This is a genomic window from Brevibacillus borstelensis (assembly GCF_036700025.1).
GTDB classification, from domain to species: domain Bacteria; phylum Bacillota; class Bacilli; order Brevibacillales; family Brevibacillaceae; genus Brevibacillus; species Brevibacillus borstelensis.
Map to the genome: position 1 here is coordinate 297,672 of NZ_CP144922.1, position 57,671 is coordinate 355,342.

Here is a 57,671-nt window from a genome sequence, read left to right on the forward strand (position 1 = left end):
ATCTCGGTGTTGATCGATGTGGGGATTACCGGCAAACAGGCAGAGGCGGCTCTGCGCGAGATCGGCGTGGACCCGACAGAGCTGAGCGCCATTTTGGTAACGCACGAGCACGTCGACCATATTAAAGGAATTGGCGTCATGGCCCGCAGGTACAATCTCCCAATTTATGCCAATCAAAAAACGTGGTCTGAATTGGATGGCCAGATCGGTACGATTCGGGAGGACCAGAAGCAGCTGTTTGAGGTAGGCGAGAAAAAAGAGCTGGAGGATTTGGGAATCGAGTCTTTTGGCATTTCTCACGACGCCGTCGAGCCGATGGGCTTTTGCTTTTACCACAATAACAAGAAGCTGAGTGTGGCGACCGACCTCGGCTACGTCAGCGACCGGATCAAGGAGACGATTCGCGGTGCGGATGCCTATGTGTTTGAATCCAATCACGATGTCGAATTGCTTCGCATGTCGCAGTATCCGTGGAGCATCAAGCGGCGTATTTTGAGCGACGTCGGCCATCTGTCGAACGAAGCGGCTGGCGAAGCGATGATTGACGTTTTAGGCGGACGGGCAGAGAGGGTATACCTCGCGCATCTGAGCAAAGAGAATAACATGATCGATCTGGCGCGTCTGACCGTAAAAGGGATTTTGGAGGAGAGCGGTCTCAAGGTCGGAGATGACGTCCATCTGCGGGAAACGTACCCGGACCGCCCGACCAAGCTGGAGTTTTTATAGACGGCACCCGTATGGATTTCCTGCCGCCAGTTCCACAACCTTTCCATATTTCTCACGCCATTTTGCCGAAAACAGGTCGTATACTGAGGATGTGAAATGGTATACGCGATAGCAAAATCTGCAAAGCTAGGTAATAGAGAAAGGAGAGCGTGAACCATGGGTTTTTACGATGACATGGCACAAGTGGAACGGAAAAAGCGTTCGCATGGAATAGGGCGCTTGGTGATGACCTCCATTACTTCCGCGGTGATTGGAGGGATGGTAGTTCTCTTGATGCTGCCGTCTCTCTCCAAATCAGGATACATTTCCATGGTAGAGCCGGGTACGGCCAATGCCATGAGCAATCCGGCCGCCAATCTGTTCGCCCAGCCTGTATCGGTCGAGGTTACTTCGGCTACGGTGGATGCGGTGGAAAAAACGGAAGATGCGGTCGTGGGGATCATCAATACGCGCCGGGTCGTGAACTGGTTTAATGAAGAACAGGTTCAGCGCGGCGAGGGTTCTGGCGTCATCTTTGAAAACAAAAACGGCAAAGCGCACATTATTACCAATAATCACGTTATTTCCGGAGGAAGCAAGATCCAGGTAGCACTGCCAAACGGCGACACTGTCGACGCCAAAGTACTGGGAGCCGATCCGTTTACCGATCTGGCCGTTCTGGAAATCGACGGCAGCAAGGTGAAAAAGGTAGCCGAGCTGGGCGACTCCGGTACGCTGAAGGTAGGAGAGCCGGCGATCGCCATCGGCAACCCGCTCGGACTGGAATTTTCCCGTACGGTAACGCAAGGGATCATCAGCTCGCTGAATCGTTCGATGCCGGTGGATATCAACGAAGACGGCCAGGATGACTGGGAGCTGGACGTGCTGCAAACGGATGCGGCGATCAACCCGGGGAATAGCGGGGGCGCTCTGGTCAATATCAAGGGACAGGTAATCGGCATCAATACGATGAAAATCTCCAAGACAGGTGTGGAAGGGCTCGGCTTTGCCATTCCGATCAACGACGTGAAAAAAATCGTCGGCGACCTGATGCAGTATGGAGAGCTGAAACGGGCTTATCTGGGCATCGAGCCGTACAATTTGACCAGTGTGCCGCGCTACCACTGGAAAGAGACGCTGAACCTGCCAAACGATGTGAAAGCGGGCGTCGTGATCAGCAAACAGCCGGGCAGATTTTCGCCAGCAGGCAAGGCTGATCTGAGGCAATACGACGTCATCGTCAAGCTGGATGGCAAAGACATCGACAACGGCGCGCAATTGCGCAAATACTTGACGCTGAACAAAAAGCCGGGAGAAAAAATGGAAGTTACCTTCTACCGCGATGGATTTATGAAAACCACGACGGTGACACTGGAAAATCAACCTTCCAGCAATTAAAGCGGGAACACCGGTTATCCATACTGGCAAGAGCAAAAGCAAATGAAAGACGGAGGCACCCTTTGCGGGACCTCCGTTTTTTGTTTCGGCTTTAAATTTTGACAACAAGCTGATTAAGGTTTTCCGCCATTCTAGCCAGATCAACGACGGCATTGGAGGTTTCTTCGGTGCTTGCTGACGTTTCCTCGGTCACGGCCGCGATGTTTTGCGCAGCCTTGAGAACTTCCGAGGTCTGGGCGCTTTGCTCCTCGCAGCTCGCGGCTATTTCCGCAATCCGGGTCGACGTCTCTCTTACGTAGCTGACGATTTCATCAAAGGATTGATACGCTTGCGATACGAGGGCGCTGCCGTTGTTGACCGTATCGACTGTTTTTTGTGTGCTCGTCTGCATTTGGCCGATCAGTTCGATGATTTCTTTCGTGGCGATACTGCTTTGCTTAGCCAGTTTGCCTACTTCACTGGCTACGACGGCAAAGCCGCGGCCGTGCTCGCCGGCCCGTGCCGCCTCGATCGAAGCGTTAAGGGCCAGCAGGTTGGTTTGGTTGGCGATATCCTGGATCGAGCTGATGATGCTGTCGATCTTTTGGGAGTTCGCCAGCAGCTCGTCTACCTTGAGCGTGATGTCTTTCATGCCCTCGATAGAGTTTGCCATCATCTGTCCGCCGCTGTGGGCGACATCGACCGTTTTGTTGACGAACTCATTGGTTTGCTCGATGTTAACGGCAACCTGGGTGATTGCTTGGTTCATCTGCTCGATCATTTCCGAGACATTCGTTACGGTGCTGGCCTGGAATTGGCTGCCGGAAGCGATTTCTTCGACGCTCGCCGAGATTTCTTCCGAGGAGCTGGCAACGCTCTCGGAGGATTGCTGGATCTGCTGCGTGACCTTTTGAATGTCACGCATAATGATGAGGATCAGGAGAATGCCGATGACGATTGCAATCACGCTGATCGCGATCACCGTAATAAATCCGGTGTTATTGAGCGAGACAGCATTCGATGTCGCTGCATTGGCACCATTTCCGTTTAATTCGACGAGCGATGAGATAACCTTTTTCGCATCAGTCCATTGAGCTTGCGTGCGGTTAATGGCCGCTACGGTTTTTGCTGTATCCGTGTTTCTGGCTACTTGCAGTACGGCCGGAATTTGCTGGGCATAGGCTTCCCAGTGGGTTGAAAAACTGCTGTAGATTTCTTTTTCTTCATCGGAAGAAATGAGCTTTTCGTATTCCGCCCGTTTTTGCTCGATGTCCTTCAGAGCATTGTTTACCTGTACTTCAAGGGCATTGATTTTATCGAGATCGGTTTCAAGGCCGATCTGTGAGATAATCATCGGCAGGTTGGTGATGTCTTCATCCAGATCGCCGAGCACCAAAACGCTTGGCATCCAGTTTGTATTTATCTCTTCTGCCTTATTTCCGATTTTCCCCATCAGAAATAACGATATTGTGGAAGCGAGCAGCAATAAACATAATAACACGATAAAACCGACTAAAACCTTTTTCCGTATGGTCATCGTTGTTCCCCTCTCCATCTGCGGTGTCATACATAGTAAGTACCCACTGGATAACGGGATTGAAACATGCTTGGATGAGATGTCGCCGATTTTTACTTTTACAAAGGATTAGGTAAGTGCTGCGGCATCGTGTACAATGAGATCAAACGGGATAAGGAGAAACTCTGTGACGGGACGTCAACATACAGGAGAGATCAACGCTCAGGGGCAGGGGTGGTTCAGCGAAATGGAGCTGTTTCAACAAATCTATACCGGCCTGTCGATAGTCAATTTGCTGTTGGCAGCGGTTTTAATATTCATGGAGAGGCGAAACATCGCTTCTACCTGGGCGTGGCTCATGGTCTTGCTGTTTTTGCCGGGGATTGGCTTTGTCATCTACCTGGTGTTTGGCCAAAGGCTGTCGCGCCGCAAGCTCTACAAGCTGAGGGAAGGGGAATTTTCCCGTTATCAGGTGGTGCTGGAGGAGCAAATCAGGAAGATGGAAAGCGGGACCATCCGCTTCCACGATCCAGCCATCGTCGACCACCGCGATATGATCCACATGAATCTCGTCAGTGATGCCGCGCTGTATACGCAGGATAATCACATTGACATATATACCGAGGGGCAGGCAAAATTTGAAGCGCTGTTTGCCGACATTGCCAAGGCAGAAGACCATGTCCACCTGCTCTATTACATCATCCGAAAAGACGAGCTGGGAGAGAGGCTGATCCGCGCTTTGACCGAGCGGGCGGCGGCGGGCGTAAAGGTGAGGCTGCTGTACGACGCGATCGGTTCGTCCGAGCTGACGCCGCGCTTTTTCCGCCCGCTGGTGGAAGCGGGGGGAGAAGTGGCCGCGTTTTTCTCATCGCCGATTCCATATGTAAACATGTGGGTCAACTTCCGCAATCACCGCAAGCTGGTGATCATCGACGGCGAGGTCGGCTATATCGGCGGCTTTAACATCGGAAACGAGTATTTGGGGATGGATCGGAAGCTCGGGTACTGGCGGGACACCCATCTGCGGATTACCGGCAGCGCCGTCCATCTGCTGCAGGCGCGCTTTTACCTGGACTGGAATCTGTCGGCCCAGGTACAGCGGAGGATGGAGGACGAGCCGCGCTATTTCCCGCCGAGTCAGAGGACCGGAAACGTCGGCATCCAGATCGTTTCCAGCGGCCCCAACTCCGAGAAGCAGCAGATCAAGCACGGCTATTTGAAAATGATTTACAAGGCAAAAGAGCGCATTTATTTGCAGTCGCCTTATCTAATCCCCGACGACAGCCTGCTGACGGCACTGAAAATGGCCGCCATGTCCGGCGTCGATGTCCGGGTCATGATACCCGGCCGGGCCGATCACAAGCTCGTCTACTGGGCGTCCCAGTCGTATCTGGGCGAGCTGTTGAAGAGCGGCGTGCGCTGCTTCCGCTACGAGAAAGGATTCCTGCACGCCAAAACGATGGTCGTGGACGGACAGATCGCTTCCGTGGGCACGGCCAATCTGGATATACGGAGTTTCAAGATCAACTTTGAGACGAACGCTTTTTTGTTTGACTCGGCTACGGCGGAGCGGCTGGAGCAGATTTTCCTTGAGGATTTGGCTGAGTGTCATGAGGTGACACGGGAGGAGTATGAGAGCAGGCCGCTGAAGGCGCGGTTGCAGGAGTCGCTGACGAGGCTGTTGTCGCCGATTTTGTAGGGCACAAATGGATGGGGCGTTGAAGGGGGAAAGCAAAGCGGCTGGCTGTGGTGGATCGGACTGCATGTCGGGGCAGCCGGTGTGTTGGTGAGCCGGTATGAGGGACTGTAATGTCAGATAGCAGATAAACGGAGCTGACCGCATGCCATAGAGAGCAGGCGAGCAGCAGCTGGTAGGCAGAGAAAATAAGCAGAGCCTGCGAGCAGTAGCAGGTAGACAGAGAAGATAAGCAAAGCGGGTGAGCAGTAGCAAGTAGGCAAAGTACACAGCAGGAGTTTTCAGGAAAAAGCGACCGTGTCTTCGGCCGCTTTTTTTGTTTTCAGCATTCTTTTCGATTTCCAAAAAATGATGTGTCGATCCCCGAAAGGATGGCGTCTAATTCATGTGAAGGGAGTGAGGGAGGGAAGTGGAAGAATCGACGCCTTTTGACCCGGCCTACTGGGTTTCGCGAGCCAAACGGAAGCGCGAGGATTTTGCTCCGCTGTACGATTTTTATTTTGAGCGAATTTACCGCTATTTTGCATTCAAGGTGGGGAGGTCGCATGCAGAAGATTTGACACAGCTCACTTTTATGAAAGCCCTGAATGGACTGTCGAGCTACCGGGAAGAATCGCTTTTCTCCACCTGGCTGTTTCAGATTGCAAAGCGTGTGCTGCTGGACGAAAACCGGAGGCTTCGACGGCGGCCGAAGGAGACGGAGCTGGATATCATACAGACCGAGCTATCGGAGGGGCATGCTGAGAGGACAGCGATTCAGCTTGACCTGTTATCCGCTTTGCAGCAGTTGCCCGAAATTGAGCGGGAGATCATCATGCTGAGATTTTTCGCAGACTGTACGCTCGTCGAAGTCGCAGAAATTCTGGAGATGGGCGAAAGCGCAGTGAAAAACCGGCTCTACCGGGCTCTGGAAAAGCTGAAAGGCAAATTACGCGGATGGGGGGATTTGAATGAACGGCGACAGGAGAAAAACAGCTTCGTCTGAGCAGACCGAGCAGCTTGCCAAGCAGATGATGAAACCCCGGACGGATTTGCGAAGCGATGTTCTTGAACGGGAATTTCCCGGTTTCATCGAGGTCGTACAGGGGCTTGAACGAGAGAGAGAGGCGCTTTCCCCCGATCCAGGCACGCGAGAGAGAATCAGACAAACATTGTTTGAAACGGCAGGGACCACAAAAGCTCCCGTTCGCCAGCGAAGGGTCGCGAGAAAATGGATGTTTGCAGCAACCGCTGCATGCTTTTTCTTTGTCATCTTGATTGCTGCCAGTTTCTCATCGCCGACGATGGCCGAAAAGCTGAAAAGCATTCCGCTAATCCGATCCGTGTTTTCCCTGTTCAAGGATGAAACCTTGCATATCGCCGGGGAAAAGGGGCTTGTCACACCGGCCAGTCAAAGCGTGACGGTGAACGGAATTACGGTGACAGTAAACGAAGTGTTCTATGACGGCTCGCGTATCGATATCGGGTATGCCATCCAGGTGCCCGAAGCCGCAAGCGAAACAGAAGCCCTTAATATCGTCCGCAATATCAAGATATGGGAATTTACCGTGGACGATTCTGACAAGCCTGTTCCTTACAAAGGCAGTCAAGATGTGGAGCGGGTGGACAAAAACCTGTTTGCGGGGATGAAGCATATGGAAGTGACAGTGCCGTTGCCTGACAAGTTTACTTTTCATGCAAAGGTATCGGTTGGCGACGACTTGTCAGATCCGAAGACAACGGGGCAGCTGGACATTCCGGTGGTAAAACAGATGAAGCCGGAAGACAGCGCAGAGCTGTCCCCGGACATTTCCCAGACCATGGAAAGCGGCTATGTGTTTGAAGTGGAATCCGTAACGCTTACTCCGGCGTCGACGACCATTTTGCTGAAAGAGATTCCGCCGGACGATAAACCGTATGACCCTGCGTACAGGCTGCTGAACGACAAGGGAGAAGCCATCGAAGAGGCGGAAGAAACCCTCACTTGGGACGAAAAGGGAATCTGGAGAAGGTTTGTCATTCCACTCCGGGAAAGACCGGAGTCCGTGAAGCTCATCCCGAGCATGAACGGCGTCGAGGAAACGAATAAGGCCGTAGTCATTCCGCTCAAAGCGGACAGTCAAAACAAATAAATGAAAAGAGGAGAGATCATGATGGGAAACAAACGGACACCGCAAACAATCGGCGGTCTAGTTTTGGCCGGCGTGGTCACAGTCGCGGGCATAACGGCAGCGCTTCCGGGGGAGACATCAACCGTGCAAGCGGCGCCTGCGAAAACCGCAACCGGAGCACAGACAAAAGCCGCACAGGCCAGTCCAAGTGTGACGGTGAACGGAATGACAGTGACGGTGAACGAAGTCTTCTATGACGGCTCGCGTATGGATATCGGTTATGCCATCCAGATGCCCAAAACCCAGAATGAAGCAGAAGCTCTCAAAATGGCCCAAACAATCAAGCTTTGGCAATTTACCGTGGACAATTCCGACAAGCCCGTTCCTTACAAAGGCAGTCAAGAAGTGGAGCGGGTAAACGGAAACCAGTTTAAAGGGATCAGGAATATCGAAATCACGGAGCCGTTGCCAGACAAGTTTACCTTGCATGCGAAGGTGGCATTTGGCAATGATGTGACAGATCCAAAGACAACGGGCGAGCTGGACATTCCGGTGGCAAAACAGCAGAAGTCGGGAGTTGGCGCAGGGCTTTCTCCCAAAGGGTCTCCGTCCGGGCAAAGCGGTGCAGGGGGCTCGGCAACGCCTGCTCCTGACAAAGCAAAGGAACCTTTGCCCAAGCATGTTCAGCAAAACTATCAAAAATTATTGGAGGCTGAACCGCTGCTGAAAGGCCTGAAAATGACGGGGTATTCCAAAAGCCCGATGACAGACAACAGGCAAATTCGCGGAGTATGGGGAATCGTGCTCCATGAAACCGGGAATTTTGACGACAAGGGGAAAATGTTTGCCTCGATGCAGTTTGACAGTACGACAGGAGAGCTATTGGATTATGGCTCCTTTGGTTCTCCCACCTTCAGGGAAGAGCCAGAAAAAAGTGCGCAAACGGAGGCTTTTTACAGACAAAAAGCAGCCGAATTTTTTCAGAAGCTGCTCGGCGATGAGCATGTGAAGCAGTATCAGAAGACCGGAACAGTGGAAATAAGCATGAGAACCTACAATAAGACCGTGGAAAGACAAACGGGTACTGCCCAATTTGATTACAAAGGCGAACGTTTTCAGATGGTTGTGGACGTCAACGGCTACCTGCACACGTACAATCGCATACCGCTGTCCCATTTGCTGAAACAGCGGTAAAGGACAAAAAGAATAACAAAGGAAAAAACATCCCGACCCACTATTTTGCAGTGGAACGGGATGTTTTTTAGTGATGCTCTACCAGGCTGTCTACGGGCACGCTTTGTTCGCGCTCTGGCTCGTCCAGCGGATAGACTCTGGCCATCTCGGTATCGTCATCGACGTGCTGGATATAGACCGGCACTTTATTCAAGGTAACATTCGCCATGACGGGGGAAGCCGCGATTTCCTTGGCGCGCTGCTTGTTCATTTTACAGACCTCCTCGTGATGTTGTCCCCACTAGTATTTGCTGGAGGGGTGGGAGAGCATTCCGAGACGTGTTTTTATGGGGATGAGATTCTCGGGTAGCATATGCCGGGGAACGCTCTTTTTTCCAATGCGGAAAGACATGTGAGGCCGCAGACCCGCACCATTTGAAAATGGGGCATTCTGGGGTAGAATAAGGACGACAAACAGGAACGGAAAGGACGATTTACGAATGGACAAGAAAGAAAAAACGATTCGCATCGAGGGCAAGGACGTAGCGCTGCACCCGGAGCATCCGGTGCGCTTTGCCTGCATGGAGCATGCGGATACGCAGATAGACGAGTATGTGGATGAGTTCGAGGCTGCGCCGGATACGTACCGCGCCGCTTCTATTGAAGACGACAAGCTGGACAAGCGCTGCCGCGAGTGCGGAGCTCCGGCTGAGATTGCGTTGTTGCGCGAGAAGGGAATGTAAGGGCGTGCAGATTACGATCGTAACGGTAGGCAAGCTGAAGGAGAAATACTTGCGGGAAGGGATCGCGGAGTACACCAAGCGCCTGTCGGCATATTGCAAGCTGCAGATCGTGGAGGTCAGCGACGAGAAAGCGCCGGAAGAGCTGAGTGCAAGCGAAATGGAGCAGGTCAAGCGCAAGGAGGGCGAGCGCATCCTGGCCCAGATCAAGCCGGATCATTACGTGATCGCGCTCGCCATCGACGGGCAGATGTGGTCGTCGGAGAAGCTGTCCAGCGAGCTGGACAAGCTGGCTTTGCACGGGCGCAGCCAGGTGGCGTTTGTCATTGGCGGGTCGCTGGGGCTGTCGGCTGAGGTGCTGAAGCGGGGGGATGTGCAGTTGTCGTTTTCGAAGATGACGTTTCCGCATCAGTTGGTGAGGCTGGTGCTGGTGGAGCAGGTTTATCGGGCGTTTCGGATTGGGCGGGGGGAACCGTATCATCGTTAAGGGTAAAATGGGGAGGGAATTAAACAATTCCCCCACGTTAATGTTGTATCTCGACTTACGCTTTTTCCAAGGTTGGAGCTGTTCTTCAACATCAGGATATAGCTGTTTCAGCAACTCATAGGTGTTTTCCATTGCATCAATCGTGAAGTCAAAGCGGAGATTGATTTTCTCGATTCGTCGACCAATGCCCCGAGGCGCTTCTTTGCTTACGGTAATATCTTTGATTACGAGGCGAAGGAGCGCTTTTTGTTGTTCGGGTACCACATTAGAAAGTACCATTTGAAAATCAGACAATAGAATGCGAAGCGCTTCATAATCAATTGGTTTGGTATCGGCATCAGAAAGCTCGGTTTGAAGTTGTCGAAAACGAGATTCCAGTTGCGTTTTCTCCTCTTCAAGCTCATTCAGTTTCTTGCTGATAATTTTTTTTGGCATGGATTCATCAAGTAACGCTTCAAGCAGCTTATTGGTTTTTTTGTCAATTTGCTTTAGTTTCGATTCAACTAATTTCTGCTCTTGGTAGAATGGCTTTTCTGCATTGGCTCTTTGTGCGTTAACCTGGTTAACAATCATCTTTAGTGTCACAGGGTCTGAAACAAGGAGGGACAGGTGGGACATTACTTCTTGTTCTGCAATGTCTGCACGTATGGAGTTGGCCTTACAAACGGTTTTCCCTTTGTTGTGGTGTTGTCCGCACACATAATAGCGATACCTAGTACCTTCTGAACCTTGAGAATAGCCAGGAACCATTCCATAACCACACATGGGGCATTTGAGAAGACCACTTAAGACAAATGGTTTTTCTGAGCGCGATGGTTTGTAGGAGCGTTTTTTGCGTAGACTTTGGACTCGCTCCCATTGGTCTTCAGAAATAATGGCTTCATGTTCACCTTCAACCACTAAGTATTCTTTGTTTCTCCCTTTGCGCCGTTTTTCTGACCAGTTCTCCTTCTGGTTAAAGCGGACTTTCCCGATATACATAGGATTGCTCAAGATATCTTTAACAGCAATCACAGAAAAAGCGTTGCCTTTTTTGGTTTTATAGCCTTTTACATTAAGATGACCGACAATTGCCTTATACCCGAGACCTTGTTCAGCAAGGTTGAAGATTTCACGAATGAGAGCAGCCTCTTCGTCATTTACTACTAGAGTTTTATTTACAGAGTGATAACCTAAGCAAATTCCCCCATTAAACTTCCCTTGTTTCGCACGTTCGGTCATCCCCATTTTTACCCGACCTACAATGGTGTTACGCTCCATTTCTGCAATGGAACCAACCATTTGAAAGACCATTCTCCCCATCGGTGTTGTTGTATCTATGTTTTCATTAATACTCACAAGCTGGACACCGTTTTTTTCTAACTCATCGTTGATTTCGATAGCATCTTTAAGCTTTCTCGCCAAGCGGTCAATTTTGTATACCAGAACAACATTGAAATTACCCTGCCTGCTGTCTTGCAGTAGACGCTGCATGTGAGGTCTACCCTCAATGCTTTTACCGCTATACCCTTCGTCTACATACTGCTCCACAACCTCCATATTATGAACTTCGGCATAACGATGTAGGTCAGCGAGCTGCGCTTGTATACTAAAGCCTTCATTTGCTTGCTCTTCTGTGCTTACACGCACGTAAATTGCTGCTCTAAGCTCTTTCATGTAACCTTCTCCTCTCTATTCATTGTTTGTTGACTTAATTTATTGACCATACTGGCAAGTTGCTTTACGAACTGTTCTTTATGTTTCTCACCTTGCTCAATGTTTGTCGGGAGATTTACTTTACTGTTATAGGTCACTTTTGATAGATATAAATGGTCCATATTACCACTCCATTCCCTTAGTTATTAAGTGAATTTTGTTGAAGGCGGTTTAATTCCTCAATAAATTTTTTAGTTTCAGCATTGACTGTAATCTTGCCAAGTAGTAGTTCTGCCTGGTATAAGGGTTGAATCAAATTGATAAGCAGTTGTATCACAGAGGCATCTGTTTTCGTTTCAAGAAGCTGTTTTATCAAGGCAAGTTTTAATTCTGCGGTGGACTTATCAGCTTGTTGGTAAAGCTTTGTGGCAATTTCTAGTGACACATCGTGGACAATATTTTCATCCAGTGATAGCGGTTGGAGCGGTAGGTTTGTTCTTACCCATTGTTCATAAGGAATCCTAATATTGTTTTCATGGCACACCTTAATAAATTCCAGTAGCATCTGTCTTAGTTGACTTTGATATGTATCCACAACGATTGAATTTGGATTCATATCCAATGATTTAGCCAATTTCATAGTTGTTTCAAATGATGGTGCACATTTCCCATTTTCAATCTCCGAAATGTGAGTATGAGAAACACCTGTTTTTTCTGCGAGTTGACGAAGTGTAAGATTAAGTTCATTTCTACGGCTTCGTAATTCTTGACTCAAGTTCAATGTAATCACCTCTACATTTATTATATCATGTTCGGATTTAACTTTACATATTTACATCATATTTGATATTATAAAATCACGAATTGTATGATTTTATATTTACAGCTTACTGTGATTGTGACCTAAGTAGATAAAGGATGTCTAAAGTCTAACTGAGCACTAACTTGATAAGGAGGAATTTAGTTGCGCCCATAACTATAAGCACTAAATATTAAAATTTACAGAGGATGGAAATAGTAATCCACTTCCCCGTACTTGTTGCACCTTCGGGGGAGATAACCAATAAAAAGGTTAATCGCTACTCCCAGAAGGAGTAATTTCATGTGAAAGTATCATCCTATTGGAATAAGAAGGTGCAACAACATCCTCATGGCTACATGAAGTACAGGAAACTATTTGAACAAAGGACTGAATTATGGGAGAGTCCTATTGACGGAATTATGCTGTTCTTTGAAGGGCCTGTTGCGTCTGATTTTTATGCTTTGCTAAGTGAGTTTGGAATCCATCATAAATACTGCCGCAATAAGTCAATGTATGACCAAGTTTTTTCACTGGGACCAGTACGTGTCTTTCAAAGACCAAGATTTACAAACATACCGCAGGTAATGATAAAGCTTAACCCATCAAACGCTGGCCTTACACTAGAGCAAATTAGCCACTGGTTAGATTTAATTTGCGGAAATATACAAAATGTATTGGTCTATAGGGTGGATTTCAAAATAGACATGCTAGGCTTGGAAACAAGTGAATGCATTAACAGTTTCTGGTGCTCAGGCTTTAGAAAATTTGATGATTCAAGGTATTCAGGCGAGACACTATACATGGGGAGTAGGCGAGGAAAGCGGCAAAGAGTAGTGTACAACAAAACGAAGGAATCAAAGTTGCCCTTTGTTTTAACCAGGATTGAAACGCGTGAACGGTTTAAAAAAGGTCGACGATTAACATTTAATGACTTCTGTTCGACCCTGATTACATACAATCCATTCGAGGGCGCGTATCTGGTAAATGTAAATAGTCCCGATTTCCAATTTTGTCTCAAGAAGTTCGGTAAGTCCATTATTGAAAATAGTGTGATTAAGACACTTAAAAGCTTGAGTCCTTACCAAAGAACGGCACTTGTAAAAGTAATTGAAAGTGATTATCGAAACAATAACATTGCGCTGGTATATCAAGACCAACTTAATAAGTGGTTAAACCATGAAAACCAAATGAGAAGCATATCATCAAGGAAGGGAGGCTGTGCATAAATGAGTGTAATAGCCAACATTACAGAGTTAAATCCTAAACATAATGTTCTGGCAACAGCACAGGTGAAAACAGATGGCTTTGGAACCATAAAGGGAATTGAATTGCTTCATAACCTTAACACAGGTGAGTACAGGATTATCTTTCCTATCCCAGAGGGTAGGAACACTCCTTGTATTGAAATCAGTGATGTCAAATTAAGAGAGAAAATCCTTGATGCTGCTGTAGCAAAATATGTAGCATAGATTCGAAAACGGAATTTTTTGGACACGGAGGCTAACCGTAAAGATTTAGAACAAGAGAGAACCGCTACTAAGAAGAGGCGTGACTACAAGAAAGAATTGTTGAAATTCTACAGAGGTTCAAAGATTTCATCGGACCACAACGATGTAGTAATCAAGGAAAAGTAAGCCTGTCAAGGTACGTTCTTTGCCTTGACAGGCGAATCATATCTCCGACACTTTGGTTTTCCCAGCAAGTCATTGCTGGGCTGGCTCACGCCGAGTGACGGGGTGCAGGGGTGGTAATCCCTGCGTCTCTCCCTTTGGGGGACGGAAGGGGGCTGGGTGTTAACTTTATTATCATGTATCCACACGGTAAATGTTACAAAACTATTATTTCAATGGTTATATATAACAGATTCAATAAATGGTACAAACCAGTTTGTATATTCTACCCGCTTAGTACAACTAAAACCGCGGTAGGACTGGGATGTTCTTAAAAGGGAGTGCAAAGTGCCATCATAACAACCAAAATCAATTATCTTAAATCCTCCCCTGTTCTTTAAATGAATAGAACCATTCAAAACCAACGATTACATGGTCGAGAATGTCGATACCAATAATTTCACCGGCCTTTTGCAGACGTTCCGTGACAATAATATCTTCTCGACTCGGTTCCGGTTGGCCGCTTGGGTGATTATGAATTACAACAGCAGATGCGCAGCTTTTCCGAATTAATGGTTTGAAGACTTCACGAGGATGTACAATTGAGCTATTAAGTGAGCCGATGAAGACGGTCTCCTTAAATACAACCTGATTCTTCGTATTCAGTCCTATGACGACGAAATGTTCTTGCGTTAAAAACTGCATGTCCTTGACATACTCAAAAACATCACGCGGCGACCGTATGATATAAGTGTCTTTTGAGGGAACCGGCAGCATTCTGGCTAATTTCAAAGCAGCAATGATTTGTTGTGCTTTGACTGGACCGATACCTTTGATAGCCATCAGCTCTTCTTCTGTTACATCCAAAAGCTCTTGAATCGATGAGAAACGGTTGAAAAGTTCATTGACCAAGTAACCATTGGTTTTTTCACGCAAGGTGTTCGCTAACAAAGTTCTGAAGGCTGCAATATTGTATACATTATTCATGGCCAAAACCCTCCTGAAAATGAAACAGGAGAGGCTCTTCGCCCCTCCTTGTTTTTCGTTGATTGATTCATTTAAAATAGTTGTGTGTTGTTGTTTGGTGTGTTCCTAGTAGCGCACTTTTTTGTGTAAGTGACTCAATTGCCATTTCCAGCAAGACAAGTTTGACAAGAAGCTTGACATACATCATGCTTCGTTAGAATTCAAGTTTGCTTTGCTGTTTAGTTTCTCTTTAAGCGCTAAAAATCGGCATATTTGCTCAATTAGCCGTTTCAATTGTTTCATAGATTTCTCACCTCCAATCTAATTGAACGCCTCTCACCATTCAGAAGTCCTCGCTGTAAAATGAAAAACCTAGATAGATTCCAATAAAGGAACTAACTAGGTTTGTATGAGGGGTGGGGCACCAAACGGCGTAAAAAATGCTTTAACATTACGCCTAGTACCCCGGGAATTTTATATGGAAATGTAACTCTATAAAGGCATTTTGATACCATGCTAGCGCGAAGCGCGGGTATCTACTGAATGACAGCTTTATATATTTGTGTTGAGCCTGTCCTTGTGAATATACCACTGACCAAGTTGTAATAAATGACCGCTAACGGAGGGGAATATCTGCCCATCTTTTTTCAGCTCAGAGGAGGTATTGGCGTCCCCTGAGGATAAATATGTTAAGAAATAATGGAGAACGGAGGGATAATAATCGATGAACTCAGCAACAACATTTGATAGTACGAAAGAATCGCTCCTTGACCTTCTCCGCAGTATTAAGGAAGGCAAGACGCAGCTTCCTGATTTCCAACGCGGATGGGTCTGGGACGATGAGCATATTAGAAGCTTGCTCGCGAGTATATCGTTGTCTTTCTCAATTGGAGCAGTGATGATGCTACAAAATGGAAACGAAGAGGTTTGGTTTAAGCCTAGGGTTGTGGAGGGAGTCAATTTATCTAATCCCCCGGAACCTGAACGACTTATACTAGATGGTCAACAGCGTTTGACATCACTGTTTCAGTCGTTGTTCTCCGGCAAGCCGGCAGTGACTCGTGACCCAAGAAACAAGGAAATCAAAAGGTGGTATTACCTTGATATAAACAAAGCACTTGACCCAAACGCAGACAGGGAAGATGCCATAATAGGGCTTCATGAAGACAAAATGATGCGTAATTTCCGCGGAGAAGTGATGCATGACTATTCAACTATGCAAAAAGAATGTGAAGCCGAGCTATTCCCGTTATCCCTGATATTTAAACTATACAAAACAGACTGCATGGCAAATGTGTTACTTTCAAGCTGACCCAAGCAAGATGGCAGAAAGAATTAACAAGTGGAACGAGCTTACTCAAAAGGTAATCGAACGGTTCCGACAGTACCAAATCCCCATCATTCACTTAAGAAAGGAAAATCCCAAGGAAGCAGTATGCCAGGTGTTTGAGAAGGTAAACACGGGCGGCGTCTCACTGACCGCGTTCGAGTTACTGACCGCAACATATGCTGCAGAGGATTTCAATTTGAGATTGGACTGGAATTCCCGGGAACGAAGTATTCGTAATAACAAAGTCTTGGAGTCGATTGAAAATACAGATTTTCTTCAAACTGTTACGTTACTCGCTACATATGCGAGGAAGAGGGAGAACGTGGATGTCGCGGTAAGCTGCAAGCGTAAGGATGTTCTTCGGCTTTCACTAATTGAATATCAAACGTGGGCAGAACAAGCTACACAAGGTTTTGAGAAGGTTGCTAAGTTCCTATATGCTCAAAGGATTTTTGCGGCAAGGGATTTGCCGTATCGTACTCAGACGGTTCCTCTAGCGGCAATCTTTGCAGTTTTAGGCGACCGGGCAGATAATGACGGAATCCGTACCAAATTAGCACAGTGGTACTAGTGTGGTGTATTGGGTGAGCTGTACGGAAGTGCTATCGAAACTAGGCTTGCAAAGGACCTGCCGGAAGTGATTGATTGGTTAGGTGGTAAAGAGGCTCCTTCAACGATTCAAGATGCAAACTTCTCTCCGGCCCGGTTATTGACATTAAGAACAAGGAATAGTGCAGCGTACAAAGGGATATCGGCATTGCTTCTTAAGGAGGGAGCACTTGATTTCCGCAGTGGAGATGCAGTCGATTTGCAAATGTATTTCGATGAGCGGATAGATATCCATCATATTTTCCCAAGAGCGTATTGTAACACGAAGAGAATTGACCCAAGGAAATGTGATAGCATTGTTAATAAGACGCCGCTGTCAGCAAAAACAAATCGGATGATAGGCGGCAATGCTCCAAGTGTTTATATTGCACGGCTGCAGAAGTATGCAGGTATTACGGTTACGCGGATGGAAGAAATACTTGAATCACACGTTATTAACTATGACTCAATGAGCGGCGATGATTTTGACAAGTTCTTCAGCATGAGGCAGAATGCGCTCTTGGATAGAATTGAGAAGGCAATGGGCAAGCAGATAAGCCGTGAAACTACCGATGTTGATGATGTAGATGAAACTGAAGATGATGAAGTAGAACTTGCTACGGAACTGAGTTAAAAAACGTGGAGGGGGCAATCCTGCCGCCTCCATTTATTTTTCCATCATGTTATCAATACTTCTCCAAAACTCGGGGCCCAAATCTAAGTTATCATCGCCAGATTATCTACTGAAAAATATGCTATCAACATCATAATCATCGTCTTCCGGCAAGTATATGCTTAATAATGATTTTTAGAAATAATGCCCATAACCCCGAATGGGGAAGGAATCCCATTTAATCTGTTGAATGTATCTGAAGTATATTTGATAGGCGGCAGTTACCACGTTTTTGGAGTTGAATGTTACTAGTTAGTGATATTAAATAAGGCCTGTTGCTGGTATAGAACATAAAGTAATTGAGAGAGAACACAAGTCACATCAGTGTTTGACCGCAAAAGCGAGGAGAATTTTATGGCAGTCAAGAAAAGTGAATTATATAGCTCCCTGTGGGCAAGCTGTGATGCATTACGAGGTGGGATGGATGCATCACAATACAAGGATTATATATTGACCCTCTTGTTTGTGAAGTATGTTTCAGACAAGTTTAAGGGTGTTGCTTACGGCGACATTGAAGTTCCCGAAGGCGGCAGCTTTGACGATATGCTCGCGCTGATTGGTAATAAGAACATCGGCGAAGAAATGGACAAAATTATCGCCAAACTTGCTGAGGCCAACAACCTCAGAGGAGTTATTGACAACGCGCACTTCAATGACGAGGACAAACTTGGCAAAGGCAAGGAGATGGTCGATAAACTGAGCGAGTTACTTGGCATATTCCGCGACCTAATGCCAGATTTTAGCCGCCACCGCGCCGACGGCGACGACATCATCGGCGATGCTTACGAATACCTTATGAGGAACTTCGCCACCGAAAGTGGGAAGAGCAAGGGGCAATTCTATACCCCAGCCGAAGTGTCGCGCATCCTTGCTAAAGTCGTTGGAATTGAGCATGCTAAAGCGGGTGATACCACGCTGTACGACCCAGCTTGTGGTTCTGGTTCCCTACTAATCCGCGCAGCTGAAGCCGCCCCAGTCGATGTAGCCATATATGGCCAAGAGAAAGAAGGCACCACAGCAGGTCTTGCCCGTATGAACCTCGTTCTGCATAACCGAGCGACCGCCGAAATTAAAGGTGGTTACAGTACGTTCTCCGACCCTCAGTTTAAGAATCCTAACGATGACGGGGCGTTGCGCCAGTTTGACTTTGTGGTCGCAAATCCTCCGTTCTCCGATAAGAACTGGACACACGGCTTGAAAGAGTACGGACGATTTGATGGTTACGGTGACCGCCCACCACAGAAAAATGGTGATTTCGCTTGGCTACTCCACATTATTAAGTCGCTGAAGCGAAACGGTAAGGCTGCGGTCATACTTCCCCACGGCGTATTGTTTCGTGGCAATGCAGAGTTGGCTATAAGGCAATCACTGATTGATATGGGGTTAATCAAAGGCATTATAGGCTTGCCCGCGAATCTATTCTATGGCACGGGGATACCCGCTTGCGTTATTGTCATCGACAAAGAGAACGCCGAAGAGCGGGACGGTATATTTATGATTGACGCGAGCCGTGACTTCATTAAGGAAGGCAATAAGAACCGGCTTCGTGAGCGAGATGTTTATAAAATCACGACAGTGTTCAATCAGCGAATTGAATTACCAAATTACTCACGCTTTGTACCATATGACAAGATAAAGAATCAGAACGCATACAACCTCAACATAGCGCGCTACTTAGACAGCGGCGCTTCTGAAGATTTACAGAACATCGATGGACACCTAAATGGCGGTATTCCGAGTGTAGACGTTGAAAGCCTGTCGCTTTATTGGGATGCATTCCCAAACCTAAAATCTGCGTTGTTCAAGCCTCTCCGCGATGGCTTTTATTCGCTTGCTGTGAACAAAGACGACATCCGTGACACAATATACTCCGACTCGGACTTTTCCGCATACGCTAATAAGGTGGAGAACGCCTTTGAAAGTTGGAAGAAGAAAGTTGACGGTAAACTACGCACTGTAGACGGCACAACTAAACCGAAACTGCTGATTGCGGAGATTGCCGAGCAAATCTTGGTGGAATACGAGCCTATCACACTTGTTGATAAGTATGACGCTTATGAGGTGCTACTGTCCTACTGGAACGAAGTAATGTCTGACGATGTATACCTGCTCGTTCAAGAGGGCTATAAAGCAGTTCGCGACATTGAAGTGTTCACTAGAACAAGCACCAAGAAGAAAAAAGACGGCACGGAGGAAACGAAAATTACTGAAACAGGGTGGGACGGCAAACTTGTGCCGAAAGAACTTGTGATAGAGATGTTCTACTCTTCAGAGCAAAAAGCGATTGATGATGCCGAAGCAATTATCGCAACAGCACAAGCTGAACTGGACGAGATGGTCGAAAACGCAGAAGAAGGCTCGGTAATCAATGATGTTCTAACAGATAAAGGAAAGTTAAACAAGACTCTGCTGAAAGTGCAACTTGAAAAGATACGTTCAAGCATTGTGACTGATGAAATTGAGGCCTTGCTTGCACTACAGAATTCCTCTCTGCCAAAAAAGAAGGAAGTCGAGGCGGTTGTCCGTGCCAATCCGCTGTACAAAAACGCCGTGACAGATAGTGGCACGATAACCACCGCAAGCATTAAGAATCGCATTGCGGAAATTCGAGCGACTGCCGACGTGCCTGAACCTCATGCTGACGATTACGCGGTTCTGATGTCGTTACAAGAAAAGCAAACCTTGATAGATGAGCAAAGCGCGCTTCTGAAAGAGCTGAAATCAGCCCTGGATAAGAAAGCCCGCGACCAATACGCCAAGCTGACGAATGACGAGGTTATAGAACTCCTACTTGAAAGAAAATGGTATCGTTCGATTGTCGGCGGTGTTTATGCGTTATACGAGGCTGTAAGCCACCGTATCGCCGAGCGAGTGACGGAACTCGCCGACCGCTACGGGAGAACAATGCCGGAGCTTGAAACTGATACCTCCGAGCTCGAAAATAAGGTGAAATCCCATTTGGAAAGGATGGGATATGTATGGTAGTGCCGAATGGGTGGGCATTAAAACCATTAGAAAAGATTATGCGAATTCGCAAAGAACGCGTTAATCCGCAAGCATATAAGAACATCCGCTGTATTGAACTGGAGCATATTGAACCCGAATCAGGGCAGCTATTGGGTTGGATAGAATCAAAAAATCAGCGTAGTCTAAAGGCTATGTTTACAGCAGGCGATGTCTTATTTGGTAAACTTCGTCCATATTTAAGGAAATATTATTACCCAAATTTCGATGGAGTATGTTCAACCGAGTTTTGGGTATTTACAGCTTGTGATGATTCTGTTGACAATAATTATATTTATTACATTGTTCAGACCAATAGATTTCTCGAGACAGCAAACTCAACAACAGGAACGAAAATGCCTCGCGCAGATTGGTCGTTAATGAAAGAGGTATCGTTTTCAGTACCACTGTCTCTCCACGAACAACGCACCACTGTAACCGCGCTGTCGGACGTGGATAAATACATCACTGTATTCGAGAAACTGATTGCCAAGAAGCGCGCCATCAAGCAAGGCGCGATGCAGGAACTACTCACAGGTAAGCGTCGGTTGCCAGGGTATAAGGGCGAGTGGGTGGAAAAACAGCTCGGCGAGATAAGCGAGGTTAGAATGTGCAAGCGTATTTTTGCCCACCAAACAGTAGCAAGTGGAGATATACCATTTTATAAAATTGGCACTTTCGGCAAACAACCTGACGCATACATTTCACGAGCTTTATACGAGGAATATATAAACAAATACTCCTATCCCAACAAAGGCGACATTTTGCTTTCTGCAGCGGGAACAATCGGGAGAACTGTTGTGTTTGACGGCACTCCATCCTATTATCAGGATTCAAATATTGTTTGGCTTGAAATAGATAAGAGTGAGATTTGTAATGAGTACCTATACCACTACTATCAAGTGATTGAATGGGCATCACCTGAGGGCAGCACTATTTCGAGGCTATATAATGGAATCATTAAAGCGACAATTATTAAACTTCCACCAACCCTTGCCGAGCAAAGGGCAATCGCAGCCGTTCTATCCGACATGGACGCGGAGATTGCCGCGCTGACATCGAAGCTCGAAAAAGCGCGACGCATAAAGCAAGGTATGATGAGTGAATTGCTGACGGGCAGAATACGGTTGATTGAGGGGGATGTGGACAATGGCAAAAATTAACGAAGCCGAGCGCAAAACTCAAGACCGCGTACTAAATTTGTTCCGCGACAAGGCAACTCTAGGATATGAGTATTACGGCGATTTACGCCACCAGATAAATAGTAATGTTATAGCTGAAAAGCTGATGGCCTTCCTCGTGAATAAGCAGAAGTACAGCGTGAGCCTATCGGAAAAGGCTGTTGAAGCTCTACTTCGAGCCGCAGGAAACCTGCAACAGGGGCTGTACAAAGCTAATCAGGACGTGTACTCATTTCTCAAATACGGCGTGAAAATTAAGGAAAACCTCGGTGAGCCAGAAAAAACCGTATACTTTATCGACTGGGAGCACTTTCAAAACAACGAGTTTGCCATCGCTGAGGAAGTGACGATTAAGTCGGGAAGTCAACGCCGTCCTGACCTTGTCGTGTATATCAACGGCATCGCCATAGCTGTGATTGAACTTAAAAAATCCACCGTGTCGGTTTCACAGGGCATAAGACAAAACATCTCCAATCAGAATGAGCATTTTAATAAGCCGTTATTCACCACCATTCAGTTCGCCATGGCTGGGAACAGCGGCGAGGGTTTGCGTTATGGCACAATTGAAACACCAGAAAAGTATTACCTTGAGTGGAAAAACGACACCGTCAACACAGAGGCACAGCCGCTTGATGATGTTTCGCTTGATATTCTAGAAAAGTGCAAGCAGCTCCCGGACAAACTGGATTGGCAATTGTTCAGTATGTTCTACAAACCGCGTTTACTTGACCTGATTCATAACTTTATCGTGTTCGACAAGGGCATTAAAAAAGTATGCCGACATAACCAGTTCTTCGGCATCAAAAAGGCGCAGTTGAAACTCAGCAATAAACAAGGTGGAATAATTTGGCACACACAAGGCAGCGGCAAGACACTGACCATGGTATGGCTGTCCAAATGGATATTGGCGAACAACCCCAATGCCCGCGTCTTGATTGTCACTGACCGTCAAGAATTAGACGAGCAAATGGAGAAAGTCTACCGGGGCGTAGACGAGCGGGTTTACCGAACGAGCTCCTGCGCTGACCTTGTGGAGAGATTGGATAAGACTGATAAACGACTGATTTGTTCACTGATTCATAAGTTCGGTGTGCGTAACAGCTCGGAAAAAAATGAAAACCAAGCGAAAAAATCCGTTGAGCAATATATCAGAGAGTTAAAAGCCGCTTTGCCGCGAGACTTTAAGGCAAAGGGTGATTTTGTCGTTTTCGTGGACGAGTGCCATAGAACTCAGAGCGGGCTACTCCACGCAGCGATGAAAGAGATACTGCCGAATGCCATATTCATAGGGTTCACAGGTACGCCACTACTTGTAAAAGATAAAAAAACAACTATAGAAGTTTTTTCGCCAGGGTATATCCATACCTACAAGTATAACGAAGCAGTCGAGGACGGAGTTGTTCTTGATTTACGGTATGAGGCACGAGACATAGAACAAATAATCACTGCGCAGGACAAGATTGATGCATACTTTGATGCCAAGACCCGCGGATTAAATGACACTGCTAAAGCGAAACTTAAGTCCAAGTGGGGAAAAATGCAGAAGTTGTACAGTTCCCGCAAGCGGCTTGAGGTTATCGCGGAAGATATCATGGCCGACTTTGATATCAAGAACCGGCTCGCCGACGGCAACGGCAACGCCATGCTTGTGGCGGATTCGATTTATACAGCTTGCAAGTATTATGAGATATTTCAGTCACGCGGATTCAAACAATGTGCGATAGTTACATCGTTTGTGCCACTTGAAAGCAATCTTCGCACAGAAACCGAAGATGCAGAGGAGTTTGAGAAATACGAAGTATACAAGAAGATGCTAAACGGTCAAACTGTGGAGGACTTTGAAGCAGAGGTGAAGCGGAAGTTCATAGAGGAACCGGCACAAATGAAACTGCTTATTGTAGTTGATAAGCTTCTGACGGGATTTGATGCCCCGCCCTGCACCTATCTTTATATAGACAAATCAATGCACGACCATGGACTATTCCAGGCAATTTGTCGTGTCAACCGTCTTGACGGCGAGGCAAAGGATTTCGGCTACATTGTGGACTACAAGCAGTTGTTCGAAGATTTGGCAGATGCTCTTAACAAATATACCTCGGGTGCATTCGAAGGATATGCTGCTGAGGACATTGAAGGTCTGATAAAAGACCGCCTAGTAGAAGCCAAGAAGCATCTCGACGCAACGCTTGAGGAACTCGACGACCTGTGCGGAGGAGTACCAGCTCCACGTGCCGAGATTGATTATATCCATTATTTTTGCGGCGAAAGTGGAGTAGGCGGCATAGATGACGATTTCTGCTCTCGGAGCCGTGAAAAACTGTATAAACTTGTGAACCGCCTTGTCCGCGCATGCTCTGAGATTAAGGGGGAGATGGCGAATGCAGGATATACAGATACCGAACAAGCGGATATAGATAAGCAAGTCACATTCTATCTCGCACTGAAAGAAACCATCGGAAATACCAGTGGCGACTTTATCGACCTGAAATCTTATGAAGCAGATATGCGGCGCCTTATCGATACCTATATCAAAGCAGAAGACAGCCGTAAAATTGGCGAGTTTGATGACTTTACTCTGCTTGACTTTGTCTTGGCGCAGGGAGAGAAACTTGGTGGCAAGGGTAAGGAGGCCGTAGCCGAGGCAATTGAGAATAATATTCGTAAAAAGGTAGTTGAGAAAATTCTCATCAACCCAAAGTACTATGAGAAGATGTCGGCTATCCTTGATGAACTTATCAAGGCACGGCGCGAGGGCGCTATAGCCTATGAGAATTTATTGGAGAAGTATATTGAACTGGTTAAGAATGCCGAGAAGCCTGAAAACAACCCACACTATCCTGAAAACATTCGGCATAGCGGGGCGCTGCGGGCGTTTTACGATAACTGTGGCAATGATGAGGCGCTGGCAATCGCCATTGATAAGGCAGTACGTGAAAGTAAACAAGTAGATTTTCGGCATAACCCATTCAAGGAGCGAAGAATTAAGCATGCTTTGTTTAAGTTATTGAATGACAGAGACGAGGTCGAGCGGGTCTACAACATCGTTGTTGAACAAGGAGAGTATTAGATGACGCTATTGATTTCGGACATACCGATTGAGGTGTGTAGAAAGAATATAAAGAATATGCACCTTTACGTCAAACCACCGAACGGTAAAGTGACGGTGTCTGCACCGCTCTCAATTAGCGACGAAGCGATTGAACGGTTTGTGCGGACCAAGGTCAGTTGGATAAAGAAACAAGTTAGCAATTTCGACAATCAGTTACGCCAATCGGAACGAGAACATGTTTCTGGCGAGACACTTTATGTTTGGGGCAAGCAATATTTCATAGAAACCCACTACGGTAATAAGAATTCGCTTGTGTTGGCTGGCAATAGGGCTCTTCTAACCGTACGTAAGGAAAGCAGCACCGAACAACGAGAAAACTTTATCCGTGAATGGTATCGGGAATTACTGAAAGCTGAGGTAGCGCGTGTACTACCCAAGTGGGAGAAGATTACGGGCTTGAAAGCCTCAAGCTGGCAAACGAAGTATATGACTACTAAATGGGGAACATGCAATACAAAAACAGGGAAGATATGGTTAAATGTACAGCTCGCCAAGAAAACGCCAGAGTGCCTTGAATACGTTATTCTTCACGAACTGGTTCACCTTGTCGAAAGAAACCACAATGAGCGATTCATTTCGCTCATGGACAAGTTTATGCCAATGTGGAGAGAGGTCAAGGTATCGCTGAACGCGCAGACACTGGACTATATGAAATAAAGGGATGAGCCAGAGCTCAATATTGATTTTTGTTGGCTCAAGGCCTATCCCTTTTTTGCATTTTGAAGCTTTAGTTTACCCTATCAATAGATACGGTGATGACATTCGTGCTGGAAAGTTAGGAAAGTCGGAAACCGTATTTACCTTGGGGAGCTTTAAGCCGCTTTTACCATCAGAATTGCGAGATGATATGGTCAGTCGCGGTTTCTTTTTCTCCGAGCAGTCTACCTCAACCAACAAGAAGAATCTTTTGTTTCCAGTACAAGTTATAGACAAATTATCTTGAAATCAAATAAAATATCCAAAGTTAGTTAATACAAATGTAGATGTGAATGGTAATTAGTGCCAAAGTATAACGGAGATAACGCAAGTATTTGCGTAATTATAAGGTAGCTGTGACAATAGTTATAAAGTCTTGGGAGGGTTTAATGAGAGTTACAGGTATAATTTTTTTTGCTCTTTCTCTCTTGTTTTTTAGTGGATGTTCCTCAACTTCTAATCAAATGAATCAATCTAGTCTTCAGGATGAGTTAATTATTTATGGAATTACACTAGGTAGCACTAAGGATGATGTGGTTGATAAATTTGGCGTACCAACAACAAAGAAACATCGAGATAAAGTCATTCAATACAAATATAAAGATTATGACTTTTTGTTTGCGAATGATTCAGTCGTTTCGATTACTTCTGGGGATATTGAATTTAAATCTAATAGAGGGATAGGTATTGGGAACACTTACCAGGAGGTTATTGATGCGTACAAAGATTTTTGTGAATGTCAATCAAAATGTTGACCACCGTGCTCATCAAAAAATTGACCACCATGGCAAAAATCAATCCACCCGTCGGGTGGGTAACTTTTTCATGATCACGATCTTTGAATGCTCTGCTTAAAGCGATAGCTGTCTCCATTCATTGCAAAGATATGGGCACGATGGGTAAGCCGATCAACCAGGGCTGACGTCATTTGCTCATCTTTGAAAATCTGTGTCCATTCCGTAAATTCCAGATTACTGGTAATGATCATGCTTCCTTTCTCATAGCGGGCCGCACAAAATTGGAATAATAACTCCGCCCCGGTCCGACTCAGAGGGACAAACCCGACTTCATCCAAAATAATCAAATCTGTTTTCAACCATTGCCTCTCTAGCTGGAGGATTCGCTTTTGGGACTGAGCTTCCATAAGCTCGTTACATATTTTAGCGGCAGTCCAAAACTGAACGGAATAGCCATGATGGCAAGCTTCCTTCCCGAGTGCAATGGAGAGATGAGTTTTGCCAGTGCCAGAGTTTCCGATAAACATGATGTTCTCTGCCTTTTCGATGTACTCACAACGAGCCAGTTGAAGCAATTTGGGCTTATTGAGGGACGGAATCGCCGAGAATTCAAATTGATCGAGCGTTTTCATAGAAGGGAATTTGGCGTGCTTGATGCGACTCGCGATTTGGTTAGCATCCCTTTGCTGAACTTCTTGCTCTAGTAGGGCTAAGAGGAACTCCTCGTAGGGAATTTGCCGTTCAGCAGCATCATGGGCGATTTCCTTATAGACACGTTTAATCGCAGGTAAGCGAAGGCGTTTCGCGTAGGTTTCAAGCAGGAAACTCGTACTCAATGAACCACACTCCTTTTCTGTAACAAACGATTGTACTGGCTAAGATCTGGGGCCTTTACCTGAATACGTGGAACAGAGCTATCCTCCGCCAACGAGAGTTGGGGCAAACGGTGTTCCGGCAATGTTCGCTGAAACAATAATTGCCTTACGGCATCATACTGGAACATCCCTTTTTGGCAGGCCTCCCCCAGTGCTTCTTCGACGAGAGAAGTATCGAATTCACGGTGCAAAAGCAAGAGTCGAACGAACTCCTTCATCCCTCCTGGTCGGTTACGGCACTTGTCCAAGAACTTTTGGTAAATGGCGGGTAATCCTGCCTGATGCAATGGTCTAGCATAAAGAACTGCTCCTGGGCGAATAAGAAGTAAATCCAGATAATGATCGTATTGCAAAATCTCCTTTCCTTTTTCCAAGCACCGCTCATGCGTCGCAATCAGGCTTTTTCCGTGATACACCTCAATTTTTTCAGCAAATACTCGGCAAATAAGTTGGGTCGATGCATAGGAAACCGGGACGGAATAGGCATTTTTTTCAATGTGGATCATGGATAGCGTATTGCTTTTCACGGGTACAACACGGAAACAATCCAATGGCCGTGGAGGCAATGGAAGCATGATGGGCAACTCTTGAACAAATGCTTCTCCAACCGTTAGGGAAGACCGGGGAACGGTTGTATTCTCGTAAGAGATACATTTTTCGAGGAGGATTTGATTTAGCTCCTCCAGAGAAGAAACACTAGGAACAGGTGCAAAAAATTGCCTCTGGGCAAACTGTACGAGGTTTTCCACTTGGCCTTTTTGATGCCCTTTTCCCGGATCACAGAAATAGCTTTCAAACAGGTAGTGGGCACGTAGCTGAATAAATCGCTCTTGTTCCTCGCGATTTTTGCCTTCCAATACCTTCTTAACGGCTGTTGTCAGGTTGTCGTATGTGATGACTTGGGGAACAGCACCGAAAAATTCAAAAGCATCTACATGACCTTGGAGAAGAGCCTCTTGCTTCTGATGAGCAAATGTCTTGATGAAAATCTTTCTGCTGTATGTGCAACGCATACAAAAGACTTGAACCTTCACTTGTTTCCCTTGTAAATGAACCGTAACCTCACCCCAGTCAAATTGGGCAAATCGCCCTGGCGGGAAATCAAGAGGGACAAATGCTTTAGGAGGAGAAACCCGCAACTCTCTGACGTAGCGTCGTACAGTAGATTCACCGCCGGTGAATCCATGTTCGTCAACGAGTCTCTGGTAAATACGTTTGGCAGTATGACGCTGCTTCGGGGGAGCCTGTTCATCTTGACGCAGCCATTCCAAGATGATGGGCTTGACAAAATCAATGACTGGCTTCGGCTTCGGTTTTGAAAGCTGGTATACAGGGATTTCCGTTGATGTCAAGGCTTTTCGTATCACTTGACGCGAGTAGCCAGTTTCGCGAGAAATTTGACGAATCGACTTCCCTAGCAGAAAGTGTTGTTTCCTGATAAACTCATAATTAGCCATCTGAAGCATTTCCTTTCCTCCTATATCTTGTTGTCTAGACAACTACAAGATACAGGAAAGAGGTGCTCAGGTGGTCAACTTTTTTATGAGCGATGTACCACTAGGTGGTCAATTATTAGATTAGCATTCACAGATTTTGAACTATTACAAATAGATATTGCTAGAGAGCCAGTGATAATTATTAAGAGTAGCCCCAACTTGATTATCTTCAATTTTAATATCGAAGTTACTGATATGATTAAAGAAAGTAACAAGCTTAACAAAGACTATAATCAGCTTAACAAAGTCTATAGAATGTCTTTCATTCGTGTTGAAAATCTTAAACAACTTATGGGGAAAAGTTTTGAAGACTTGAAAGGTTCGGTTGAAAATAATGCTAATAAAACTATTAACCAAACAAATTACTCTTTGATAGATGATTCTAGTGGTATTGAGAACACACTGGAAGGTGCCGTATATGCTAACGATATAGAAAAAGTTAGGTCTTTATTAAGCGCTGGAGCTAATCCCAATTCAACAGACTTTGAAGGTAGAAGTGTTTTGTGGATTGCAAAAAATGAAGGGTTTAATGAGATTGCAGATTTATTAGAAAAGTCAGGGGCTATAAGTGTTGACGATAGAGTTGTAGAAATTACTAAAGCTATTAAAGAAAGCGATGCAACGAAAGTTACTCAACTCCTAACTGATGGAGTAGACCCAAATATCTTGGGTGGAGAAGGCTATCCATTATTAACGCACAGCGTAATGTTGAACAATTTAGAAATTACAAAACTTTTACTTGAAAGAGGAGCCAATCCAAATAAGACCGAAGAGAATGCTTTTATGACTCCATTGATGCGTGCTGCTTTTCAAGGGAACACGAATATAGTGTCGATATTGGTTGAAGCTGGGGCAGACGTTAACGCTACCAACTCTCTTGGAGAAACGGCATTAATGAAAGCAGTAACCTATGACAGTGTCGATGTTGTAGAGTATCTTTTAAGTAAAGGTGCGAACCCGAATTTACAAGATAATCAAGGAAAGACAGCATCAGATTTGGCAACGGACTATGGAAGCCAACAAACGTCAAATATATTATCAAGTAAGAAGACGCCGGATAATGGCGACGGGTACTTTCGTTACTCCTTTGAACTAAATGATAAGGATGGAAAGCCATTTACCGTTTATATTTATTCAGAAAATGAAAGCACGTATGTTGAGCAAACTGGTTGGGCAGGAGCAAATGAAGGGGACAGAATTTATAAGGGAAGATATTTAATTAATTTAAGTGAAATGGGCAAGGTGAAAGGCCAAAAATTAAAACTATTTGATGAAGAAGAAATAGAATTTAATTCCTCAAGGGAAATGGTATATAAAATTAAGTCTAATTTTCCTGGTCAGCCTGATATTTTAGTTGTTACACAGCATGGTAGTTCAAGTGGTGTTATTGCTAGACTCTTTTATGTAAGAGCTGGAGAGTTACGACCTATAAAAATCAGATGGCCAGACGGACCAACAATGGAACTGTTTTTGCAGGATATTCAAAATCCTAAATATATGGTGTTCCAGACAAAAGATTATTCTAATGTGTTTTTGGCAAGTAAGAAATGTAGCAAATGGCAATTAAAAATGTACCACTTGCCAACCCCTAAATTATTTACCGTGTAATAGCGATTCTTTGTATCGATGGCTTTCGCCATTGAAGACGATCAAATGAGAGTGATGAATCAAGCGATCAATAACTGCCTCTGTTAAAATTGGATCACCAAATATATGATTCCATTGGCCAAACTGTAGATTGGTCGTGATAATAATACTTTTTCTTTCGTAGCACATGGAGATAATCTGAAATAGCAGTTCTGCACCTTGTTTATGCAGAGGAATATACCCCAGTTCGTCGAGTATTAACAGATCTAGCTTCTCAATATGGTTAAAGAATCGGCTCAACGAGCCAGTCTCGTGAGCGTCTAGCAGCCGATTGACTAATCCAGCGACAGTAAAGAACTTTATCTTTTTCCCTTGCTGCTGAATGGCATTTAAGCCAATCAGAGTGGATAAGTACGTTTTCCCCGTTCCCACACCGCCATAAAAGATCAGATTTTCTTTCTCCTCTATAAATCCACCATGAAGGATATGATCCTGCGTGAGACCTTGTCCCATCTGAATATGACCCCATTCAAATGGCTTTCCTGTTATTCTTGGCAAGGAAGATTGTTTAAAGAGCAGATTGATTTTCCGTACTTCTCGTTGTTGTATCTCGTTTTCTAGTATTTTGAGTAAGTACTCTTCATTTGTAGTAGCTTCAACCTCATGGAAATGTTGCCGAACCCAACTCAACTTGAGACGCTTTGAATATTCTTTTATCAATGCATCCACTAGTGATGACCTCCCGTTCCCTTAAAAAATTCATTGTAATGGGCTAATCCTCTAGTGGCTGTTGGAACGGCAGGAACAAAACCTTTCGGTTGGATGGTATCCCTTTGTCCACGGCCATTCATGAGTTGATAATAGATCTGCTTAATAGAATCAACGGCTGGGTGACCATTCTCAGAGGCAAGCTGCAAAGCTTGCGTGGGTATTTTCATATCATCGTTTTTTAAAATGACGGATAGTAGCTGGAGAGCTTCTTGCTTCTCTGGGACCGTGCAATTCGAGAGATAGACTTGCCATTCGATTGGCAATTGTTCATAAAAACTTGTGTATTTAATAGCAGTTGGCCGTTTTGCCATCAATATCAAATATGGCTGCCAAATCACTGATTTTGGCTCTTTGCCATACAGCCTGGGATGCTGTACGATCAGCTCATATTCTTCAGTTAAAATATCGACTCGGTCAAATGAGATCTTTGCCAAAACCATACATTTGGCAAAACGGGGAGACGTTGAGTAGAGTTTATTTTCGACTCGGATATATCCGTATTTATCCGCTTTTACTCGTTCATATCGGATACAATCAAACTCTTTGGCAGGTAATTGAAGAAGGTGTTCCTTGTCTGCCAAATATAGTTCGGAAAGCATGGTTTCTTTCACATAATGAGGTCTCTCCCGATCTTTCTCGGCTTTTTTCCAAAGGGTTTCGTTTAGCTGATCAAGATTGTGTATCTGCAACTCAGGAAGCAGGAAGTTGTTGCGAACGTACTTGACCATCGCCTCTACGTGCCCTTTTTCATTGCCACTACCGGGATTGCAAAACTCGTATTCAAAGTCATAATGAAAAACGAAGTTTTGAAATTCCTCCGTCAGTTCACGCTGACCATTTGGCATGATCTTTTTCACCGCTGGTGATAAATTATCAAATCGAATGACCTTTGGAACTCCACCTATATAGTGAAAGATACGCTTTAATCCCTCCAGAAAGCATTCTCGATTCTGAGACTGGAAAACTTGAAAGTAGAACGTGTTGCTATAAGGAAACGAGAGAACGAGGAATGGCAAGGTAACACTTTCTCCCTGATATTTGAATGGTGCTTCTCCAAAATCAACTTGAGCTGATCCAGGTCTCGTTTCCAATGGCAATGCCGCAGCATCACTTGTCTCCGCTAACTGGTGCTTACGTTGGGAAACATATTGTCTGACAGAGCGAGATGATCCTGTAAATTGGTATTCCTCCACTAATTGCGTGAACAAGCGTTGTGCTGTTCTTCGGAACTTCTTTTTCTTGTTCAAGTCCTCTTTGATCCATTGATCAAGAATAGGTTTAACGGGCTCCATGACTCTAGCTTTTCGAATTTGCTTGGGCTTTTCTTGTAGATTGAAATCATCCATTTCTGCATACTTCTGAACCGTCCTTGAATCACGATTCATTTGTTTGGCAATCTTGCTATAAGCTCGCCCTTTTTTGTTTGCCTCATGCCTGATATAATTAATTTCTGCCACTGCTAACATCTCCTAACTTTATACCTCCCGTCGTCTGTAATGCCCAACAGGAGTGTATTTTGATAAGGGGATGTTGGCAAGTGGTTTTTTAATTTATGCAGCCCCTACGGGTCTGCATAAATTAACTGCCATAACCTACATTTTTAGTCTGCCATAAACATTCTAATGTTGATGGAAACACATACTTTTTTAGTTGGTCTTTTGACTCAAAGGAAGATATGTGGTTTTTAACTGAAACAAAGATTGAGCAGTTCAATTAAAATATTATTGTCTAGTGCTATCTTCGTAGCAAGGACAGGTAGACGGCATCTCCCTTCTACCTGTCCTATTGCTTTTCTATCAATTTACCCTATCAATAGATACGGTGAACCGTATCACAAATAGTGGTAAAGCAGAGAGTGGAAGTAACTCTGGATAAAGATTTCTTAAAGAGGCTAATTTAAATTGAAGGAGACCGTTGGTTATTTAAACGGTCTCCTTTTGGTTTTCTTATACTTGTACTTCACTCATAAATGCATGAGTATTATCTTCTGTATCTTTAAAAAATACCATCCATGTTTCTGTTTGTCCCATTTTCGCTACAACATGTGGTTCATCAATAAAGATAACTTCTTTACCTACTAAGCGCTCATAAGTATCTTTAATATTAGTTACTTGAAAATAAATAACTGAACTTGAATGAGCGAATTCATCTTTTTCTGGTAGTGATAACATTAGTCGCAACCCATCACATTCAAAGAAAGCCATACTATCAGTGTTAAATAAAAGGGAGAGACCTAATTTCTCTTTGTAAAAATCTAATGCTCTATTCAAGTCTTTGACAGGTACACCAATCTGTCCAACCTTTTGAACCATCGTTGTTTCCATAATACATTTCTCCTTTCAAATATCTATTCAAGATAAGCATAAATAATTCCCTCTAATTTTTCTTATCCAATATCACCTTTTTTCGATATTCTATAGGAGATATACCAACATGCTGTTTAAACATTTTACTAAAGGACACAGGGTTTTGAAATCCAAGTTCAAAGGTTATATCAGTCATATTTTTATCTACTTTTGATAATAGTTGCTTTGCTTTTTGTATTCTAAATTCTGAAATATGCTGATGGGGTGTTCTACCGTATATTTGATTGTATGTTCTTAATAAATGGTTAGGTGATAAACATGCAATCCTAGAAATTTCATCTAGTTTTATAGGTTGATTAAAATATGATCTAATATAATCATGTGCAATACTTACTCTTCTATATAATTCTTCACGTGTAGAATTGCGAATTGCATGTAATGATTCTATTTCTGTATATGTATTTAAGTGTTCATTTATAATGGAATACATTATCTTATGAAATTGTTCCTCATAACCAACGGAATCAATATCAAGACTAGGTAATATCTTCATGAAATTTTCCAGTTGAGAAGATAAAATACTATTTTTATGATAGGTTTTTTCAAAAAAGCCAATAGAACTTGTATCCTTAAACGGATCGCTTAGAAGACGATCATTTGTTTCTTTTAAGGAATGAAGGACTTCTTCTGCAAACCCATCTTTAAAGAAAAGACAAAAGGATTCTACAACTTTAGGTTCATCAATTGAAATTGTGTATGCACCTTTATTGAGGAGTAGGTATCTACTCTCTTCAACAGCAAAAAAGCCTTTGTTAGTTTTATAATGGGCTTTACCATTAAAGAATGTTTTAATGGACAGTTGACCATTTCCTTCCCAGTAAAACTGTTCACTTTTTGCATGCAATACGAAATTGTTAGATTCATTTTTTGTCATAATACAAACTCCATAATAGATAACTTATTTTTCCATAGTATTATTATACATAATAATAGAATTTTAAGTATGTTCATATATGTTACCAATGAATTTGGATGAACCGTATCATAAGTGACGGCAAGTTTTTTCGGTCTTGGAAAAGCGCATTGCCGGGCATGGGTTTGGGAAGGGCCACGCACGGCTGAAAAGTCGGCGCAAACGGGTTTCTGCAAGCGTTTTGGGGTCCACCGAACGATGCGGTACCTGGAGGGGGACTTTCGCTTGCGGAAAGCGAAAGTCCCCCTCCGCTGTCTTGGCGGAAGGGCCAGTTCAAAAAATGCTTTTGGACAGTCGGGTCAAACTCAAGCTTGATTACGCTACGTCACTTATCGGCAGTTTACCATCCGACGCTTCGCAGTAGGAAAGGAACGTGGGTCCGGGCATAGCCCGCAAACCGCCTCACGGCCAGGCTTCGTCGACCCCTTCGAGCTCGGGGAGCCCCGCCTTGCGCCGCTGCTCGATGATATATTGGACGTACCACTCCGGGTTCTCGGTATTTTTCCGGATCGAGCGAATCGTACCCAGCCAGCGGTCGTTCCAGCTCATGCCGTCGGAGTTCACGTGTCCCCGCTTCTCCATCTCGATCGTCTGGTCGTACGAGGAGGCGGCAAAGATGCGCATCCTGGGCGTATCGAGCAGGATCACGTTGCCGTTCTCGTCCCGCCTGGTGTCGAATTCGTTGCTTCTTCCCTTGAGCACCGCGTAAGTTCCCGCCGCCGCCACGAATAGAATTGCGACTGCGGCGAGCGAACCGAATATCCACAGCATGACGTTCATCTTCCGGCCTCCCGAATCAAGGTATAGGCGGAACCCGAATGACCGAATCGGTCCGATATCTCGATCATAACACAAGGCGACCTTCCGACAGGGAAGTTTTTTTGTTATGGCTGCAGCGCATCGAAAGGGCGACACAGTGCAGGTCAAGGGCGGTTGAAAAGCCTTGCTGGTCTTGGAAAGTGCAGCAGGAATTAGTCAAAGAAAGTCAAGGTCATAACGGAGAAAACTTGCCGTTACAGGCAGCACGGAGAGCCGTACCATCAGTAGGGCAAAATATTCCCCCAACAATACCCATGCTATATCCACAGTACCCATGCTATATCTCTTCAGGTTACATTTAAACCCTTGCCATGCAAATACTCCGTCATGCCGCTGAGCGGCAATTGCAATTTGAGCAGGTCGATGTGACTTCGCGACCAGCCGGCGTCGCGGTTATTCTCGCTGCGGGTTTGGTAGTAGTGTCTCATGTCATGATCGTACGCTTCGATTCGTTCCTTCAAATCGCTTTCGGATGGGTACCTATTTTCGAAGTAAACGGCTTCTAGCGGAAGGCGGGGCTTAATCTCAGGCTGCTGGTCGGGTACGCCGACAGCGATGCCGAAGAGCGGGACGACATATTCCGGCAGTGCAAGCATCTGGTCAAGCCGCCGAATATCTTTGGAGACTGATCCTATAATAACGGCGCCAAGCCCTAAAGATTCTGCAGCCAGTACGGCGTTCTGAGCGGCGAGCGCTGTGTCGGTGACAGCGATTTGATAAAAAACAGAGCTTTCCAGCATCATTCGCATATCCTGCTTCTCTTGCTCGGTACCCATAACCGTGAGTCGTTTTAAATCCGCGCAGAAAATGAACAGGTGTCCGTTCTCCTCAATATACGGCGTCTTTGTGATTTCGCTTAACTCCCGCTTCAGGGCGGAATCGGTAAGCCCGATAATCGAGTAGGCTTGCATGAATCTGGATGACGAGGCCATCTGGGCGGCCCGAACGATAGTTTCGATCTGGGATGGTGTCAGCTTTTCGTTTTTGAATTTGCGGATCGAGCGATGACTCATAATAGCTGCCAGCACTTCATTAAAGGTGTTATTCATGGCAAGGCACTCCTTATTCACTTTTGTTTCCTGGAAACAATATAACAGAAGGGATTTCGGGTGTCAATATTGTTTCCGGGAAACATTATTTACGAATCTTGATTTAATTTGTTATACTGAGGACAATGCTACGGTGAAAAGGAAAGGAACAAAGGGAACATGAATCAGCCTCACGATGAACGGTTGCTCCGGGAAGTGTTTGAGGTATTTACACGATTTGCAAAAAAAATACAGGAAGAGGACGATGAGGAAAAGGCTTGGATGTTGGCGCAAACCTCGGATGAGCAAGTGCAGGCCATATTGAGCGAGATGACGTTTATGATGCTTCATGTGTTGGATGGAATCGGCAAGCTCGGCCGGACGAATGGAAGCACGCTGTCTAGCCAATTCGGCATTCCTAAGGGAACCATTTCTAAACTAACGAAACGTCTTAAGGTGCTCGGCTTGATCGCGTTCGAGACTATTCCGGGCAATAAAAAGGAACTGTATTTTACGCTTACACCGCAGGGAGAGACGATCTATAAGCTACATGAGCGGCTGGAAGAACGCATCCAGGCCGCTGCGGCCCACTTTATGGCCGGGTATACAAGGGAACAACTGGAGTTCATCAGGGATTTCATGAACAAGCTGACGTCCCACTCTTTTCTTCAGCTTGACGAAGAACAAGCACGAGAGTCAAATTCTTGACGCTGCTTGGCGGTCCGCAATTCAAATTCACAGAGGCTATATCTTTATTGTCCATTGTGATCATCAAGAAGAATTGGATTACTTCTGGGACAAGCTCTCCGAGGGTGGAGACGAGAAGGCACAGGTGTGCGGGTGGTTGAAACACAAGTTCGGAGTATCGTGGCAAATTGTCCCAAGCAATTTAACCGAAATGATATGCAGCCCCGATCCGGAAAGATCAGAAGGAGTGATGAAGGCATTACTTCAAACGAAAGCGAAAATCGATATGAGATCATTAGAGCAAGCATACGAGGGGTAATGTATATCCCGTGATGAAAAGGCCGTCCCGCAAGGATGGCCTTTTCAACTGGCCGTTACGAGGCATGGCTATGAAGCGCGCTCGCGGGAGAAAGATTATGATTCCGATTTCTGTCCATGAAACGCAGCAGTCGGTTGAAGACGATGGAGTCGGAATGGACGACGTTTTCTTGCAACGAATATTGGACAGAAAAGCAGATGGCAGGTCAGGGGTTGGATTGATATATACAGATCGGCGATGAAAACGGTCACTCCGGGACGGGGCTTCTGTTTAAAAGTGCGGTAGGTACAGGGGCAACGGTAACTTTTCGTGTCCACAGCAGGATGAATAACAAGTAGTTGGGATAATGGAGGTGTCGTAATACATTCACCCTGTTCGCACCTCCAGAAGTCTGCGATGATGAATCCATCAAGGGTTCGATGTCACCGGGCTTCGCGCTTTGACCTCGGCCTTTGGCCTTCAGGCTATTGCGATCCTTCCTTCTATGACAAAATTGGAAAAGTAGGGTCGCAGCTTTCCTGAAGGATCATCAGGAGAGGAGGCATCCGGGCTTTCATATCCACCTTATCCTTCATTCTCTAACACGGAGTACGGATATAAAATTGCCTGGAGTCTTTGCGATGATCAATACCATCTATTTGCGGCGAGCAAACAAACTGATTGTGAACACGGAAAACGCGGTGCAAGGGTCTCCCCGACTTTCGGAAGCTTATTTGGCTACGGCCATGAAAAATATCGAACATCTCGGGTTTACGTTCTCGCCTCAATTCATGTACACCGTTCGTAGCTTGTCCAAAGAGCAGTTCGAAGCGTTCTATCATCAATTGGTAGTCGATCTAAAGCTGCTGGTTGGCGCTCACGTGGAGTACAAGCCGATGTACCCGGGCTTCCCGATGCAAGTGATGGAGTATCACGATGCCGAGCTTTACCTGAATGCCATCTATCACTATCTGACTCTGGATTTGCCTGAGTACGAGACGGTGCACATACAGCCTTTATTGAATAAAGGAAACCTGAAAGTGATCGATTTTGGAACCAAAGCGGAGTTTCATGCCATGATCCGCCGGCTGATTCAAGCCAAGGTGTCGATCTCCGAGACAGACAGAGAAGACATCGATGCGGCGATCGGGTGGGCGGATTCGGCTGACTTGGATGAGATTCTCCCTTCGGAGATTCCGTTCAAGGAGAATGTCGGATTCGTGGTCGGTTCCCTATTAAAGCATGACAAGGCAGATATAAAGCTTATCGGGCGTTACATAAAGACCGCAACAGATGTCCTTCGTCTGGCTGTAGCCTGGTCACAAGGCGATGTCAGTCTCGCCGAGGCTGCGCGTTTCCGCAAATTCAAGCGCTCAGAGAGACGGCTGCTGCTTGGCTTGCTGGAACAATGCCACCCGATAACAGAGGATATGCTGAGATATAAACAGCGCTGGATTCGATTGGGCGAAATCCTGCATCCATCGGAATACAAGCATCAGTTTCCGCGATGTCAGGAAGCCTTCGATATTTTGCGCAATAACAAGTCATTTGCGACCTTCAACGCAAGCGTTGAACTGGCCTTCCAATCTCGTGATGTGTGGTCACTGATCGATCTATTGATGCAGCGTCCGGGCGAGTTTGCAAGAAGATTGGATCAGTTGCTAAGATCAACCGATGAGACGCAGTATGTAGTGCTGGCATTCGGCGAGGTCGCGAGCCAAGTATCGACGCCTGTGCTCTTGCAAGTGAAGTCTCATTTTGCACATCGCCATGAGCCTCACGATCTGCGAATCTTTTTCCCAAAAGGAATTGTGGCCAAAGCGTTTGCGATCCCCAATGCTCTCCCCGAGATAGATGCAGCGGTATGCCAAGACATCGTGCAGTTGTGCGATCAGGTGCTCATCCAGCGGTTTTCGGCGCTGGCTCCGCTCGGGAAGACGTATATCGATGAACGCTTGAAGTGGTACCATGTCCCGTTCTCCCAAAGATCGGCAAGCAAAGCCTTGCGTACGATTGTCCGGGGAAGCCGTTTGCCGATGCCAGAGGGGGATACGATTCGTTTCTTCAACTGGTGGAAGGAGGGCATGGTTGACGGCAAGCCTACGGATCGTGTAGATATTGATTTGTCCGCTGTCATGTATGATCGAAACTGGGAGTATGTCGAGCATATTTCCTATACCAATCTCCGATCCTCCAAGTATCGGGCCGTGCACAGCGGTGATATCGTGGCAGCTCCCCAGGGAGCGTGCGAGTTCATTGATCTGCATATTCCGTCCATTGTCGATTATGGCGGTCGTTATATTGTGGCTGCGCTTCATTCTTTTACCGATCAGCCTTATTGCGACTTGCCGGAGTGTTTCGTGGGCTGGATGATGAGAAAGAAACCGGGGTCTGGCGAGATCTTCGAGCCAGCGACGGTGGAAAATAAAATCGATGTCGCAGCCGATACGCAGATTGCGATCCCCGTCATTTTCGATCTGGTGGAACGCACAATCATCTGGGCCGACTTGGCGCTGACGAGAAATCCCGGCTACTACAACAACGTAGAGGGGAACCAAAAAGGGATGGTCTTGATGGGGAAAGCCATGACTGCATTGCGGAAGCCAGACCTGTACGATTTATTTACGCTCCATGCCCAGGCAAGAGGGGAGCAAGTGAATACTCCGGAGCTGGCAGATTCGATTTTTTCCGTGGAAAACGGAGTAACTCCGTTTGATATTGAGCAGATTATGGCTGGGTTTCTTGTTTGAGTGAGAGTTTTATGCCTATCTCGGGTTGAGAGGAGCAGCATTGTACTGCTCTTTTTTTCATGGGGCTGTACAGTCTCAAAGGATAAACGTAAGCGTATGACTAGGCTGACTTTTGTTAGCTTCAATCAAAAAACGATTGATCAATAACATATTTTTTACTTTATATTTACACGAGACACATTGATTTACCAAATGTTTTTCCACCGAATATAATTGTGTTCACCAAAAAAACATATTACAATAAAAGCAATTCAGCAACGAACCCAAGGGGAATAGATGTTCCAGTTTTCTTACTATTGGGAATGCTGAGTAAAAAATGTGCAATCATGGAGTAGAACGGTTTCTTTCTATTACGTACAAACTATATGTACAAACACGGATACCCGCCTCTTCACTGCGGATCGGACCCAGGGTATCGAGAGCTTTCCCGAGAATTCAGCCAGAGGCAGCAGAAAGGAAGAGAACCGGAGTGGCAAACAAAGAATTGAACAGGGGCCTGCAAGCGCGTCACATCCAGATGATCGCTTTGGGCGGGACAATTGGTGTCGGTTTGTTTATGGGGTCGGCAAGCACGATCAAATGGACTGGTCCGTCCGTTATGCTTGCGTATGCAATTGTTGGGATTTTCATCTTTTTCATCATGCGTGCGATGGGAGAAATGCTGTATCTGGAGCCAAGCACAGGTTCGTTTGCGACCTTTGGCCACAAGTACATCCATCCCTTGGCCGGATATTTGACGGCTTGGAGCAACTGGTTCCAGTGGGTCATTGTCGGGATGTCGGAGATTATCGCGGTCGGGACGTATATGAAGTACTGGTTCCCGGATTTGCCCGCCTGGATACCGGGTTTGATCGCGATGGTGATTCTCGGTGCAGCGAACTTGTTCTCGGTGAAATCATTTGGCGAATTCGAGTTTTGGTTTGCGATGATCAAAATCGTCACCATCGTCTTGATGATCGTTGCCGGGTTTGGCTTGATTTTCTTTGGTATCGGCAACGGAGGAGACGCGATCGGATTATCGAACCTGTGGGAGCACGGTGGCTTCTTTACTGGCGGTTGGACAGGCTTTTTCTTTGCGCTCTCGTTGGTGATCGGGGCCTATCAGGGTGTCGAGCTCATCGGGATTACAGCAGGGGAAGCCAAGGACCCGCGCAAAACGTTGACGAGCGCGATTCAAACTATCATTTGGCGCATTTTGATCTTCTATATTGGCGCGATCTTTGTTATTGTAACCGTTTACCCGTGGGATCAATTGGACGCGATCGGCAGTCCGTTCGTGGCAACCTTTGCGAAAGTGGGGATTACGGCTGCGGCGGGGCTTATTAACTTCGTCGTCATTACGGCTGCGATGTCTGGCTGCAACAGCGGCATTTACAGTGCGGGACGCATGCTGTATACGCTCGGTGTAAACGGACAGGCTCCCAAAATATTTACGAAGCTGTCCGGCAACGGCGTGCCTTTGCTCGGAACGATCGGCGTTCTGGTCGGCTTGTTCGTAGGCGTTGTTCTGAGCTACATTGCGCCGGAAAATCTGTTTGTGTATGTGTACAGCGCAAGCGTGCTTCCCGGTATGGTTCCATGGTTTGTCATCCTGATCAGTCAAATCCGTTTCAGAAAAGCAAAAGGAGCGGAAATGGCCAACCATCCATTCAAAATGCCGTTTGCTCCGGTGACAAACTACGCGACGATCGCATTTTTGATCATGGTACTGATCGGCATGTGGATTAACGATGAAACACGCGTCTCCCTGATTGCGGGTATTGTTTTCCTGGGTATTGTCGTGATCAGCTATTACGCTTTTGGCGTCAGCAAGGCCGCTCCATTGGCTGCGGACACGGATGATGAACACACGAACTGATAGAGTATCGGGCAAAAATAGAATAATCACGATAATCGGGACATTGGTAAGCGATGTCCCGATTTTATTTTCTCAATCGAAGGCAGAAGCGGTGCTTTTGGCGAAAAAGTATTCTCAAAAGCTTTCCAAACAAGCGCGCAGGCCGCACAAAAACAAGGGAGGAAGCGTTGGCAACCAACGTGATACATAACAATGCGGGTAGATCGATTACTTTCCATGGTCCTGATCATCTCCAAAAAAGGGACGGTTACAGGCAAAGAGCTTGCAGAGCATTTTTAGGTATCGTTGCGAACCATTTACAGAGATATTTGTCCCATTTCAGCATGGAAAAAGAACTGCGGGAGTACTTGTTTCTGATCAACAAGGCGCTTAAGTTCTCGGTATAGGGATTTAAAGCCACCCTTTCTCATCGGCAATTTGCACGGCCTGCTGTCTCGATTCGGCTTCCAGCTTTTGTATCGCGGAAGATAAATAGTTTCGCACGGTTCCTTTTGTTAAGTACAGGGCCTTGCTGATGTCATCTGTCGTCATTCCTATTTTGGTCAGGCGCAGCATTTCGATTTCCCGTTCGCTTAACGGATTTTCCTCTTTCATAAAGAGTGTTGCCGCCAAATCCGTGCTGACCACGCGTTCTCCCTTCATCACTTTGCGGATGGATTCAATCAGAAAATCAATCGGTTCATCTTTTAGCAAGTAGCCATCCACCTGGGCATCGATCGCTTTCTTTAAATAGCCGGGACGGGCAAAGGTCGTGACAATCATGATTTTACAGGGCAGGTTGGCTCTTCTTATCAGCTCGGCCAACTCAAGACCGCTGATAAGAGGCATTTCGATGTCAAGCACGCACACATCAGGCTGGTGCTTTTGTATTGCCTCCCAGGCTTGCTTCCCATCCGAAGCTTCTGCCAGCACCTCAATATCGGTTTCAAATTTTAACAAAGAGGCGAAGGCGCCGCGAAGCATTTGTTGATCTTCTGCAATGACGACGCGAATCATAGCGCAGGGTCCTCCTTTCCTTGCCGACGGAGCGGAAGCTTCATGGAAACAACGGTTCCGCCCGTAGGCGAATCAGTTACGATGAAGGTTCCGTGAAGAGCTTGCATCCGCTCGTTCATCGACTGAATTCCATTTCCGCTTTTTTGGTTTACAAGCCCGACTCCGTCATCGGTAATCGTTACCCAATAATGATTGTCCATGGTTTCCAATTGTAGCGTACACCGCTTGGCCCGGCTGTGCTTGACGATATTCGTCATGGCTTCGCGGATAGAGAGAGCGACCATCGTCTCCTCCACACTGGATAACAGCGGAGGCTTCCCCTTTTCCACGACTTCAAATTCGATACCCGCTGTGTGCAGCAGCTCTCGGGAATGCTCTATTTCATTTGCCAGAGAGGTGAATTTCATATCAGAGACCAGTTCTCTGACTTGTTTCAAAGCGATTCTCGATGTGGCCAGGATATCCTTCAGCTCTTCCTTGGCCTGCGAGGGATCTTTGTCTATCCATTTTGTAGCCAGCTCGCTTTTCAATTTGATCATGGTCAGGGTTTGCCCCAGTGTATCATGCAGATCTCTCGCGATACGCTGCCTTTCCTCCTGTTGGATAAATTTTCCGAGCTGTTTATTTGCGGCATCCAACTCACCTTGCAGGGTCTTCGCTTTTTCTTTGATATAAATCACAATCGGAAAAAACATTTGAATAATCATAAACGGGAGAAGGATCGAATTCTCATCGAGAAGGTTGCCCGTTCTCTTCCAGAAAACAGCCATAAACATGAGGGCGATGGCTGCAATCCCTACACCAATATGCCATTTGGACTTTGATCTTCCCAGAAGATCAGCAAAGATGAACCCATAAAACAGGAGATTCGGACCGACATACATACCGAGCAGAGCAAGCGTAACAAAGCCGGTGAGAACGGCCGCCAAAAGGTATAGATTCCGATACCAAAGCCCCATGTAAAATGAAACGAGGAATGCCAGCAGAAGAATGAAGCTTCCCGAGAGACCAAGCGTTGAATTCGAACGTAGAACATAATAAAACAAAAACACAACCGATATGACATCTAAGAGCAGATAGTTTTTGATTTGTTCTCTCGGGTAGAGCTTCCTTATCATTGATAGCCTCCAGAGCGGTTATCTCGTATCGAAAATCCCTATTGCACGTCTACGGAGCGTTTCCATAGGTCCAAACCTGAAACCTTGAAGCCATGCCGTTGCAAACAGTATTTGGAATACGGATATTCCGATCCAAACTACGATAATTGTCACGGAATCCAGCTTTCCGCCAAGAGCAAAACCCCAACCGTAGAAAAGAATGGAACAAATGATATTTTGCATGACATAGCAGCTTAAAGACATTTTTCCGGCATTTTCAAGAAGGCCCCAAAGCCAATTCAACTTCGTATATTGTATCATTCTTCCAATAATCGCCAAATACCCTACGGAAAGAAGGGGCGCGAATAAATAGCGAACAGGGAGATCAAAAACGCCTCCAGGGATAAAAATCAACAGGTTTAAAGGCAAGCCGATAAACATTCCCAGTTTGAAAAGCTTGTCGCGCTGTTTTTTGCCGTTCTCATCTTGAGAAAAGACCCCCGCACGCATGAAGCGAACGCCAAGCAAAAATAAAAAGACATTCATGGGAATCGTGAAGATCGCTTCCAATCTAAGCGGGACGAAATGAGACAGGCGATAATGGACTTGCTGCAGCCAAGAGCCGTCTCTATAAAGAGCGATGACTTCGTCAGAACCGCGCAGTGTCATATTGGCATCAATCAGACTAATCACCAGGATCCCCAGGATGGCAGTTGCATGCAGGCTTCCAAGCACTTTCATCGTTATGGATATCAAGCGGTCGCCGCCTTTGACGATGTAGGCGACGATCATTGCAGTTATGCCATAGCTCATTAAGATGTCATACTCCATGACCAGGGTAAAATGCAGCAAGCCTTCCAGGAATAAAAGCGAGGATACCCAAATATAGATTCCAGGCCAAGCGTTCCCTTTGCGAATGGCTTGCTGATATTTTAGCTCAAGTCCTACTCCAAACATGATTGTCAACAATCCCAGCAGCTTCCCGTTGACGAGAAATAACACGATCATCCTGATGAGATCGTCTTTTGCCCACCACCCAGAATAATCATATGTCGTAAGGTAGGTAAGATCCCCCAAATGGGCGAAAATCCATATGTTTGTCCCTAACGTCCCGAGGATTGCAAAGCCTCGCAGAATATCAAGAAGACGGATTCTTTCTTTGCGTTGTTCCATATCCCTCACCCTTTTGCGTATGAATTTCATGTAGTCTTAGTGTAGCCATGAAAAGAGCGAGGGAACATTCACACCTGTAAAGAGATGTTTATGACTCGTGTCATAAAGTTTGTAACAAGCAATCAAATCAAGCCGTTTGCTGGTCGGCCTCAGCTGGTGGAATTGGCTCAAGGCTGTTTTCCAAGGGACAGGAAGAGGATGGGAGTCCCCGCTATGGTAAGTAACAAATGATAAAATACGGGTGATGCTATGTTTATAAGGAGATTGGTACCGTTCGTCGTCTGTTTCCTGCTGGCTGCTTGTGCGAGCTCTACTGTAAGCATTGATAAAATAAAAAAACTGAGCTTTCAAGTATTCTTACCGGAGTCTCTGCCGGATGGTTATACTGAACAAAAAACGCTCTTGGATCTAAATGAAGGGTCTCTCTTAATCTCGTACGTAAACAGCGATACGTACATTGAACTTCTGCAAATGAAGAAACCAACATACGACTACCATCCGATGATCGAGTGGTACGCAAATAAAGGCAACAGTCAGAAATCCGATGATCGGTTTGAGATAGTCGGCAATTATGTGGTCGATATGGATAATTCGTTAAACAAACAAGGTGTGTGGGAAGCAGTATTTCTGCCGAAACAAGACTTGGACAGTCAGACGAAATACAACGAGCTTCGCTATTATCATCTGCAGTCAAACAGCAACGAAGAAGAGCGGAAAACATTCATGGAGAGCCTCGCCCCCATACATTGATGAGAGGAATAAGTCTTTTTGCGCATACAGGAACGCAAAAAATAGTCTGCCAGCATCATTTGGAGAAAAGACCCAGGTTGACAGAATTAACATAACATTGTAAACTCAAAAACATAATTGAATATGGACCTCACTTAAAACAGTGAGGTAGAGGTTGCGATATTTAACAGTCCTTGGCGGAGTTCGAGAAAGCGTTGATGCCAGGGAGAAGGAAATGTCGCCGAAGCTTGCAATATTTCTCGGTATTGCATTGCTGGGTCTGCAGTTAAGAGCTGCAGGACTGTCTCAATAAATGACCCGATTTATTGAGTTGTGCTATCTCATCTGGGAAAAGAGAGGTATTTGGGCAACTATGTTTGTAGTGCGACCTGAGTCTATCTCAGGTCGCTTTTTGCATTTTTTCAGCCAAAAAACCAGAAGCCAAAGGAGAAAATGAACCATGAAAAAACAGTCATCATTCATAGCTATGTTTCTATCCGCTGTACTTTTGCTCGCAGGATGTGGGGCAGGCGGAGGCAGCTCGCAATCTGCCTCAACCGATGAGGGAACATTCAAGGTAGGGATGGAAGCGGGATACGCTCCGTTCAACTGGACCCAAATGGACGATTCCAACGGTGCTGTGAAAATCGACGGCAATGCGGAGTACGCAGGCGGATACGATGTAGAAATTGCGAAAAAGATTGCGGATGGCCTGGGCAAAAAATTGGTCATCGTGAAAACGGAGTGGGATGGCCTTGTTCCTGCATTAACCTCCGGCAAAATCGATGCGATCATTGCAGGGATGTCTCCAACTGCAGAGCGCAAACAAACGATCGATTTCTCGGACAACTACTATAAATCCAATTTGGTCATGGTCGTGAAAAAAGGCGGAAAATACGAGAACGCTACTTCCATCCAGGATTTCAAAGGGGCAAAAGTGACTGCCCAATTGAATACATTCCACTATTCCGTGATCAATCAAATCGAGGGCGTCGTTCAGGAGCCTGCGATGGACAACTTCCCGGCGATGCGCGTAGCGCTTGAATCCGGAATGATTGACGGTTACGTCTCTGAGCGTCCGGAAGCCGTCAGTGCCTCCACGGCCAACCCGAACTTTGCCATGGTCGAGTTTACGGATGGATTTACGACCTCGGAAGATGATACGGCCATCGCTGTCGGCGTGAAAAAAGACAGTGAATGGACGAAAAAAATCAATGAGATTTTATCCGGCATTTCGGAGGAAGAGCGTACCAGGATCATGGATACAGCCATCAAAAATCAACCAGCAGCACAATAATCGCTTTCGAACCGGCTGCATCTCCATGCAGTCGGTTTTATGCGCATAGGGCAGGGGAGCTTCCCTGCATGAACGGAGGAGAACGATGAGCTTCGAGTGGATTGTAAAAATCATTTCCGAAAACTGGCCCATGTTCCTTCGCGGAGCGGGAATGACCCTATTCATCGCTTTGCTCGGAACGATTTTGGGAGCCATCATTGGCCTATTGATCGGGCTTATCCGGACGATCCCCGTTCCGGAGCGGGGAGCCAAAAGGGCGATTTTGAAAGCAGTCAATGCCATTCTAGCTACGTATATCGAATTTTTCCGGGGAACACCGATGATTGTGCAGGCGATGGTCATCTACTACGGTTCCGCCTTGGCGTTCGGGGTTGATATGGACCGGATTCTGGCCGCCGTCTTCGTCGTGTCGATTAATACGGGAGCGTACATGGCCGAGATTGTTCGCGGCGGGATTATTTCGATTGACAAGGGACAGTTTGAAGCAGCCCATGCGATTGGGATGAATCACGTTCAAACGATGATGAATGTCGTGCTGCCGCAAGTGATTCGCAATATCCTGCCGGCAACGGGGAACCAGTTTGTCATCAATATCAAGGATACTTCCGTACTCAATGTCATTTCGGTCACCGAATTGTATTTCACGACCAAATCGATTGCCGGGAATAACTTCAGATATTTCGAGTCCTTTTTTGTTGCGTGTGTGATGTATTTCATCATGACCCTGATCGTCACGAAAATTTTGCGCTATTTCGAAAGAAAGCTGGAAGGCCCGGACAATTACGCCGTAATGGCGAATCCCGTGCAGGCAGAAGGCAAGAAATAATCGAGGAAGGAGGCGAGCATATGGAGACCATCATAGAAATTAAACACGTCAACAAATACTTTGGCAGTCACGAGGTATTAAAGGACATCGATTTTTCGGTCAAAAAAGGAGAAGTCGTTACGATTATCGGTTCCTCCGGATCGGGCAAATCAACGCTGCTTCGATGCATCAATCTATTGGAAAAGCCGAGCGGCGGGGAAATTATGTATAAGGGTGAAAACATTTTAGACGAGAAGCACGACATTTTCACCTACCGCCGAAAGCTGGGCATGGTATTCCAGCAGTTTAACCTGTTCAATAATCACAATGTGCTGAGCAATTGCGTGGTCGGGCAAGTAAAGGTGTTAAAGCGATCCAAGGATGAAGCTGAAAAAGTCGCGATGAAGTATCTCAAAATTGTCGGGATGGACAAGTATGTGAACGCCAGGCCGAATCAATTGTCGGGCGGGCAAAAGCAGCGCGTGGCCATTGCGCGGGCTCTTTCCATGGAGCCGGATGTGATGCTGTTCGATGAACCGACATCGGCGCTTGACCCGGAAATGGTGGGCGAGGTGCTGAAGGTGATGAAGCAGCTTGCCGAATCCGGTCTGACGATGTTGATCGTCACGCATGAAATGGAGTTCGCAAAGGAAGTCTCCGATCGCGTGGTCTTTATGGACAAGGGAGTCATCGCAGAGGAAGGAAGTCCCGAGCAAATTTTCAACCATCCGACTCAAGAGCGGACGAGAGAATTCTTGAAGCGGACGTTGCGCAGCTCCTGAGTGTCCGATACGTTTCGGAATGTTGATACGTTCCAGAGTGTCTGATACGTTGCTGAGCGGTGAGCGTCTCCTGCACGCGCATCATTATAAAAAGAACGCAGTGAAGGCAGTTTTTACGCCAAAAGCCAGGTTCCTCCGGTGAGGGAGCCTGGCTTTTCGTATTTGTTATCACATTTGGCAAGTTCATGTAAAGAAAACACTTATCGCGCCCGTTCTCCGGGGACATTGATTACGCACAAGACCAGGAGGCAAGTTTACAGCGACTCGGCCATCTTCTTTAGCCCATCAATGGGGGCGTTCGCTTTCAGGCTATACACAACGCCGTCTTTTTCCCATACCAATACCGGGAGCTGTTTTAATTCAGGATGCATAAAGCTTGTCAGGGGTGCCGTTCCGACGAAGGCAGTTCCTTGGCCAAGTTGAACAGGCTTCATGTCTGCGGTATCCTCTTTCGAGAGAGCTCTCTTTTCGTGCACCAGAGAGAAGTAGCTTCCTGTGATCCCTGCTGCCCCGTCGTAAATCGTGATGGTCGAGCTGCCTTTGTAGATGTTGGCGCTAATTTTGACGTTCTCTTTTTTCACGTTGCCGGGTAGATAGGCCGGCAATTTGACAGCCGCGCCAAACAATTCCGAGGCTTTGGCGGTATCAAGCTCATGTACCAGTACTTGCTCCTCGTCCGAATCCTCAATGACGTTTACTTTGTTGCCTTTTTCCACAGACTCGGCAATTTTGACCAATTCCTCGGGCGAAAGCCTGCTGGTCAAACGATAAAGAATGCCGTTTTCCTCTTCCCAGATCAACACATGTACATCGCCGTGCGCTTCCTTTTGCACTCCCTGGTAGGCTGGCCCCTTCTTGGTTGCAATCCTGGTCAAGCCTTTGCTTTCTGCGGCGATATCGCCTTTCCACATTTCCAGGTAGAACGGCAATTCTGTTTGACTGAAAAAAGAACCTGCGACATGTTTGGTTTTCTCCGAGAAACGCAGAGTAACGGATGTCCTGTCTCCCGGAATGTAGCTGGGAAAGTGCAGCTCGAATCCGGCTTGCCTGGAAATGACGGTAGCCTTGTCTTCCGCTTTGGAAGAGGCAGGTTGTTTCGGCAACTGCGTTTGGTTTAGGGATGGTGCTGAAGATGGCGGGAGCGGTGATTTTGCATCACTCGCCGCACTTGCCGGAGAAATCGACACGATCAACATCGCTCCAAGTGCATACGCAGAAATTTGTTTTTTGAGATTCGTTTTCTTTTCCATTTCAGAATTCCTCCTGTTTTTTACATGATTTGGCATACACTCCTCATTACTGAATTGCGCTTGTGAATCTTACAGTAAAAATGATTGATTGGCTCATTCGACGGTTTTGTGGAAAAAAGGTGTAAGTTTTTGTTTGGTTTTTCAGTATTGGTTGGGTAGGGAGTGTGAAAAGGAGGAACATCGATGGATGAAGACCGGAACTGGGTCCTTCAGGTGTTGGACGGCAACAAACAGGCGTATGCGCATCTCATTACCAAATATAAAGACAGAATATACAACGTCCTGTACCGCATGGTTCACTCAAGAGAAGAGGCAAAAGACCTGACGCAGGAATGCTTTATAAAAGCGTTTCAAAAGCTCGCCAGCTATGATCTGAACAGAAAGTTTTACCCGTGGCTCTGTCGGATCGCGATCAACCATTGCATTGATATGCAGAAAAGTCAAAGGCTTCAGACTGTAGATTTTCATGAAATCGATCAGCTTTCGATGACGAATGAACAAACGCCGGAAAGCGCCTATATTCAAAAGGAGTTTGCTTCCGAAATGCGGGAAATGCTAGACGCGTTGCCAGAGAGCTATCGGCTTGTCTTGCTTCTCCGCTATAGCAATGACCTTTCTTACCAGGAAATCAGCGACATCCTTGGCATCCCCGTCAGTACAATCCAGGTAAAGCTGCATCGCGCCAAACAAAAATTACGAGCGAATACCATGCGCTGCTCGCCAAAGGGGTGGTCCGTATGAAATGTGAGGAATGCCAAGCGCTTCTGCCCACCTATGCAGACCGGGAAACAGACGCGGCCGATACTCTGCGGGTGGAGGCTCACTTGCGCCATTGCAGGAAATGCCAGGCTGTCTATGCGAGGGTGAGTAAAGAGGTTGAATTGATCCGGGACGGATGGATGATGGAGATGCTCCCTGACGATTTTGCAAACGAGGTGATGCAGCAAATCCAAGACGAAGGAATAGAAGTAGAAAAATCTGATCCAGTGCTGAAGAAGGGCGGGGGGCCAGCCAAAAGGAGAGGACTGCTAGTCTCATCTGTTGTCGCGGCGGCTGTGCTGGTTATGGCGATCGGTACCCAGGTTTCTCCTGCGTTTGCTGCTTTTCTGTCTTCCTTTTTCCAGACCATCACAGGCGAGGCAGGCTTGAGACAAGCGGCAAAACAAGGCTTCTCCACCGAGCTGAATCAAGCGGTGTCGGACAACGGAATAACGCTGCGGGTAAAGGAAGTCATAGCCGATCCCACCAGGATTGTGCTGTCGTATGTCCTGGAGGATGCGCAAGGACGGATACTCCCGGACCAGTTTTTTCCTGCCTATGGAGCAAACAACGTATATGTTGTGGACGCAAATGACAAGGTAATCCGGCGAAGCCCGCTGTTTCGTAGGACAGATAAGTATGCAGACCTGGTGTTTCCTCTCGAAAATCCCCCTGAGCAGGTCACAGTCCATCTGGAGATTAAGGGCATCGGTTCCAAGGAGCTGCATAAGACCCATCTGAATATGGAGATTCCTGTTGATTTGCGCAAAGGTATTGCTGCAACCAAAAAGCTGAAGGTTGAAGAGCAGTACACAAGCCCAAAGGGAATGACCGTCAAGTTGGGACAAATCACATATGCGCCAAGTGCGACCGCATTGGAAGTAGAGACGGAGTGGACCTTGGAAGCAAGGGAGAAAATAGTGCGGCAAGTGGAAGAGTTGAAAGCAAAGGGCGCAAGGGAAGAGGTGGCCACTCGACTGCTCTCATCCCATCACCCGGAATTTACGATCCGTGATAAAGAAGGCAACATACTCGCAGATTCCCGCCAAAACAGCAATTATCAATTCGAGTCGGGGTTGATTTATACACTTCCCGGCTCAAACGAGCAGCAAGCGGGCAGCAACAAAATGACCTATTACTTCGCACCGTTTGAAGAACCGGCAGAAGACGTGTTTTTCCATTTGGAAGACGTCTTCATTACCGAAAGGGCAGATTTCTCGCTGGTTGTTCCTCTTCATGGCGAAGGCTTACGGGGAGGGGAATACGAAGGGAATCACTACGAGGTACTAGACGTTCGGGAAGAAAAAGCAACGGACTCTGCCTTCTCTACCTACAGGATTACGGTTGATTCTATCCAGAAATCTATTGGCAACGATCCTCCAGAATGGCTGGTCACGGATAAAGAGGGAAACGTGTATAAAGCGGAGTTTGATGTAGAGAAAACAAGAAGCTATTCGGATCAGAAGGGAAGTCATACGGTGACGACCCTGATCGTCAAAGAAGTGCCCAAAGAGGCAAAAGAAGTAACGCTATCGCTTGTCCTTGTAGAAAGGCAGCTTCCCGGTGGAGAGTGGAAGATAAAGCTGCCTGATAAAAATGCACATTTTCTTTGGCAGATCAGGCAATAATCGGTATAGCCAAAAGTAATCCGCATACGCCCAAAGGGGGAATCCAATATGAATGTGTTAGTGGTAGGTTCGCACGGAAAAATAGGAAAGCAGGTCGTGTCTTTGCTTGGCCAAAAAGGCTTCCATCCCGTAGCGATGATTCGCGATAAAAATCAAACGGAAGAAATGGAAGCGTTGGGTGGCGAAGTGGTCGTCGCCGATCTAGAAGAAGATTTCAGCCATGCACTGGAAAATGTCGATGCTATTGTCTTTACAGCCGGTTCGGGAGGGCATACGGGCAGCGATAAAACGGAGCTCGTCGATCGCCTGGGAGCAATCAAAATGATTGAAGCGGCGGAGCGGAAAGGCATTGACCGATTCATCATGGTAAGCTCGATGAACGCCGATACGCCCGAAAAGGGGCCGGAATCGATGAGACATTACTATCAGGCAAAAGGAGACGCCGATGAAAAGCTGGCATCAACCAGGCTCAGCTATACAATCATCCGGCCTGGCAGGCTGCTGGACGTTCCGGGAACGGGGAAAATCCAAGCGGACGAGCGGATAACGGGAGATCGAACGGTCGGCATCCCCCGTGCTGATGTGGCCCAAGTAATAGTTGCAGTCATCAATGCGGAAAACACATACCGTAAAACCTTTGAACTTCTGTCGGGAGAAACACCTGTTGAAGAGGCTGTTGGTTCCTTGTAAAGCGCGTGGCGGGAGTAGGGGAGTATGTGCGGGCTGTTTGCTTGCCTGGGCAAGGAAAACGAACGGGGTACAGGTTGGGCAGGAAAAGGCTCATCCGCCATTTTTCAGGTAAGGGGGATGAGCCTTTGGTTGCAACAAAACGGTTGACTGAACGGTTTTGCGTCATTTTCTCAGCAACAGGTAAATAAAGTACGGCGCTCCGATCAGAGCAACCATGATCCCTGCCGGAATGCCTTCGGGGTCCACGAGATTGTGCCCGATGGTATCTGCGAATAACAGCAGCCATCCGCCGATCAGAATCGCGATGGGGAGCGACAGTTGGTGTCTCGGGCCGACGAGAGCCTTCGCGATGTGGGGGGCCATCAGTCCGATAAACGCGATCCCTCCCGTAATTGAAACAGCCGCAGCAGCCAGCGCGACAGCCGTCACCAGCAACACGAGACGTTCTTTTTCAATCTCCAGCCCGACGCCGATCACCACAGGCTCGTTTAACGAGAGGAGATTCAGTCGCTGGCTTTTGTAGAACGCAAACGGAACCAGGATCACCAGCCACGGGAGAATGGCCCAAATGAAAGGCCAGTCCGAGCCCCAAATATTCCCCGCCAGCCATTTGGCGATAAAATCCACCTTCTCGCGTTCGGCAGATGAGATGAGCACGATCATGACGCCTGACAATGCCATCGAAAAGCCAACCCCGGTCAGCACGAGCCGCACGGACTGCAGACCGGATTTTTTGCTGTAGGAAAACAGGTAGATCAGGCAGGCCGTGACGATAGCCCCGGCAAACGCGACCAGCGGAAGCAAATAGACAAAAGTGCCGGCCTTCACCGGGAAAAACAAAAAGAAAACGGCCAGGGCGACGCCTGCTCCCGAGTTGATGCCGATGACTCCGGGATCAGCCAGGTCATTTCGGGCGATGCCCTGCAAAATGGAGCCCGACAACGCGAGCGCCATCCCCGCAAGCAGGGTGACGATCATGCGGGGCAAACGGATGGAAAACAACACGAATTCCTCTTTGAACGTGCCTTGGCCGAGAAGCGTCGGGATCAGCCGGTCATAAGACAGGGAGGAGTACCCGATACCCATGGCGATGGCAAAGGTCGCGATAATCAGAGCGAGCAGAACAGACAGCACGACGCGCTGTTTTCGGAGCAAAGCGGGATGAATCATGAGAATGCTTTCCCTCCCTTGCGCACGACGAACAGGAAAAACGGAAGCCCCATCATCGCAACGATAGCCGCCACTGGCGTTTCATACGGGGCGTTCATGGTCCGTCCGAGCATATCGGCAAACAGCATGAATGAGCCCCCGGCTATCGCCGACATCGGAATGATAAAGCGGTAATCCGTTCCTACAATGGCCCGGACGATATGGGGAACCATCAGTCCGATGAAGGTCATGTTTCCGACCAGGGCCACAGATGCGCCTGTAAGCAGAATGATGACAACAAACAGAACCGTCTTGATCTGCAACGTCTTTTGACCCAATCCGACGGCCACTTCTTCGCTCAGGCTGAGAATCGTCAGCTGCCGGGAAAGGAAAACCGCAAGAAGAATGCCGAGTACAATAAACGGAACAATGATTTCGAGCTGGCTCCACGACGTGCCGATCAATCCGCCAGCGGTCCACATGGAAACGTCTTTGGAAATTTTAAAGTAAATGCTGACGCCTTCCGCGACTGCGTACAGGAACGCGGACACGGCAGCACCGGCCAGGACGATGCGCAGTGGAGAAAAGCCGCCTTTTTTCATCGCACCCATCCCGAAAACCAGTATCGCTCCGATCGCTGCGCCAATAAAGCAGGCGATCATCAGATGAAAGGAATTGGCGGACGGGAGCAGGGCAATCGCGACGGCCAGAGCCGCGTTGGCGCCAGCCGTCAAACCGAGCAGACCCGGGTCAGCGAGCGGGTTTTTCGTCATCCCTTGCATGATGGCACCGGCCACCGCCAGTGCAGAGCCGACGAAAATGGCGCCAATCTCGCGCGGAAGACGAATTTCCCGAATCATCGAGAGCGTATCGCCAGTCGCATCGGAAGCAATGGCCAGCCATACGTCGCCGATAGTCGTGTCAGCGGCCCCGAATACCATGGCGATCACAAACATGGCGGCAAATGAAAGCAAGCCCGCGATCAATTTGTATCCAAATGGGATCGAGCGTTGGTTTTCTTTCGTCATCTGTCTACCATCTTTTCTTTGTTTTGGATTAAAGGGGGGCCTGACAGGAGACAGGCGATCAGGGAAAACCCCCTTGATAGGAACCTTCAGCACGATAAGCAGGATCAATCAGCGGCCAAGAAAGCTTTTTGTAAAGAACTCCAGTTGATACTCCAGTGTTAGAGGATCGTTAAAATAAAACTCCATCATAGGCGCTTCAAAAACGCGATTGTTTTTAACCGCCGGAATGTTTTTATACGTTTCGGTCTCCTGGAATGAATTATCTGTATCCTTGTTCTTGCTGAGAATCAGGTAATCGCCGACGAACTCGGGGAGAACTTCCAATGAAACCGCGTAGTAGCCGCTTTTGAGAGCTGTTTCCTTGATCTTTTCGGGCATGTTCAGCTTCATTTCCTGATAAAGAATCTCTGTGCCGCGGCCCCAGTTGTTGCCGTATACATATAGCTGCTTGTCGAATTTTTCAAGCACGGAAACGGTTTTGTCCTCACCGATTTTCGCTCTGATCTCGGCTCCGACCTTTTGGGTCCGCTGCTTGAAGTCATCGATCCACGCTTGCGCCTCTTTTTCCTTGTTCAACAGCTTGCCGATCTCCAGGAACTGCGTCAGGTAATCCACCTTTCCGTACGTGTAGATAACCGTAGGCGCGATTTTGTTCAGTTTGTCCACGTTATTGACGTTTGACAGGCCAATGATCAGATCGGGCTGCAGCTCAATAATTTTTTCCAGCGTCTCATCGGACACTTCTTGAGCGTCTTTCAGTTTTTCCGCAAAACGAGGGTTTTTTAACGACCATGAATCGGTGCCTACGACGTTCACCCCAAGAGACAGCACGTGTCCGGTGAAGTTGGACAGCACGATCACCCGCTGGGGGTGGGCAGGCACCTGAACAGGCCCGTTTTCCGACTGGTAGGTAATCGTTTCCGAAGCGGTTTCCGCGGGGGATGCGGCTCCCTTTTGCTCAGTCGGCTGTCCGCTGCAGGCACTGACGATGAGGGAGAGCAGCAGAAAGAAGGGGAACAAAAACTTTTTCATCGCGTTAATCTCCTTTGATCAGGTTGTAGGTGACGCAAACCGGTTTGTTCGTACGCGGGTCGCGCCCGATTTCCGCATCGATGCGAAACACTTTTTTAAGGACCTCGGGTGTCATCACTTCTTCGCAATCTCCCGCCTTCACGACTTCCCCGTCCTTCAAGGCGATGATGAAGTCGGCAAAGCGGGCGGCCTGGTTCAAATCATGCAGTACCATCACAATCGTGCGCTCCTGTTCCGCATTCAGTCTCTGCAGCAGCTCCAGAACCTCCAGCTGGTGGGCCATATCCAGATAGGTTGTCGGCTCATCGAGAAAAATAATTTCCGTTTCCTGTGCGAGGGCCATGGCGATCCACACCCTTTGGCGCTGGCCGCCTGACAAGGCGTCGACAGGACGGAACTTGAACTCTTTTGTTCCAGTCACCTCGAGTGCCCAGTCAATAACTTCATAATCTCTTTTGCTCAAGCGCCCAAAGCCTTTTTGATAGGGAAAGCGGCCATAGGAGACCAGTTCGCCGACCGTAAGTCCGCTGGCGCTCTCCGGCGTTTGCGGAAGAATGGCCATTTTTTTCGCCAACAGCTTGGTGTTTTCTTTGGCGATGCTTTCTCCGTCCAGAATGACTGCGCCGGACTGATGTGAAATAATGCGCGTGATTGCTTTTAGCAGCGTAGATTTTCCACAGCCGTTTGAACCGATGATGGTGGTGATTTTTTTGTCGGGAATCTGAACGCTGAGGTTTTTCACAATCAAGCGCTCTCCGTAGCCAATGCTTACATTATCCGTATACAGCCGAACCATGTGTCACACCCCGTTTACAGGAATATGGAAATAGGTGATAATGATTATCAGTATCGCTTTCAAAAATAATATAGTATCCGTCTTTTTTGTTGTCAATAGCTGCACTGTATTGTAAAAACAAAGAAATGCGTGTATACTTCGTTGATAATGATAATCAATTGCATGTTATTGGTCAAGGAGTGAATCGGACATGGAGCGTCAGGAACTATTCGATGTGACAGTGATAGGCGGGGGACCGGCAGGGCTTTACTCCACTTTTTACAGCGGGCTGCGGGAGATGAAAACAAAGCTGATCGAATACCAGCCGCATTTGGGCGGCAAAATTCACGTCTATCCGGAAAAAATGATTTGGGACGTGGGAGGGCTGACTCCGATAACCGGAGAGAAATTGATCGAGCAGTTGGTCAAGCAAGGATTGACGTTTCATCCGGAGGTTGTGTTGAACGAGAAAATAGAGTCAATCACCCGAGACGAGGAAGGGATTTTTGTCCTGCATGCGGCCTCTGGCCGAAAGCACTACTCAAAAACAGTGATCGTCGCTGTCGGAAGCGGGATATTGACTCCGCAAAAGCTGGAGATCGAAGGTGCCGAGAGATTTGAGGTAGCCAACTTGCACTACACGGTAAAGTCTTTGAAGTATTTCCGGGATAAGACCGTCATCATTTCCGGCGGAGGGAATTCTGCGATCGATTGGGCCAACGAATTGGAGCCGATCGCGAAAAAAGTGTACCTGACGTACCGAAAGGACGCGCTAAAGGGCCATGAAGCGCAGGTCACGCAGCTTTTGAACAGCTCTGCTGTCTGCTTTTTTCATACGTCGATTACGAAGCTGGTCGCATCGGCGAATCACGAAGAAATCGAGAGTGTTGAGCTGACGAACCATGAAACGGGAGAGGTT

At 46.7% G+C, this 57,671-nt stretch carries 51 protein-coding genes, 1 pseudogene and 1 riboswitch (2 of these 53 cut by a window edge); of the genes and pseudogenes, 31 read left to right on the forward strand and 21 right to left on the reverse strand.

Annotation, left to right across the window (positions count from 1 at the left end):
- On the forward strand, positions 1-726 hold the 3' portion of the coding sequence (locus tag V5G20_RS01600; protein WP_003388813.1) for an MBL fold metallo-hydrolase. The gene continues 63 nt to the left of window position 1, outside the view; 726 of the gene's 789 nt are visible here — the last part of the coding sequence; the start codon falls outside the window, past its left edge; the stop codon is at positions 724-726.
- A 156-nt stretch (positions 727-882) separates the two neighbouring features.
- Complete coding sequence (locus V5G20_RS01605) at positions 883-2,103, forward strand: S1C family serine protease (RefSeq protein WP_172920126.1); 1,221 nt, start codon at positions 883-885, stop codon at positions 2,101-2,103.
- Positions 2,104-2,194: 91 nt separating this feature from the next.
- Here V5G20_RS01605 and V5G20_RS01610 read toward each other — a convergent pair whose 3' ends face one another.
- A complete protein-coding gene (locus tag V5G20_RS01610; RefSeq protein WP_024984316.1) occupies positions 2,195-3,619 on the reverse strand; it encodes a HAMP domain-containing methyl-accepting chemotaxis protein in 1,425 nt (474 codons plus the stop codon).
- 226 nt (positions 3,620-3,845) lie between these two features.
- On the opposite strand from V5G20_RS01610, the gene cls reads away from it, so the two are divergent.
- The 4 genes from cls to V5G20_RS01630 all read left to right on the forward strand — a co-directional run bounded on the left by cls (position 3,846) and on the right by V5G20_RS01630 (position 8,578).
- A complete protein-coding gene (gene cls, locus V5G20_RS01615; protein ID WP_122957871.1) occupies positions 3,846-5,297 on the forward strand; it encodes a cardiolipin synthase in 1,452 nt (483 codons plus the stop codon).
- Positions 5,298-5,703: 406 nt separating this feature from the next.
- Positions 5,704-6,279, forward strand: a complete 576-nt coding sequence (locus V5G20_RS01620; RefSeq protein WP_024984314.1) for an RNA polymerase sigma factor — start codon at positions 5,704-5,706, stop codon at positions 6,277-6,279.
- Entirely contained in the window at positions 6,245-7,405 is a 1,161-nt protein-coding gene (locus tag V5G20_RS01625) for a DUF4179 domain-containing protein (protein WP_338463058.1), read from the forward strand. Before V5G20_RS01620 ends, V5G20_RS01625 begins: the two co-directional genes overlap by 35 nt.
- Positions 7,406-7,423: 18 nt before the next feature.
- A complete protein-coding gene (locus V5G20_RS01630) occupies positions 7,424-8,578 on the forward strand; it encodes a DUF4179 domain-containing protein (RefSeq protein WP_338463059.1) in 1,155 nt (384 codons plus the stop codon).
- A 67-nt stretch (positions 8,579-8,645) separates the two neighbouring features.
- Here the strand turns inward: V5G20_RS01630 and V5G20_RS01635 are convergent, their stop codons facing one another.
- Complete coding sequence (locus V5G20_RS01635) at positions 8,646-8,828, reverse strand: small acid-soluble spore protein H (protein ID WP_243015077.1); 183 nt, start codon at positions 8,826-8,828, stop codon at positions 8,646-8,648.
- A 229-nt stretch (positions 8,829-9,057) separates the two neighbouring features.
- Between V5G20_RS01635 and V5G20_RS01640 the strand changes: the two genes are divergently transcribed.
- Both V5G20_RS01640 and rlmH read left to right on the forward strand, forming a co-directional pair.
- Entirely contained in the window at positions 9,058-9,300 is a 243-nt protein-coding gene (locus tag V5G20_RS01640; protein ID WP_003388805.1) for a CxxH/CxxC protein, read from the forward strand.
- 4 nt (positions 9,301-9,304) lie between these two features.
- Positions 9,305-9,784: a 23S rRNA (pseudouridine(1915)-N(3))-methyltransferase RlmH gene (rlmH, locus tag V5G20_RS01645; RefSeq protein WP_338463450.1), complete on the forward strand. Its 480-nt coding sequence runs from the start codon at positions 9,305-9,307 to the stop codon at positions 9,782-9,784.
- A gap of 618 nt (positions 9,785-10,402) precedes the next feature.
- Here the strand turns inward: rlmH and V5G20_RS01650 are convergent.
- Together V5G20_RS01650 and V5G20_RS01655 are read right to left on the reverse strand one after the other, a co-directional pair.
- A pseudogene (locus tag V5G20_RS01650) lies at positions 10,403-11,440 on the reverse strand (recombinase family protein); the annotation flags it as partial.
- A gap of 178 nt (positions 11,441-11,618) precedes the next feature.
- Positions 11,619-12,194: a helix-turn-helix domain-containing protein gene (locus tag V5G20_RS01655; protein WP_338463060.1), complete on the reverse strand. Its 576-nt coding sequence runs from the start codon at positions 12,192-12,194 to the stop codon at positions 11,619-11,621.
- A gap of 329 nt (positions 12,195-12,523) precedes the next feature.
- On the opposite strand from V5G20_RS01655, the gene V5G20_RS01660 reads away from it, so the two are divergent.
- Positions 12,524-13,447, forward strand: coding sequence for a hypothetical protein (locus V5G20_RS01660; protein ID WP_338463061.1), 924 nt, complete (start codon positions 12,524-12,526; stop codon positions 13,445-13,447).
- Positions 13,448-13,690, forward strand: a complete 243-nt coding sequence (locus tag V5G20_RS01665; RefSeq protein ID WP_338463062.1) for a hypothetical protein — start codon at positions 13,448-13,450, stop codon at positions 13,688-13,690.
- 519 nt (positions 13,691-14,209) lie between these two features.
- Here V5G20_RS01665 and radC read toward each other — a convergent pair.
- Positions 14,210-14,818 (reverse strand): RadC family protein, encoded by a 609-nt coding sequence (gene radC, locus V5G20_RS01670; RefSeq protein WP_338463063.1) that lies wholly within the window; start codon positions 14,816-14,818, stop codon positions 14,210-14,212.
- Positions 14,819-15,521: 703 nt separating this feature from the next.
- On the opposite strand from radC, the gene V5G20_RS01675 reads away from it, so the two are divergent.
- The 8 genes from V5G20_RS01675 (at position 15,522) to V5G20_RS01710 (ending at position 26,132) form a co-directional block, all read left to right on the forward strand.
- Positions 15,522-16,109 (forward strand): DUF262 domain-containing protein, encoded by a 588-nt coding sequence (locus V5G20_RS01675; protein WP_338463064.1) that lies wholly within the window; start codon positions 15,522-15,524, stop codon positions 16,107-16,109.
- Between the two features lie 10 nt (positions 16,110-16,119).
- On the forward strand, positions 16,120-16,698 hold the full coding sequence (locus V5G20_RS01680) for a hypothetical protein (protein ID WP_338463065.1): 579 nt from the start codon (positions 16,120-16,122) through the stop codon (positions 16,696-16,698).
- A 9-nt stretch (positions 16,699-16,707) separates the two neighbouring features.
- The gene (locus tag V5G20_RS01685; protein ID WP_338463066.1) at positions 16,708-17,349 is read left to right on the forward strand and encodes a hypothetical protein; all 642 of its coding nucleotides are present in this window, start codon (positions 16,708-16,710) and stop codon (positions 17,347-17,349) included.
- Positions 17,350-17,742: 393 nt separating this feature from the next.
- Entirely contained in the window at positions 17,743-20,373 is a 2,631-nt protein-coding gene (locus V5G20_RS01690) for a type I restriction-modification system subunit M (RefSeq protein ID WP_338463069.1), read from the forward strand.
- Complete coding sequence (locus tag V5G20_RS01695) at positions 20,367-21,554, forward strand: restriction endonuclease subunit S (protein ID WP_338463071.1); 1,188 nt, start codon at positions 20,367-20,369, stop codon at positions 21,552-21,554. Before V5G20_RS01690 ends, V5G20_RS01695 begins: the two co-directional genes overlap by 7 nt.
- On the forward strand, positions 21,541-24,639 hold the full coding sequence (locus V5G20_RS01700) for a type I restriction endonuclease subunit R (protein ID WP_338463073.1): 3,099 nt from the start codon (positions 21,541-21,543) through the stop codon (positions 24,637-24,639). The genes V5G20_RS01695 and V5G20_RS01700 overlap by 14 nt, the downstream gene beginning before the upstream one ends.
- A complete protein-coding gene (locus V5G20_RS01705; RefSeq protein WP_338463075.1) occupies positions 24,640-25,338 on the forward strand; it encodes a SprT family zinc-dependent metalloprotease in 699 nt (232 codons plus the stop codon). It abuts the gene before it with no gap.
- Between the two features lie 428 nt (positions 25,339-25,766).
- Positions 25,767-26,132, forward strand: a complete 366-nt coding sequence (locus V5G20_RS01710; protein WP_338463077.1) for a hypothetical protein — start codon at positions 25,767-25,769, stop codon at positions 26,130-26,132.
- A gap of 74 nt (positions 26,133-26,206) precedes the next feature.
- Here V5G20_RS01710 and istB (V5G20_RS01715) read toward each other — a convergent pair whose 3' ends face one another.
- Both istB (V5G20_RS01715) and istA (V5G20_RS01720) read right to left on the reverse strand, forming a co-directional pair.
- Positions 26,207-26,950, reverse strand: coding sequence for an IS21-like element helper ATPase IstB (gene istB, locus V5G20_RS01715; RefSeq protein WP_025846873.1), 744 nt, complete (start codon positions 26,948-26,950; stop codon positions 26,207-26,209).
- On the reverse strand, positions 26,947-28,455 hold the full coding sequence (istA, locus tag V5G20_RS01720) for an IS21 family transposase (protein ID WP_251256056.1): 1,509 nt from the start codon (positions 28,453-28,455) through the stop codon (positions 26,947-26,949). The genes istB (V5G20_RS01715) and istA (V5G20_RS01720) overlap by 4 nt, the downstream gene beginning before the upstream one ends.
- 189 nt (positions 28,456-28,644) lie before the next feature.
- Here istA (V5G20_RS01720) and V5G20_RS01725 point away from each other — a divergent pair, with 189 nt between their 5' ends.
- Complete coding sequence (locus V5G20_RS01725) at positions 28,645-30,093, forward strand: ankyrin repeat domain-containing protein (protein ID WP_338463079.1); 1,449 nt, start codon at positions 28,645-28,647, stop codon at positions 30,091-30,093.
- On the opposite strand, the gene istB (V5G20_RS01730) is transcribed toward V5G20_RS01725, so the two are convergent.
- From istB (V5G20_RS01730) to V5G20_RS01755, 6 genes are all read right to left on the reverse strand, one after another.
- A complete protein-coding gene (istB, locus tag V5G20_RS01730) occupies positions 30,079-30,801 on the reverse strand; it encodes an IS21-like element helper ATPase IstB (RefSeq protein ID WP_122915621.1) in 723 nt (240 codons plus the stop codon). The genes V5G20_RS01725 and istB (V5G20_RS01730) overlap by 15 nt on opposite strands.
- On the reverse strand, positions 30,801-32,309 hold the full coding sequence (gene istA / locus V5G20_RS01735; RefSeq protein WP_024985313.1) for an IS21 family transposase: 1,509 nt from the start codon (positions 32,307-32,309) through the stop codon (positions 30,801-30,803). The genes istB (V5G20_RS01730) and istA (V5G20_RS01735) overlap by 1 nt, the downstream gene beginning before the upstream one ends.
- A 480-nt stretch (positions 32,310-32,789) precedes the next feature.
- Positions 32,790-33,167: a VOC family protein gene (locus V5G20_RS01740; RefSeq protein WP_024983653.1), complete on the reverse strand. Its 378-nt coding sequence runs from the start codon at positions 33,165-33,167 to the stop codon at positions 32,790-32,792.
- A gap of 52 nt (positions 33,168-33,219) precedes the next feature.
- Complete coding sequence (locus V5G20_RS01745; protein ID WP_024983654.1) at positions 33,220-34,083, reverse strand: helix-turn-helix domain-containing protein; 864 nt, start codon at positions 34,081-34,083, stop codon at positions 33,220-33,222.
- Between the two features lie 441 nt (positions 34,084-34,524).
- Entirely contained in the window at positions 34,525-34,902 is a 378-nt protein-coding gene (locus tag V5G20_RS01750; RefSeq protein ID WP_003388788.1) for a hypothetical protein, read from the reverse strand.
- Between the two features lie 326 nt (positions 34,903-35,228).
- Positions 35,229-35,990, reverse strand: coding sequence for an NADPH-dependent oxidoreductase (locus V5G20_RS01755; RefSeq protein ID WP_338463084.1), 762 nt, complete (start codon positions 35,988-35,990; stop codon positions 35,229-35,231).
- Positions 35,991-36,149: 159 nt separating this feature from the next.
- On the opposite strand from V5G20_RS01755, the gene V5G20_RS01760 reads away from it, so the two are divergent.
- The 4 genes from V5G20_RS01760 to V5G20_RS01775 all read left to right on the forward strand — a co-directional run bounded on the left by V5G20_RS01760 (position 36,150) and on the right by V5G20_RS01775 (position 41,562).
- Entirely contained in the window at positions 36,150-36,677 is a 528-nt protein-coding gene (locus tag V5G20_RS01760) for a MarR family transcriptional regulator (RefSeq protein WP_024983656.1), read from the forward strand.
- Between the two features lie 73 nt (positions 36,678-36,750).
- Positions 36,751-36,975 (forward strand): VOC family protein, encoded by a 225-nt coding sequence (locus V5G20_RS01765; protein WP_338463088.1) that lies wholly within the window; start codon positions 36,751-36,753, stop codon positions 36,973-36,975.
- A 620-nt stretch (positions 36,976-37,595) separates the two neighbouring features.
- On the forward strand, positions 37,596-39,704 hold the full coding sequence (locus V5G20_RS01770; protein WP_338463090.1) for a TerD family protein: 2,109 nt from the start codon (positions 37,596-37,598) through the stop codon (positions 39,702-39,704).
- Positions 39,705-40,173: 469 nt separating this feature from the next.
- The gene (locus V5G20_RS01775) at positions 40,174-41,562 is read left to right on the forward strand and encodes an amino acid permease (protein ID WP_039070591.1); all 1,389 of its coding nucleotides are present in this window, start codon (positions 40,174-40,176) and stop codon (positions 41,560-41,562) included.
- Positions 41,563-41,952: 390 nt separating this feature from the next.
- Here V5G20_RS01775 and V5G20_RS01780 read toward each other — a convergent pair whose 3' ends face one another.
- From V5G20_RS01780 to V5G20_RS01790, 3 genes are read right to left on the reverse strand one after another with little or no spacing between them, the layout of a single operon-like run.
- The gene (locus tag V5G20_RS01780) at positions 41,953-42,558 is read right to left on the reverse strand and encodes a response regulator transcription factor (protein ID WP_003388779.1); all 606 of its coding nucleotides are present in this window, start codon (positions 42,556-42,558) and stop codon (positions 41,953-41,955) included.
- On the reverse strand, positions 42,555-43,676 hold the full coding sequence (locus V5G20_RS01785; protein ID WP_003388778.1) for a sensor histidine kinase: 1,122 nt from the start codon (positions 43,674-43,676) through the stop codon (positions 42,555-42,557). The genes V5G20_RS01780 and V5G20_RS01785 overlap by 4 nt, the downstream gene beginning before the upstream one ends.
- Positions 43,677-43,694: 18 nt before the next feature.
- Positions 43,695-44,828 carry a DUF418 domain-containing protein gene (locus tag V5G20_RS01790; protein ID WP_003388777.1) on the reverse strand — a complete coding sequence of 378 codons (1,134 nt, stop codon included), beginning with the start codon at positions 44,826-44,828 and terminating at the stop codon, positions 43,695-43,697.
- 471 nt (positions 44,829-45,299) lie between these two features.
- On the opposite strand from V5G20_RS01790, the gene V5G20_RS01795 reads away from it, so the two are divergent.
- The 4 genes from V5G20_RS01795 (at position 45,300) to V5G20_RS01810 (ending at position 48,441) form a co-directional block, all read left to right on the forward strand.
- A complete protein-coding gene (locus tag V5G20_RS01795) occupies positions 45,300-45,578 on the forward strand; it encodes a hypothetical protein (protein WP_338463095.1) in 279 nt (92 codons plus the stop codon).
- 140 nt (positions 45,579-45,718) lie between these two features.
- Positions 45,719-45,904, forward strand: a riboswitch (Lysine riboswitch).
- Between the two features lie 113 nt (positions 45,905-46,017).
- Entirely contained in the window at positions 46,018-46,854 is an 837-nt protein-coding gene (locus V5G20_RS01800) for a transporter substrate-binding domain-containing protein (RefSeq protein ID WP_327970280.1), read from the forward strand.
- A gap of 85 nt (positions 46,855-46,939) precedes the next feature.
- Positions 46,940-47,680, forward strand: a complete 741-nt coding sequence (locus V5G20_RS01805) for an amino acid ABC transporter permease (protein WP_003388773.1) — start codon at positions 46,940-46,942, stop codon at positions 47,678-47,680.
- A gap of 20 nt (positions 47,681-47,700) precedes the next feature.
- The gene (locus V5G20_RS01810) at positions 47,701-48,441 is read left to right on the forward strand and encodes an amino acid ABC transporter ATP-binding protein (RefSeq protein WP_003388772.1); all 741 of its coding nucleotides are present in this window, start codon (positions 47,701-47,703) and stop codon (positions 48,439-48,441) included.
- A 254-nt stretch (positions 48,442-48,695) separates the two neighbouring features.
- Here V5G20_RS01810 and V5G20_RS01815 read toward each other — a convergent pair whose 3' ends face one another.
- Positions 48,696-49,691, reverse strand: a complete 996-nt coding sequence (locus V5G20_RS01815) for a DUF4367 domain-containing protein (protein ID WP_327926975.1) — start codon at positions 49,689-49,691, stop codon at positions 48,696-48,698.
- Positions 49,692-49,874: 183 nt separating this feature from the next.
- On the opposite strand from V5G20_RS01815, the gene V5G20_RS01820 reads away from it, so the two are divergent.
- From V5G20_RS01820 to V5G20_RS01830, 3 genes are read left to right on the forward strand one after another with little or no spacing between them, the layout of a single operon-like run.
- Positions 49,875-50,432 (forward strand): RNA polymerase sigma factor, encoded by a 558-nt coding sequence (locus V5G20_RS01820; RefSeq protein WP_024983663.1) that lies wholly within the window; start codon positions 49,875-49,877, stop codon positions 50,430-50,432.
- On the forward strand, positions 50,429-52,078 hold the full coding sequence (locus V5G20_RS01825) for a DUF4179 domain-containing protein (protein ID WP_122958811.1): 1,650 nt from the start codon (positions 50,429-50,431) through the stop codon (positions 52,076-52,078). Before V5G20_RS01820 ends, V5G20_RS01825 begins: the two co-directional genes overlap by 4 nt.
- 48 nt (positions 52,079-52,126) lie before the next feature.
- Positions 52,127-52,768, forward strand: a complete 642-nt coding sequence (locus V5G20_RS01830) for an SDR family oxidoreductase (RefSeq protein WP_251247328.1) — start codon at positions 52,127-52,129, stop codon at positions 52,766-52,768.
- A 162-nt stretch (positions 52,769-52,930) separates the two neighbouring features.
- On the opposite strand, the gene V5G20_RS01835 is transcribed toward V5G20_RS01830, so the two are convergent.
- From V5G20_RS01835 to V5G20_RS01850, 4 genes are all read right to left on the reverse strand, one after another.
- The gene (locus V5G20_RS01835; protein WP_251247329.1) at positions 52,931-53,938 is read right to left on the reverse strand and encodes a FecCD family ABC transporter permease; all 1,008 of its coding nucleotides are present in this window, start codon (positions 53,936-53,938) and stop codon (positions 52,931-52,933) included.
- Complete coding sequence (locus tag V5G20_RS01840; RefSeq protein ID WP_338463102.1) at positions 53,935-54,945, reverse strand: iron ABC transporter permease; 1,011 nt, start codon at positions 54,943-54,945, stop codon at positions 53,935-53,937. Before V5G20_RS01840 ends, V5G20_RS01835 begins: the two co-directional genes overlap by 4 nt.
- A 108-nt stretch (positions 54,946-55,053) precedes the next feature.
- A complete protein-coding gene (locus tag V5G20_RS01845) occupies positions 55,054-55,977 on the reverse strand; it encodes an iron-hydroxamate ABC transporter substrate-binding protein (RefSeq protein WP_003388765.1) in 924 nt (307 codons plus the stop codon).
- Positions 55,978-55,981: 4 nt separating this feature from the next.
- Positions 55,982-56,773 carry an ABC transporter ATP-binding protein gene (locus V5G20_RS01850; protein WP_003388764.1) on the reverse strand — a complete coding sequence of 264 codons (792 nt, stop codon included), beginning with the start codon at positions 56,771-56,773 and terminating at the stop codon, positions 55,982-55,984.
- Between the two features lie 190 nt (positions 56,774-56,963).
- Between V5G20_RS01850 and V5G20_RS01855 the strand changes: the two genes are divergently transcribed.
- Positions 56,964-57,671, forward strand: the 5' portion of a protein-coding gene (locus V5G20_RS01855; protein ID WP_227277642.1) for an NAD(P)/FAD-dependent oxidoreductase. The gene runs 345 nt beyond the window's last position; 708 of the gene's 1,053 nt are visible here — the first part of the coding sequence; it begins with the start codon at positions 56,964-56,966; its stop codon lies off the right edge, out of view.

Bases quoted from the DNA above. Each gene is read 5' to 3' on its own strand.
- V5G20_RS01785 (WP_003388778.1), bottom strand. From the start codon at position 43,676: ATGATAAGGAAGCTCTACCCGAGAGAACAAATCAAAAACTATCTGCTC.
- V5G20_RS01760 (WP_024983656.1), top strand. From the start codon at position 36,150: ATGAATCAGCCTCACGATGAACGGTTGCTCCGGGAAGTGTTTGAGGTA.
- V5G20_RS01705 (WP_338463075.1), top strand. From the start codon at position 24,640: ATGACGCTATTGATTTCGGACATACCGATTGAGGTGTGTAGAAAGAAT.
- V5G20_RS01850 (WP_003388764.1), bottom strand. From the start codon at position 56,773: ATGGTTCGGCTGTATACGGATAATGTAAGCATTGGCTACGGAGAGCGC.
- V5G20_RS01835 (WP_251247329.1), bottom strand. From the start codon at position 53,938: ATGATTCATCCCGCTTTGCTCCGAAAACAGCGCGTCGTGCTGTCTGTT.
- V5G20_RS01605 (WP_172920126.1), top strand. From the start codon at position 883: ATGGGTTTTTACGATGACATGGCACAAGTGGAACGGAAAAAGCGTTCG.
- V5G20_RS01665 (WP_338463062.1), top strand. From the start codon at position 13,448: ATGAGTGTAATAGCCAACATTACAGAGTTAAATCCTAAACATAATGTT.
- V5G20_RS01830 (WP_251247328.1), top strand. From the start codon at position 52,127: ATGAATGTGTTAGTGGTAGGTTCGCACGGAAAAATAGGAAAGCAGGTC.
- V5G20_RS01770 (WP_338463090.1), top strand. From the start codon at position 37,596: ATGATCAATACCATCTATTTGCGGCGAGCAAACAAACTGATTGTGAAC.
- V5G20_RS01630 (WP_338463059.1), top strand. From the start codon at position 7,424: ATGATGGGAAACAAACGGACACCGCAAACAATCGGCGGTCTAGTTTTG.
- V5G20_RS01810 (WP_003388772.1), top strand. From the start codon at position 47,701: ATGGAGACCATCATAGAAATTAAACACGTCAACAAATACTTTGGCAGT.
- V5G20_RS01790 (WP_003388777.1), bottom strand. From the start codon at position 44,828: ATGGAACAACGCAAAGAAAGAATCCGTCTTCTTGATATTCTGCGAGGC.
- V5G20_RS01695 (WP_338463071.1), top strand. From the start codon at position 20,367: ATGGTAGTGCCGAATGGGTGGGCATTAAAACCATTAGAAAAGATTATG.
- V5G20_RS01675 (WP_338463064.1), top strand. From the start codon at position 15,522: ATGAACTCAGCAACAACATTTGATAGTACGAAAGAATCGCTCCTTGAC.
- V5G20_RS01820 (WP_024983663.1), top strand. From the start codon at position 49,875: ATGGATGAAGACCGGAACTGGGTCCTTCAGGTGTTGGACGGCAACAAA.
- V5G20_RS01610 (WP_024984316.1), bottom strand. From the start codon at position 3,619: ATGACCATACGGAAAAAGGTTTTAGTCGGTTTTATCGTGTTATTATGT.
- V5G20_RS01640 (WP_003388805.1), top strand. From the start codon at position 9,058: ATGGACAAGAAAGAAAAAACGATTCGCATCGAGGGCAAGGACGTAGCG.
- V5G20_RS01755 (WP_338463084.1), bottom strand. From the start codon at position 35,990: ATGAATAACACCTTTAATGAAGTGCTGGCAGCTATTATGAGTCATCGC.
- V5G20_RS01750 (WP_003388788.1), bottom strand. From the start codon at position 34,902: ATGAACGTCATGCTGTGGATATTCGGTTCGCTCGCCGCAGTCGCAATT.
- radC (WP_338463063.1), bottom strand. From the start codon at position 14,818: ATGAATAATGTATACAATATTGCAGCCTTCAGAACTTTGTTAGCGAAC.
- V5G20_RS01680 (WP_338463065.1), top strand. From the start codon at position 16,120: ATGGCAGAAAGAATTAACAAGTGGAACGAGCTTACTCAAAAGGTAATC.
- V5G20_RS01635 (WP_243015077.1), bottom strand. From the start codon at position 8,828: ATGAACAAGCAGCGCGCCAAGGAAATCGCGGCTTCCCCCGTCATGGCG.
- cls (WP_122957871.1), top strand. From the start codon at position 3,846: ATGGAGCTGTTTCAACAAATCTATACCGGCCTGTCGATAGTCAATTTG.
- V5G20_RS01795 (WP_338463095.1), top strand. From the start codon at position 45,300: ATGAAGAAACCAACATACGACTACCATCCGATGATCGAGTGGTACGCA.
- V5G20_RS01840 (WP_338463102.1), bottom strand. From the start codon at position 54,945: ATGACGAAAGAAAACCAACGCTCGATCCCATTTGGATACAAATTGATC.
- V5G20_RS01800 (WP_327970280.1), top strand. From the start codon at position 46,018: ATGAAAAAACAGTCATCATTCATAGCTATGTTTCTATCCGCTGTACTT.
- V5G20_RS01700 (WP_338463073.1), top strand. From the start codon at position 21,541: ATGGCAAAAATTAACGAAGCCGAGCGCAAAACTCAAGACCGCGTACTA.
- V5G20_RS01825 (WP_122958811.1), top strand. From the start codon at position 50,429: ATGAAATGTGAGGAATGCCAAGCGCTTCTGCCCACCTATGCAGACCGG.
- V5G20_RS01625 (WP_338463058.1), top strand. From the start codon at position 6,245: ATGAACGGCGACAGGAGAAAAACAGCTTCGTCTGAGCAGACCGAGCAG.
- V5G20_RS01740 (WP_024983653.1), bottom strand. From the start codon at position 33,167: ATGGAAACAACGATGGTTCAAAAGGTTGGACAGATTGGTGTACCTGTC.
- istA (WP_251256056.1), bottom strand. From the start codon at position 28,455: ATGCTTCAGATGGCTAATTATGAGTTTATCAGGAAACAACACTTTCTG.
- V5G20_RS01745 (WP_024983654.1), bottom strand. From the start codon at position 34,083: ATGACAAAAAATGAATCTAACAATTTCGTATTGCATGCAAAAAGTGAA.
- V5G20_RS01805 (WP_003388773.1), top strand. From the start codon at position 46,940: ATGAGCTTCGAGTGGATTGTAAAAATCATTTCCGAAAACTGGCCCATG.
- V5G20_RS01780 (WP_003388779.1), bottom strand. From the start codon at position 42,558: ATGATTCGCGTCGTCATTGCAGAAGATCAACAAATGCTTCGCGGCGCC.
- V5G20_RS01845 (WP_003388765.1), bottom strand. From the start codon at position 55,977: ATGAAAAAGTTTTTGTTCCCCTTCTTTCTGCTGCTCTCCCTCATCGTC.
- istA (WP_024985313.1), bottom strand. From the start codon at position 32,309: ATGTTAGCAGTGGCAGAAATTAATTATATCAGGCATGAGGCAAACAAA.
- V5G20_RS01690 (WP_338463069.1), top strand. From the start codon at position 17,743: ATGGCAGTCAAGAAAAGTGAATTATATAGCTCCCTGTGGGCAAGCTGT.
- V5G20_RS01815 (WP_327926975.1), bottom strand. From the start codon at position 49,691: ATGGAAAAGAAAACGAATCTCAAAAAACAAATTTCTGCGTATGCACTT.
- V5G20_RS01710 (WP_338463077.1), top strand. From the start codon at position 25,767: ATGAGAGTTACAGGTATAATTTTTTTTGCTCTTTCTCTCTTGTTTTTT.